Annotated in this window: 54 protein-coding genes, 1 pseudogene and 2 riboswitches (1 of these 57 running past the window's edge); of the genes and pseudogenes, 44 read left to right on the forward strand and 11 right to left on the reverse strand. The window is 56.5% G+C overall.

The annotated features are described in order from the left end of the window. Positions 1-113: 113 nt before the first annotated feature. The gene (locus H8K03_01320; GenBank protein UVT22573.1) at positions 114-278 is read right to left on the reverse strand and encodes a hypothetical protein; all 165 of its coding nucleotides are present in this window, start codon (positions 276-278) and stop codon (positions 114-116) included. Between the two features lie 1,080 nt (positions 279-1,358). On the opposite strand from H8K03_01320, the gene H8K03_01325 reads away from it, so the two are divergent. Continuing rightward, on the forward strand, positions 1,359-2,120 hold the full coding sequence (locus H8K03_01325) for a hypothetical protein (protein UVT20591.1): 762 nt from the start codon (positions 1,359-1,361) through the stop codon (positions 2,118-2,120). A gap of 222 nt (positions 2,121-2,342) precedes the next feature. Here H8K03_01325 and H8K03_01330 read toward each other — a convergent pair whose 3' ends face one another. After that, a complete protein-coding gene (locus tag H8K03_01330) occupies positions 2,343-2,534 on the reverse strand; it encodes a 50S ribosomal protein L28 (GenBank protein UVT20592.1) in 192 nt (63 codons plus the stop codon). Positions 2,535-2,670: 136 nt separating this feature from the next. Next, a riboswitch (cobalamin riboswitch) is annotated at positions 2,671-2,930 on the forward strand. A 191-nt stretch (positions 2,931-3,121) separates the two neighbouring features. Between H8K03_01330 and H8K03_01335 the strand changes: the two genes are divergently transcribed. The 8 genes from H8K03_01335 (at position 3,122) to H8K03_01370 (ending at position 11,422) form a co-directional block, all read left to right on the forward strand. Next, complete coding sequence (locus H8K03_01335; protein UVT20593.1) at positions 3,122-4,021, forward strand: cobalamin-binding protein; 900 nt, start codon at positions 3,122-3,124, stop codon at positions 4,019-4,021. Between the two features lie 133 nt (positions 4,022-4,154). Beyond that, positions 4,155-5,171: an iron ABC transporter permease gene (locus H8K03_01340; protein ID UVT22343.1), complete on the forward strand. Its 1,017-nt coding sequence runs from the start codon at positions 4,155-4,157 to the stop codon at positions 5,169-5,171. A 5-nt stretch (positions 5,172-5,176) separates the two neighbouring features. Beyond that, positions 5,177-6,070: an ABC transporter ATP-binding protein gene (locus H8K03_01345; protein ID UVT22344.1), complete on the forward strand. Its 894-nt coding sequence runs from the start codon at positions 5,177-5,179 to the stop codon at positions 6,068-6,070. Between the two features lies 1 nt (position 6,071). Continuing rightward, complete coding sequence (locus H8K03_01350) at positions 6,072-6,839, forward strand: carbon-nitrogen hydrolase family protein (GenBank protein ID UVT20594.1); 768 nt, start codon at positions 6,072-6,074, stop codon at positions 6,837-6,839. A 115-nt stretch (positions 6,840-6,954) separates the two neighbouring features. Next, positions 6,955-7,149: riboswitch (cobalamin riboswitch) on the forward strand. Positions 7,150-7,173: 24 nt separating this feature from the next. Continuing rightward, positions 7,174-9,201, forward strand: coding sequence for a TonB-dependent receptor (locus H8K03_01355; protein UVT20595.1), 2,028 nt, complete (start codon positions 7,174-7,176; stop codon positions 9,199-9,201). A gap of 6 nt (positions 9,202-9,207) precedes the next feature. Beyond that, positions 9,208-10,608: a cobyrinate a,c-diamide synthase gene (locus H8K03_01360; protein ID UVT20596.1), complete on the forward strand. Its 1,401-nt coding sequence runs from the start codon at positions 9,208-9,210 to the stop codon at positions 10,606-10,608. After that, a complete protein-coding gene (gene cobO / locus H8K03_01365; protein UVT20597.1) occupies positions 10,608-11,207 on the forward strand; it encodes a cob(I)yrinic acid a,c-diamide adenosyltransferase in 600 nt (199 codons plus the stop codon). Before H8K03_01360 ends, cobO begins: the two co-directional genes overlap by 1 nt. Then, complete coding sequence (locus H8K03_01370; protein ID UVT20598.1) at positions 11,204-11,422, forward strand: cysteine-rich CWC family protein; 219 nt, start codon at positions 11,204-11,206, stop codon at positions 11,420-11,422. The genes cobO and H8K03_01370 overlap by 4 nt, the downstream gene beginning before the upstream one ends. 55 nt (positions 11,423-11,477) lie before the next feature. Here the strand turns inward: H8K03_01370 and H8K03_01375 are convergent, their stop codons facing one another. Next, entirely contained in the window at positions 11,478-11,714 is a 237-nt protein-coding gene (locus H8K03_01375) for a hypothetical protein (GenBank protein UVT22574.1), read from the reverse strand. On the opposite strand from H8K03_01375, the gene bluB reads away from it, so the two are divergent. The 20 genes from bluB (at position 11,616) to H8K03_01475 (ending at position 32,270) form a co-directional block, all read left to right on the forward strand. After that, entirely contained in the window at positions 11,616-12,383 is a 768-nt protein-coding gene (bluB, locus tag H8K03_01380; GenBank protein UVT20599.1) for a 5,6-dimethylbenzimidazole synthase, read from the forward strand. The two genes, H8K03_01375 and bluB, sit on opposite strands and share 99 nt — an antisense overlap. Beyond that, positions 12,383-12,988, forward strand: a complete 606-nt coding sequence (locus H8K03_01385; GenBank protein ID UVT22345.1) for a cob(I)yrinic acid a,c-diamide adenosyltransferase — start codon at positions 12,383-12,385, stop codon at positions 12,986-12,988. Before bluB ends, H8K03_01385 begins: the two co-directional genes overlap by 1 nt. Further along, positions 12,957-13,514 (forward strand): bifunctional adenosylcobinamide kinase/adenosylcobinamide-phosphate guanylyltransferase, encoded by a 558-nt coding sequence (cobU, locus tag H8K03_01390; protein ID UVT20600.1) that lies wholly within the window; start codon positions 12,957-12,959, stop codon positions 13,512-13,514. The genes H8K03_01385 and cobU overlap by 32 nt, the downstream gene beginning before the upstream one ends. Positions 13,515-13,522: 8 nt before the next feature. Then, positions 13,523-14,578 carry a nicotinate-nucleotide--dimethylbenzimidazole phosphoribosyltransferase gene (cobT, locus tag H8K03_01395; protein UVT20601.1) on the forward strand — a complete coding sequence of 352 codons (1,056 nt, stop codon included), beginning with the start codon at positions 13,523-13,525 and terminating at the stop codon, positions 14,576-14,578. After that, positions 14,575-15,339 carry an adenosylcobinamide-GDP ribazoletransferase gene (locus H8K03_01400; GenBank protein ID UVT20602.1) on the forward strand — a complete coding sequence of 255 codons (765 nt, stop codon included), beginning with the start codon at positions 14,575-14,577 and terminating at the stop codon, positions 15,337-15,339. Before cobT ends, H8K03_01400 begins: the two co-directional genes overlap by 4 nt. Next, entirely contained in the window at positions 15,336-16,292 is a 957-nt protein-coding gene (gene cobD, locus H8K03_01405) for a cobalamin biosynthesis protein CobD (GenBank protein UVT20603.1), read from the forward strand. Before H8K03_01400 ends, cobD begins: the two co-directional genes overlap by 4 nt. Further along, on the forward strand, positions 16,280-17,395 hold the full coding sequence (locus H8K03_01410) for a threonine-phosphate decarboxylase (GenBank protein UVT20604.1): 1,116 nt from the start codon (positions 16,280-16,282) through the stop codon (positions 17,393-17,395). Before cobD ends, H8K03_01410 begins: the two co-directional genes overlap by 13 nt. Continuing rightward, entirely contained in the window at positions 17,392-18,108 is a 717-nt protein-coding gene (locus H8K03_01415; GenBank protein UVT20605.1) for an adenosylcobinamide amidohydrolase, read from the forward strand. The genes H8K03_01410 and H8K03_01415 overlap by 4 nt, the downstream gene beginning before the upstream one ends. Continuing rightward, the gene (locus H8K03_01420; GenBank protein UVT20606.1) at positions 18,105-19,646 is read left to right on the forward strand and encodes a cobyric acid synthase; all 1,542 of its coding nucleotides are present in this window, start codon (positions 18,105-18,107) and stop codon (positions 19,644-19,646) included. The genes H8K03_01415 and H8K03_01420 overlap by 4 nt, the downstream gene beginning before the upstream one ends. A 316-nt stretch (positions 19,647-19,962) precedes the next feature. Then, positions 19,963-20,325 (forward strand): response regulator, encoded by a 363-nt coding sequence (locus H8K03_01425; protein ID UVT20607.1) that lies wholly within the window; start codon positions 19,963-19,965, stop codon positions 20,323-20,325. A gap of 15 nt (positions 20,326-20,340) precedes the next feature. Then, positions 20,341-20,931, forward strand: a complete 591-nt coding sequence (locus tag H8K03_01430; protein UVT20608.1) for a purine-binding chemotaxis protein CheW — start codon at positions 20,341-20,343, stop codon at positions 20,929-20,931. Positions 20,932-20,945: 14 nt separating this feature from the next. Further along, a complete protein-coding gene (locus tag H8K03_01435) occupies positions 20,946-22,835 on the forward strand; it encodes a methyl-accepting chemotaxis protein (protein UVT20609.1) in 1,890 nt (629 codons plus the stop codon). A 52-nt stretch (positions 22,836-22,887) separates the two neighbouring features. After that, positions 22,888-26,223, forward strand: a complete 3,336-nt coding sequence (locus H8K03_01440; protein UVT20610.1) for an Hpt domain-containing protein — start codon at positions 22,888-22,890, stop codon at positions 26,221-26,223. Between the two features lie 70 nt (positions 26,224-26,293). Next, the gene (locus H8K03_01445; GenBank protein ID UVT20611.1) at positions 26,294-26,746 is read left to right on the forward strand and encodes a chemotaxis protein CheW; all 453 of its coding nucleotides are present in this window, start codon (positions 26,294-26,296) and stop codon (positions 26,744-26,746) included. A 74-nt stretch (positions 26,747-26,820) separates the two neighbouring features. Beyond that, positions 26,821-27,267: a chemotaxis protein CheW gene (locus H8K03_01450; protein UVT20612.1), complete on the forward strand. Its 447-nt coding sequence runs from the start codon at positions 26,821-26,823 to the stop codon at positions 27,265-27,267. A gap of 39 nt (positions 27,268-27,306) precedes the next feature. Then, positions 27,307-28,596 carry a response regulator gene (locus H8K03_01455; GenBank protein UVT20613.1) on the forward strand — a complete coding sequence of 430 codons (1,290 nt, stop codon included), beginning with the start codon at positions 27,307-27,309 and terminating at the stop codon, positions 28,594-28,596. 54 nt (positions 28,597-28,650) lie between these two features. Continuing rightward, entirely contained in the window at positions 28,651-29,589 is a 939-nt protein-coding gene (locus H8K03_01460; GenBank protein ID UVT20614.1) for a hypothetical protein, read from the forward strand. A 60-nt stretch (positions 29,590-29,649) separates the two neighbouring features. After that, the gene (locus H8K03_01465) at positions 29,650-30,528 is read left to right on the forward strand and encodes an AAA family ATPase (protein ID UVT20615.1); all 879 of its coding nucleotides are present in this window, start codon (positions 29,650-29,652) and stop codon (positions 30,526-30,528) included. 14 nt (positions 30,529-30,542) lie between these two features. Then, positions 30,543-31,562 carry an HD domain-containing protein gene (locus H8K03_01470; GenBank protein ID UVT20616.1) on the forward strand — a complete coding sequence of 340 codons (1,020 nt, stop codon included), beginning with the start codon at positions 30,543-30,545 and terminating at the stop codon, positions 31,560-31,562. A gap of 183 nt (positions 31,563-31,745) precedes the next feature. Next, positions 31,746-32,270: a hypothetical protein gene (locus H8K03_01475; protein UVT20617.1), complete on the forward strand. Its 525-nt coding sequence runs from the start codon at positions 31,746-31,748 to the stop codon at positions 32,268-32,270. Positions 32,271-32,280: 10 nt separating this feature from the next. Here the strand turns inward: H8K03_01475 and lpxD are convergent, their stop codons facing one another. The 5 genes from lpxD to H8K03_01500 all read right to left on the reverse strand — a co-directional run bounded on the left by lpxD (position 32,281) and on the right by H8K03_01500 (position 37,449). Then, positions 32,281-33,381, reverse strand: a complete 1,101-nt coding sequence (lpxD, locus tag H8K03_01480; protein ID UVT20618.1) for a UDP-3-O-(3-hydroxymyristoyl)glucosamine N-acyltransferase — start codon at positions 33,379-33,381, stop codon at positions 32,281-32,283. Beyond that, positions 33,378-33,848 (reverse strand): acyl carrier protein, encoded by a 471-nt coding sequence (locus H8K03_01485; protein UVT20619.1) that lies wholly within the window; start codon positions 33,846-33,848, stop codon positions 33,378-33,380. Before H8K03_01485 ends, lpxD begins: the two co-directional genes overlap by 4 nt. Before the next feature lie 78 nt (positions 33,849-33,926). After that, positions 33,927-35,183, reverse strand: coding sequence for a beta-ketoacyl-ACP synthase II (fabF, locus tag H8K03_01490; protein ID UVT20620.1), 1,257 nt, complete (start codon positions 35,181-35,183; stop codon positions 33,927-33,929). 78 nt (positions 35,184-35,261) lie between these two features. Next, positions 35,262-36,353, reverse strand: a complete 1,092-nt coding sequence (gene lptG, locus H8K03_01495; protein ID UVT20621.1) for an LPS export ABC transporter permease LptG — start codon at positions 36,351-36,353, stop codon at positions 35,262-35,264. Positions 36,354-36,357: 4 nt separating this feature from the next. Next, complete coding sequence (locus H8K03_01500) at positions 36,358-37,449, reverse strand: LptF/LptG family permease (GenBank protein ID UVT20622.1); 1,092 nt, start codon at positions 37,447-37,449, stop codon at positions 36,358-36,360. 298 nt (positions 37,450-37,747) lie between these two features. On the opposite strand from H8K03_01500, the gene H8K03_01505 reads away from it, so the two are divergent. Both H8K03_01505 and H8K03_01510 read left to right on the forward strand, forming a co-directional pair. Next, positions 37,748-37,966 carry a cold shock domain-containing protein gene (locus H8K03_01505; GenBank protein UVT20623.1) on the forward strand — a complete coding sequence of 73 codons (219 nt, stop codon included), beginning with the start codon at positions 37,748-37,750 and terminating at the stop codon, positions 37,964-37,966. 152 nt (positions 37,967-38,118) lie between these two features. Then, positions 38,119-40,053: a tetratricopeptide repeat protein gene (locus H8K03_01510; GenBank protein ID UVT20624.1), complete on the forward strand. Its 1,935-nt coding sequence runs from the start codon at positions 38,119-38,121 to the stop codon at positions 40,051-40,053. A gap of 221 nt (positions 40,054-40,274) precedes the next feature. On the opposite strand, the gene H8K03_01515 is transcribed toward H8K03_01510, so the two are convergent. Further along, the gene (locus H8K03_01515) at positions 40,275-41,231 is read right to left on the reverse strand and encodes a D-glycerate dehydrogenase (GenBank protein ID UVT20625.1); all 957 of its coding nucleotides are present in this window, start codon (positions 41,229-41,231) and stop codon (positions 40,275-40,277) included. A gap of 85 nt (positions 41,232-41,316) precedes the next feature. Between H8K03_01515 and H8K03_01520 the strand changes: the two genes are divergently transcribed. From H8K03_01520 to H8K03_01555, 8 genes are all read left to right on the forward strand, one after another. After that, positions 41,317-44,154: an FAD-binding oxidoreductase gene (locus H8K03_01520; protein ID UVT20626.1), complete on the forward strand. Its 2,838-nt coding sequence runs from the start codon at positions 41,317-41,319 to the stop codon at positions 44,152-44,154. Positions 44,155-44,163: 9 nt separating this feature from the next. Further along, complete coding sequence (locus tag H8K03_01525; GenBank protein ID UVT20627.1) at positions 44,164-44,442, forward strand: MoaD/ThiS family protein; 279 nt, start codon at positions 44,164-44,166, stop codon at positions 44,440-44,442. Positions 44,443-44,699: 257 nt separating this feature from the next. Beyond that, positions 44,700-45,191, forward strand: coding sequence for a four helix bundle protein (locus H8K03_01530; GenBank protein UVT20628.1), 492 nt, complete (start codon positions 44,700-44,702; stop codon positions 45,189-45,191). A gap of 315 nt (positions 45,192-45,506) precedes the next feature. Continuing rightward, positions 45,507-46,166 carry an outer membrane beta-barrel protein gene (locus H8K03_01535; protein UVT20629.1) on the forward strand — a complete coding sequence of 220 codons (660 nt, stop codon included), beginning with the start codon at positions 45,507-45,509 and terminating at the stop codon, positions 46,164-46,166. Between the two features lie 130 nt (positions 46,167-46,296). Further along, a complete protein-coding gene (locus tag H8K03_01540) occupies positions 46,297-47,181 on the forward strand; it encodes a hypothetical protein (protein UVT20630.1) in 885 nt (294 codons plus the stop codon). A gap of 174 nt (positions 47,182-47,355) precedes the next feature. Next, positions 47,356-47,685 (forward strand): type II toxin-antitoxin system RelE/ParE family toxin, encoded by a 330-nt coding sequence (locus H8K03_01545; protein UVT22346.1) that lies wholly within the window; start codon positions 47,356-47,358, stop codon positions 47,683-47,685. Between the two features lie 17 nt (positions 47,686-47,702). Beyond that, complete coding sequence (locus H8K03_01550) at positions 47,703-48,023, forward strand: transcriptional regulator (GenBank protein ID UVT20631.1); 321 nt, start codon at positions 47,703-47,705, stop codon at positions 48,021-48,023. 72 nt (positions 48,024-48,095) lie between these two features. Then, complete coding sequence (locus H8K03_01555; GenBank protein UVT20632.1) at positions 48,096-48,269, forward strand: hypothetical protein; 174 nt, start codon at positions 48,096-48,098, stop codon at positions 48,267-48,269. A 55-nt stretch (positions 48,270-48,324) separates the two neighbouring features. Here the strand turns inward: H8K03_01555 and H8K03_01560 are convergent, their stop codons facing one another. Together H8K03_01560 and H8K03_01565 are read right to left on the reverse strand one after the other, a co-directional pair. Then, a complete protein-coding gene (locus tag H8K03_01560) occupies positions 48,325-48,630 on the reverse strand; it encodes a ribbon-helix-helix protein, CopG family (GenBank protein ID UVT20633.1) in 306 nt (101 codons plus the stop codon). Between the two features lie 116 nt (positions 48,631-48,746). Continuing rightward, a complete protein-coding gene (locus H8K03_01565; GenBank protein ID UVT20634.1) occupies positions 48,747-49,121 on the reverse strand; it encodes a response regulator transcription factor in 375 nt (124 codons plus the stop codon). A gap of 401 nt (positions 49,122-49,522) precedes the next feature. On the opposite strand from H8K03_01565, the pseudogene H8K03_01570 reads away from it, so the two are divergent. The 5 genes and pseudogenes from H8K03_01570 to H8K03_01590 form a co-directional block, all read left to right on the forward strand. Beyond that, positions 49,523-51,678, forward strand: a pseudogene (locus tag H8K03_01570) (SAM-dependent DNA methyltransferase). Next, positions 51,675-53,030, forward strand: coding sequence for a restriction endonuclease subunit S (locus H8K03_01575; protein ID UVT20635.1), 1,356 nt, complete (start codon positions 51,675-51,677; stop codon positions 53,028-53,030). The pseudogene H8K03_01570 and the gene H8K03_01575 overlap by 4 nt, the downstream one beginning before the upstream one ends. Beyond that, positions 53,027-53,950 carry an FRG domain-containing protein gene (locus tag H8K03_01580; GenBank protein ID UVT20636.1) on the forward strand — a complete coding sequence of 308 codons (924 nt, stop codon included), beginning with the start codon at positions 53,027-53,029 and terminating at the stop codon, positions 53,948-53,950. The genes H8K03_01575 and H8K03_01580 overlap by 4 nt, the downstream gene beginning before the upstream one ends. Positions 53,951-53,965: 15 nt before the next feature. Continuing rightward, positions 53,966-57,064 carry a type I restriction endonuclease subunit R gene (locus tag H8K03_01585; protein UVT20637.1) on the forward strand — a complete coding sequence of 1,033 codons (3,099 nt, stop codon included), beginning with the start codon at positions 53,966-53,968 and terminating at the stop codon, positions 57,062-57,064. Positions 57,065-57,221: 157 nt separating this feature from the next. Next, positions 57,222-57,671 carry the start of a hypothetical protein gene (locus H8K03_01590; protein UVT20638.1) on the forward strand. The gene runs 1,026 nt beyond the window's last position, so only the first 450 of its 1,476 coding nucleotides appear in the window; it begins with the start codon at positions 57,222-57,224; the stop codon falls past the right edge of the window.

The following is a 57,671-nucleotide window of genomic DNA, read 5'->3' on the forward strand; positions in this document are numbered from 1 at the left end:
TCCCTTGGTAAGAGAGGGGATTGCCCAGGTCTTGGACTTGAGCAACCCCCGCCTGGGTCCGTGGATCCCCACTGAACATCTGATCAACTCACGAACCAGCGCTGCCAAGTTGATCAACGGGTGATGTCCTGACAATTCGAATTTCCCGGCACGCCATCGTAACCGCCATTACCAAAACCGCAATTGCCTTTACCAGAACGCGTCGCAGTGATGTCTCGCAACAACTCGTGTTTCGCGAACACTGGCGTGACATATGATTCTTTTTGTTCTGCTTTCATATGCTTCACCTCCTTTCTTGTTGGAGTAGGCTTGCTTGAATCAATTGGGAATCCCTAGCCTCTTCAGGGTAAGTGGTGCCCCAAAACTACCTCTATTGGGACCATCGAAATAATCCCTCATTCAGGGGGCAGGTAGTAGGAACAGGCTGTCCATTCTTGAACAGCGCCATCCTTTCGAGTTGGCTTTAGGAAGACTGGAACCATAGGGAGGATTAGACACCGTGAATGACTTCGTTTTGTCGTGGCGGCGCAAACCAAATATAGGTTACTTTTCCTTAAGCCGGTGGGGGGCCGGCCATTCGAGAGCATGGCAGGTGGTAATAAGGTGTAAAGGTGAGCAACAGAACGGACTAATGAGTATATCGTTTTAGGAAGACCCAGGGAGCTCTTTTGGTGACAGAAATGCCGCTGAATAAATGGCTAGTCGTAGAGGACCCCAAAAGGCACCCCCGCCAACGACAAACATGCCGGGGGGGTCCGTCACGGTTTCTGTCACGGTTGGAATCCGAAAAGAGTCACGGTTAGGGGATACCATGGGATGCCACAAGAAACAACGGCAGCACACAAACCCCTTGATAGGCTTGTGTCTGCCGTGATCCTGAGTGTCATGGAGTATGCTGGTGTTTTAACCATGATCCGCTTCCCAAGCTAGTTGTCGTGGGTTCAAATCCCATCGCCCGCTCCATACCTCGCTTGACCCGACCGCGAGCTCTTTTTCGTTTTTTGTATCTGTCGCGAGCGGATAAACACCTTCAGTGTTATTGGAGCCGGGAAGCAGGGTTCAGAGCTGAACCGGCGACGGAGTGCGGTTCAAATCCCATTGCCCGTTCCATACCGAGCTTGCTCGTGCCGACGGCTCCTCTGCTTCTCTCACGGCAAGCCTAGTGACCTTCTTATTACCGTTCATTCCGCCACGATTTCGTTGGGAGCGGGCCATCCCGTCCAATTTTGAACCAACTAGTTAGAGTTCAATTCTGCTAGCCCCATCTTGAGAGGGATTGGAGTCTTCCTACACAGGCTGTTAGGAACACTCCGCTACTTTTTGAGACTCGGGCCAAGCTTCATGTAGGGAGAACACACATGCATTTGAAATGGATTCAGAGTGGCGTTCTTAGCTTATTGCTTCTCGTCAGTCTTTCCGCCTGCAGTGGCAACGGTGATACGCCGCAGCCATCTCCTGCACCTCTCCCGGCAGCCTCTGCCGAGGGGTTTTGGACCGGCACTACGGACACGAATCGGACCATTGCCGGGCTTGTACTCGACGACGGTGTGTACTGGGTCCTTTATTCCGCAGTTGGCGATCCATCGGTTGTCGCTGGGCTCATACAAGGCGATAGCAGTTCGCAAAATGGTGTCTTCACGTCTTCAAACGCCAGGGATTTCAATTTGGAGGGACAGCCAATACGTAACGCCACAATCAATGGGAACTATGCGATAAAGCAAAATCTGAATGGCACACTTGTCTATCAGACCGGTGGACAGAGTACTTTTACGACGACATACAATAGCGCGTATGAGTTGACGCCGGATATGAATGCCGTTGCGGGAACCTATACCGGTGAGGTCGCTGCGAATGAAACCGCGACGGTGGTCTTGACTTCCAATGGAGGAATATCAGGCAGTTCCAGTACTGGGTGCACCTTCACCGGCTCATTTTCACCTCGGACTCATGGGAACGTGTTTAACATTACGGTGACCTTCGGTGGACAAGCCGCATGCAGCAACGGGGCAGATACGCTGACCGGGATTGGAACGTATGACGCCGGGACCAAGACGCTTACCAGTGCGGCGTTGAATAGCACGAGAACGAACGGATTTATTTTTATCGGCACTAAGCCGTAGATGGGTACACAGGTTGATCCAATTCCCACGGTAATACTTTTGGACCACCTCAACGTGAATCTGAGGGATGCAAACGGCGAGTCGGACTCGTACTCAGGAGCAAGGACGGTAATCGTACCTTGACCCTTTCTCCTAACGAGCCTTCCGCCATGAAGTTGGTGGAGAAGGGAGGTCGGACAATCTGGGGAGCGCCGTAACTTCCGTGGGAAGGGATGAAAGCCGTCAGACTGCTTTACGAACCAACCCTGAACGCAGGCAGCGGGTGCAGACCCGAATACGCCGATGGCTTTTGCCGACCACAGCGCGAACGGTCTGGATATTGGGGTTAAACACGCGCCTGGTCTTATTGTTGGCGTGACTGACATTGTTGCCCGATACGGGCTTCTTTAGGCAAATCTCGCATTGTAATGCCACGGTCGTACTCCCTTTCCGCTGAGTGAACTCGAAGTTAGCGTGCGGATACTACCATAGCCTGCCGAACACTCACAAGCGTCCGACTGTTTCATGATGCATGAAGGCCCGGCATGATCGAACTTGACAAGATTTGGCGGTCTCTCCTATTGTTCTGGGCGCGAGAACTCCTGAGTAAGGGAAGAGGGTGAAACGCCCTCGCGGTCCCGCCGCTGTAAATGGGGACGAAACCCGTCGACGCCACTGGCGTGGCCGTGAAACGTCGTTCGTGAATCGTGAAACGTCTCGGTCTTGATGCGAGATACGATCCACGAGATACGCTTCACGTGCATGTTGGGAAGGCGCGGGGAGTAGGATGAACCATGAGCCAGAAGACCTGCTCAGAGAGGGTGACCATTGTTCCCTCGAGGCTGGGGAACAGGTGAGGATGAAGGAGCGGGTGCAATCCTCAGGGTCTATCCAGGCCTTGGGGATTTTTTCTTTTGACTCGATGGCGAAGATATCATTCTGTTATTGCTGCGTGTCTCCTGACTGTGCTGTCCCTGCCTCTTGTGCAGGCGGCCGAATGCGAGCGAGGAGATTGCACTGAGATGAAACGGCGGCAACAGGGGATCCTCACTGGGATGCCCTTTATGACGCATGTGTCGTCGCGGGCTTTTGTGGATGATGCCGGGCGCAGGATCTACCTTGCCAAGCCGCCTGCCCGCGTCGTATCGCTCGCTCCGAGCATTACCGAAATGCTGTTTGCGATCGGGCTGGATGAACAGATCGTCGGCGTGACCGAGTTTTGTGACTTTCCGGCGGCGGCGAAATCAAAAGCCAAGGTGGGATATTCGAACCCCAGCGCGGAAGCCTTGATTGCCCTCCGTCCGGAATTAGTCCTGGCCCCCCGAGATTTTCTCCGTCCTGATCTGCAGACGAAGCTCGAGCAGCTGAAGATCCCCCTTTTCTTTCTTGAAGCTCAAACAGTGGAAGATATCCTGTTGCAAATTCATACGTTGGGAAAAATGTTTGAGAAAGTGCCGGCCGCCAATGAGGTGACTCAGAGCATGCGTCAACGCATCGCCGAGATTCGACGCAAAGTCGAAACGCCGCCGGCGCGGCGGGTGCTGTATGTCCTGAACAGTCAGCCGTTGATTACCGTAGGGCCGGGAAGTTTCATCCACCAGATGATCGGCCTCGCGGGAGGGGTGAACATCGCTGCGCAGGCCGGCATGGCCTATCCGAAGCTGAGTATGGAAGCGGTGCTCAAGGACGATCCGGAAGTGTTGATCTTTCCCAGCGGTGAAGTGGAGACGGTGCCGCGCAGCGAGCAGCAGCAATGGCGGCGCTGGGACTCACTTTCGGCCGTCAAGCAGCAGCGCTTTCACGAAGTCTCCTCGAATCTGTTGAATCGTCCAGGTCCTCGAGTGGTCGAGGCCTTGGAACAACTCGCCCGTGCGATCCATCCGGAAGTGTTCGGTTCCGGTGAAAGTACCGGTCACCCATGAGGATCTTTTGAAGCAGACGCCTGCCACAGTTCAGTCCGGTTCATGTGCCGGACTCTTGCCCAGCGAATCGTCTCGTGTGAACCCAGCTAGAGGCATTGTGGCTCAAGGGGCCATTCTCACGAATTCACGGTGGATGACGACCTTGGGAATTCTTGCTCTCACGGCCATCGCGGTCAGTTTCGTCTGTCTTCACTTCGGCGCGCAGCCGATTGCATATGGTGAGATTCTACGGGTGTTTGTCGACGCCGTGAGCCGCAAGGAAATCAACAGTGGAACATCGGATGTGGCGACAACCATTCTGCTGCACGTCCGACTGCCCAGAATGCTGCTGGGTTTCTTGGTTGGATGTTCCCTGGCCACAGTGGGAGTGGCCTTGCAGGCATTGTTACGGAACCCGTTGGCCGATCCCTATGTGCTTGGCGTCTCCAGCGGAGCCGCGCTTGGAGCTGCAGTAGGAGTCTTGCTTGGAGCGGGCACCACATTTTTGGCGGAAACCGCGCTGCCAGCCTACGGGTTTGCCGGAGGTCTCTTGGCGTTGGTGGTCGTCTATCGAATGGCTGCCAGCTATGAGCAGTTGCCGATCCACAGCCTGCTGCTGACCGGGGTGATTCTGAACGCCATCTTTTCAGCCTTGATCATGTTTATCACTTCGATCCTGGAGCCGAATCGTTCGTACGGGATGATGGCCTGGTTGATGGGCACGCTGACCGCCCCCACCTACGGTGGTCTGGCTGGGCTCGCCGTCTATCTTTCGATCGGCCTATTCCTTCTGTTCAGCCAAATGCGGGTCCTCAACATCTTAGCGTTGGGAGAAGATTCCGCTCGCACCCTCGGAATCGATACGGAAAAGGCGAAGCGGTTCATCTTTGTGTTAACGGCGTTGGTGACCGGCGCGGTCGTGTCCGTCAGCGGCATGATCGGATTTATCGGTATGGTCGTTCCCCACGCCGTGCGCTTGGTCACAGGTGCGGACCATCGCTTGCTTCTTCCTGCATCGGCTCTGGTGGGTGGCACCTTTCTTATGGGTGCCGATACGATTGCGCGGACCTTGATATCGCCCGCGGAAATTCCGGTGGGCATTATTACAGCCCTGGCCGGTGGACCATTCTTTGTGTATCTCTTGCTCTGGCGAAAGGATCGCTTGGCGTGAGTGAGTTGTCCGACAGCCGGTCGAAGCAAGAGGCAGTTGCCGGCTCGGTCGGCGTCATCGAGCCACATCCGGCGTACGACGTGCAGGCCGTTCGGTTCCGCTACCAGTCCAAGGGATTGGATGCCATCAGGTGGATACTTGAGGATGTCTCCTTTTCCGCTCAAGCAGGTGAAGTGTTGGGAGTCGTCGGTCCCAATGGATCGGGGAAAACCTCCTTGCTGAAAGTGCTGGCGCGGCTGCTGCGTCCGGTGCAAGGCCGCATCGATTTGTTCGGACAAGAATTAGCCGCTATGGCTCAACAGGAGGTCGCTTGTACCGTTGGTGTGGTACCACAAGATAGCCAACAGCTCTTTCCGTTTACCGTAGCAGAAACCGTCCTCATGGGGCGCTTTCCTCATCGGCCTCGTGGCCGATGGACCAGCGGATTCGGATGGGAAAGTCGAGAAGACGTGGCCATTGCCGAGGAGGCGATGATGACGGTGGACATCGTTCACCTGGCTCATCGTGCCGTCACGGATCTTTCCGGTGGCGAGCGGCAGCGCGCCATGATTGCACGGGCGCTTGCGCAGACGCCGAAAGTTTTATTGCTCGATGAGCCGACCGCATTTCTCGATCTGCAGCATCAGGTTGAAATCTGTTCGGTACTAGTCCGGCTCAAAGAGGAACGCCGCTTAACCGTTGTTCTCGTGTCCCATGATCTGAATCTCGTCAGCCAGTATTGCGACCGGATTTTGTTGCTGGATCACGGTCAGGTGGTACGGCTGGGCCGCCCAGAAGAAGTGATTGAACCGGAGGTGTTGGAATCGGTGTATCGGTGCCGGGTGTTGGTGGATCGGCATCCGGGAACCGGGTTGCCTCGGGTGACGCTTCCTGGCCGCTCCCTGTCCGGAGGAATGTGATATGAGGACGGGCAAGATCGCGCTGCTTCATCTTGAGACGGTTCCCGGGGCCATCGAGCGAAACCGATTTGTGATTGTCGAGGCCATCAAGCATGCAGCCGCAACCGGCGCCGAGTGGATCGTGACGCCGGAGCTTGCGGTGTGCGGATTGCAGTTTGCCCACGTCGTCGGGTCGGATTGGATACAGCCGCAACCAGACCCTTGGATGCAACAGGTCTGCAAACTGGTCAGGACTCTGAAGCGAACCGTATTTCTCGGCTGCCCGGAGCGGGAGGGCGGTCGGTGCTATAACTCGGTGTTTGTCATCGGCCCGAGTGGGGAAATTTTGGGTAAACATCGCAAGATCAATGTAGTGAGTGATTCACTGGCATGGTCCAGCCCCGGCGAGACAGTCGCTCCGATCGAGTGCGATGGGATCAAGGTCGGCGTACTCATCTGCAGTGACGTCTATACCTCGAATATCGCCAGGGCGCTGAGATTCGAAGGGGCGCAGCTGTTGGTGTCGCCGGCGTCATGGGGGCCTGGAATTCATGGTCCGAATGGGGAGTGGGAGCAGCGGACTCATGAAACAGGACTTCCGTTGATCGTCTGTAACCGAACCGGCGCGGAGAAGACGCTGGATTTTTGGAAGGCTCCAAGTCTCGTCGTGCAGGACGGCACGCGTCTGCTCGCACACACGTCCAAGAAATCCGCCGTGCTGACATTCAACTGGGATTTCGACGCCATGAGCCTGCGTTCTTCAAAGTATTCCATCGACTACATCAGGTAGTCATACGACCTGTGATCAGAGTCAGTTTAGCGAGTCAGCAATGTTCGGTTGATCGATACAAACCGGTGTAGACAGGAAGAGAGGCACCCCTCTCCTGCATAGGAATCAGGGTGCGTAACAATTATTCTGGGGGGATTCTTTAAGACCATACCGTCAGCGACGGGGAAGATGGTGAAAATCCATCACGGTGCCGCCACTGTAAGCGGGGAGTGACTCTGCACGATGCCACTGTGTGCTTCGGCGCATGGGAAGGCGCAGAGTTAACGACGAGCCGCAAGTCAGGAGACCCAACTGCCGGGATTATCGATGCCCTTCGAGTCAAAGGGAGGTTTCCATGAGTCGGGTTCGTCCGTGTTTGTTGTGCAGTTTTCTCGTTTTTCTATTCGGCCTCTTTTCTCCTCTAGTCTCTGCATTTGCGCAGGATATCGCGATGGCCGATCAGCAAGAGGTCATCGAGGTCCCCGATGTGGTGGTCAGCGCGACCAAGACAGCAATTCCAGCCAAGCAAGTCACCAGCGCCGTAGAGGTGATCACCGGCGAAGACATGCAACAACGAAAAGTCAGAACCGTTGTGGAGGCCCTGCGCTGGGCTCAAGGACTTTCCATCAATCAAAGTGGTGGCCTCGGCACGGTCGTGGACGTGCGGATGCGGGGCGGAACGCCGGAGCAAACGCTCGTGCTCATCGATGGAGCGATCGTCAACAGCGCCACGATCGGGAATTATGACTTTGCCAACCTCACATCCGATAACATCGAGCGGATTGAGATTCTGAGAGGTAGCCAGAGCATGTTGTGGGGTTCGGATGCGATGGGCGGTGTGATCAATATCACGACGAAGCGAGGGCGGGACAAGCCCAACATCTCCGCGTTTACCGAGTACGGATCATTCAATACCATTCGAGGGGGAGGCAGCCTAGCCGGGAAGAAGGGGCCCATTGATTTTTCCGGTTCGCTCACCCGTTTGGATTCGGCCGGATTTTCGGCCATCAATTATCGACGCGGTGCTGCTGAGCGCGATGGATACCACAATTGGCAGGGATCGGTTCGGGTCGGGGCCGATCTTCCCAGGGATGGACGACTCGAGTTTAGTTTTCGATGGATGCAGAGCGTCGTCAATTTCGATGGGTTTGCGTTTAATCCAGTCACCTTTGCATCCGATCCAGCGGATGTTCTCGGGGCGAAATCAAATGATACCCAATACATTTTTGCAGGAAACTATTCGCAGCCGATCACCTCATGGTGGTCGCAACGATTGACATTGTCGCGAGCGACGGACAATCTCGTGAGTAACGGGGGAACTTTCGAACGGAACGTTGTGACCGATATAACGGCGCCGATTGGGTTCCCATTCAAGTCACAGATTGAGACGACGAGCAACCGGATTGAATGGCAGCATAACATTCAAGTCGGTAAACCCTTGTTGCTGACAGGTGGATATCAATTTCGTGAGCAGAAGGGCAGCAATCGAGACCTGCTTACAAATATAAACACGTTTGAGAATAAAGTTCTCAGCAGTCATGCGGGATTCGGGGAGGCACAGCTCAACCTTTGGGATCGTGTGTTTGGAACAGCGGGGATTCGGCAGGACGAGTATAACGTGTTTGGAAGCGCCACAACGTATCGTGTGACTGGGGGATATCTGCACCAAGAAACGGGGACAAAACTGCGCGGTAGTTATGCAACAGGGTTTCGAGCACCGACGATCAACCAATTGTTTTTCCCTGGGTTCGGGAATCCGAATTTGCAGCCCGAGAAGAGCCAAGCTTTGGATGCAGCCATTGAACAAACATTACCAAATGATTGGGGTTCGATCAGCGTAGGATACTTTTGGACTCGTTATCGCAATCTTATCCTGTCTGTGTTTGATCCGCTTGTTTGTACGGCGCCTGGTTCGTTCGGGTTCTGTGCGCAGAATGCGGGGTTGGCTAGAGCGCAGGGCGTGGAGGTCAGCACAAAGTTGAAGCTCCTCCGTGATAGAGCATGGGCTAAGAGCCTGGATCTGATGATCAATTATACGTACTCAGCCACGCGCGATATTAGTGATGGTTCGGAGACACGCCTGCCAAGGTGGCCGCTCCATCAAATAACGACCATCATCAGCTATCAACCTCTTGAGGGTCTTCGGGGTAACCTGGAGGGGCGGTACGTGGGTGAGCGGTTTAACAACGTTGGCAACAACGGACCGATCCCATCATTCGTGGTCTGGAATCTCTCCGCCAGTTATGACATCACAAAGCAGGTCCAGGCCTATTTGCGTTTCGACAACATCTTCAATGAGAAGTATGAAGAGGTCCTGTTCTTCGGCACGCCGATCCGCTCGATTTTCGGCGGCGTGCGCATCAATTATGATCTTCCGATCTAGATGAGCATGGTGGATTATCCACGGTTGGTCATTGCCGGGACGTCAAGCGGCGTCGGGAAGACGACCGCCACGTTGGGGATTTTGGCGGCCTTGCGTGAGCGAGGCCGCCGGGTTCAGCCGTTCAAGGTCGGGCCCGACTTTATCGATCCGAGCCATCACCGGGCGGCTACCGGCTGCTCGTCTCGAAATCTTGACGGGTGGATGCTTGGGGGGGACCTGAATCGTTCGATCTTTGCCCGCGCCGCGGCCGACGCGGAGATCTCGATTATCGAAGGCATGATGGGGCTGTTCGACGGCAGTTCGCCGCTGAACGAGGTCGGCAGCACGGCTGAATTGGCGAAGCAAGTGAATGCGCCGGTGCTGCTCGTAGTCGATGGGAGCGCGATGGCCCGATCCGCGGCGGCGATGGTAGGCGGTTACGCGCGCTTTGATCCCGAGCTGCGTGTTGCGGGAGTTTTGTTCAATCGTGTCGGGAGTGAAGGACATTATCAACTCCTGAAGGCGGCTGTTGAGCAATCTACCGACGTGGTGTCCGTCGGATATTTGCGTTCGGATCCCGCGATGACCATTTCGGATCGGCATCTCGGACTGGTCATGGCCATAGAGCAGGGTGGCGATCAGCTTTATCATCGCTTGGCAATGGCAGCGCTGGAGACGGTTAATCTTGATCGGATCGAGGCACTCGCCCATTCGTGTGGCACGCTGCCGGGATCAGTCTCTCAGCCGGCGATAAAAAGTCATGGCCGTACCGTTCGAATCGGTGTGGCACAGGATCGGGCGTTTTGCTTTTACTACCCGGACAATCTTGAATTGCTGGAAGCGGCCGGCGCCGAACTCGTGAGATTTTCTCCGTTGAACGACGACGTATTGCCGGATGTCGAGATGCTGTATCTTGGCGGTGGATATCCGGAATTGTATGGCGAGGAGTTGGCCAAAAATGCCTCGATGCGCGCGGCCATCAAGCGGTTTGCCGAGCGCGGCGGGGTGATCTATGGGGAATGCGGTGGGTTGATGTATCTGACGGAATCGATCCGCGATTTCGATGGCCGTTCCCATGCAATGGTCGGAGTCTTTCCGGCCGAAACGGCCATGCGGAAACACGGCCTTACTTTGGGGTATCGAACGGTGGAATGTTCACGACGCAGCATTCTCGGAGAGGCCGGCGTTACAGCGCGAGGCCACGAGTTTCACTATTCAACGTTGGTTGCAAGAGAGCCGCTGCAGTATGCCTGTACACTGAGCGATGCAGAAGGCAGTTCGAAGGGGAAGGACGGATTGACAAGACACAATGTCCTCGCGCTCTATACTCATCTGCACTTTGCGAGTCAGCCGCAGATCGGGACGGCGCTGGTGAATGCTGCCCGTCATTCCGCCGGTCGCACATCGGTAAGCGCGGGCCGGGCGTGATGATGGATCACGACGAGCATAAAGCGAAAATGGAGCGTCTGAAGGCCTCCGTTGATCGACACATCGAGGAGGCGCAACAGGAAAAGGGCCTGTTAATCGTCTATACCGGCGCAGGCAAGGGGAAGACGACTGCTGCGCTGGGGATGGTGCTGCGCTGCATCGGGCACGGGCAGAAGGTTGCGGTGGTGCAGTTTATCAAGGGCGCTCTCGATACTGCGGAAGAGCGCGCTCTGAAGTCTCTGGGCGATCGAATCATCTTCCTGCGGATGGGAGAGGGCTACACCTGGGAAACTCAAGACCGGGCACGCGACACGCAGTTTGCGCAACAGGCCTGGAAGACGGCTTGTGAATTCCTGAGCGATGCGTCCTATGCCATGATCGTCCTCGACGAGTTCAATATCGCGCTGCAGCACGACTATGTCGGTCTTCAAGAGGTCCTGCCGGTGCTTCGCGATCGGCCGCCGATGCAGCATGTGGTGATTACCGGTAGAGGGGCGCCGGCGAAACTCATTGACGAGGCCGATTTGGTGACGGAGATGAAACAAGTGAAACATCCTTTCCGCCGGGGCATCAAAGCACAGCCCGGAGTTGAATTTTGAAAGGGCCGGTACAGAAGACCTGCGGGGCATGCGGGAACTCGTTTGAGTGCGGCGGCTATCAATGTTGGTGCGGGACGGTCGGGATTACCGAACAGCAAATGGATTGGATTGCCGCACGATTTGAGGACTGCCTTTGTCCAGGCTGTTTGAGAAAAATCGCCACCGGAGAATTGGGGCCGCAGGCGACAGAGACTATCGGACCCAGTGCTTCATAATGGACGTGCAGCGGATATTGAACGATGGTGTGTGACGCGGGTTCACCTGTGCCATTCATTCGCTATTTAGCGTGACCGGTGTCTTGACGGCGCAGAGCAACCGATTGAGGACATTGGCTGATGGAGCGGCTTCCTCCACCCAGCTCAATACGGACAGGTTGCCAATCGCATGGATACTGGGATAAGGAAGGGTATGCCCGGTAAAACCCGTATCATTAAAGGAATACGGTCCCATAGCAATGGGGCGGTTTCCAAGCCAGATGCCTCCCGACATCATAACGGTGCGGATCACGCGTTCACCGTGAACGAGCGCAAGGCCGTCTATCGCGCCATTTTTGAGCGCCGCGATGTCCGTCGCAATTTTCTGCCGACACCGATTCCCAACAAAGTGCTGACCCGGTTGCTGACGGCGGCTCATCACGCCGGTTCAGTCGGGTTCATGCAGCCATGGGACTTTGTGGTCATCCGCGATCGTTCGACAAAACGTGCAGTGAAGAGCTTATTCAATGAAGTGAATGCTAAGGCTGCGGCACGGTATACCGGCAGCAGGGCGGCTCTCTATCGAAGCTTGAAACTGGAGGGCATCGAGGAAGCGCCGGTCAATCTTTGTGTGACGTGCAGCCGGCGGCGTGGCGGTCCGCATGTCCTGGGCCGTGCGACGGTGCGCGAGACGGATTTGTACAGCACGTGCTGTGCCGTTCAGAATCTCTGGCTGGCCGCTCGTGCAGAAGGTATCGGTGTCGGCTGGGTCAGTATTCTGGACCACGAGGCGCTGAAGCGGGTGGTCGGCGTCCCCAAGTCGGTGACGGTGCTGGCCTATCTTTGCCTTGGATATGTGGCCGGCTTTGAGGCGCGGCCCGATCTTGAAACCGTGGGGTGGCGGAAGCGGATTCCGGTTGGCCGGTTGATCCATTATGAGTCATGGGGCAACCGAGCCCGTGATAGGAGGGGGGAAAGGTGATGCGCATCACCAAGGTTTACACGAGAACAGGGGACGCGGGAAAAACCAGGCTGGCGGGAGGGCAGCAGGTCTGGAAAGATAGTTTGCGCGTCGAAGCCTACGGGACGGTGGATGAGCTCAACGCGTCGGTCGGCGTGGTTCGCGTGATGAATGCCGACATGACAGATGAGCACGAGGCTGCCCAGCGGCTCGAAGAAGAACTACGCTGGGTACAAAACAAGCTATTTGATGTCGGAAGCATTCTTGCGACGGCGCCCGGGCAGACGTTCAAGAATATGCCGCAAGTGGCGGCGCAGGATGTCACACGCCTGGAAAAACTGATTGATCGCTGCCAAAAAGATCTGGAACCCCTTAAAGAATTCATCCTGCCGGGAGGGGGGAAAGTGTCCGGCTTTCTGCATCAGGCCAGGACGATCTGCCGCCGGGCAGAGCGGTTGTGCGTCGCACTATCGAAAACGGAACCGGTAGAGCCTGCGATCATCAAGTTCGTCAATCGGCTCAGCGACGCCCTATTTGTATTGGCTCGTTGGGTGGCCAAGACTCAGGGTGAGTCGGAGTTCCTATGGGAGCGGGATGTCCAGCCCAAGAAGAACCAAGAAGCGTGATCGAGCCCAGCCTGCGGGGAAACTGATATTTGTTCTCGGTGGGGCGGCGTCAGGCAAAAGCGAGGTGGCGCTTCGCCTGGGACAAGGGGACCGGCCGAAGGCCTTTGTCGCAACCGGCCAGGCGCTGGATGATGAGATGATGGCTCGGATTACTCGGCATCAATCGACCCGCCCTTCCGACTGGGTGACGTTTGAGGTTCCAGCGAAGCTCGTGAATTGGCTTGATAGAAAAGGGAAGCAATATCAATCTATTGTTATAGATTGTCTTACGTTATGGTTGAATAATTTAGGCGGGAAGATTACTGAAAAAATGCTCGTTGAAGAGATCGCGAGATTGCTTCAAGCCATTCGAAAGGTACCGGCGAAAGTGGTGCTCGTCAGTAATGAACTCGGGATGAGTCTGGTCCCGGTTGGACCGGACGTCCGGCGCTTTCGCGATCTGGCCGGAAAGATGAACCAGCTGGTGGCGGATGAAGCCGATGAAGTCCACTTTGTCGTGAGCGGCCAGACCTTAAGGCTGAAGTAAAGGATGTCATGAAACTAGTTGATGTAGTGGACAAAATTGAAGTGCCGGACGAGCAGATGGCCCGACAGGCTCAGGCTCGGCTCGATCGTTTGACCAAGCCGATAGGAAGTCTCGGCCGTCTGGAGGAACTGGCCGTGCGGTATGCCATGATTGTCGGCGAAGTAAAGCCAAGCGTGCCGAAAGGTGTCGTCTTCACGTTTGCCGCGGACCATGGGATTGCCCGTGAAGGTGTCAGCGCCTATCCTCAAGAGGTCACACCGCAGATGGTGCTGAATTTCTTGCGCGGCGGCGCAGGGGTCAATGTGTTGGCGCGGCATGCCGGAATTGAAGTCCGTGTCGTCGATATCGGTGTCGCCTACGAATTCGGCTCGATACCCGGGCTGATCCACAAAAAGATCATGCCGGGAACCAATAGCTTTCTTACCGGACCGGCGATGAGCCGAGAGCAGGCGGAGCAGGCCATTGCGGTCGGCATTCAGCTCGCGATTGACGCAGCCCACCAGGGAATCGGAATGATCGGAACCGGTGAAATGGGAATCGGCAACACCACGGCCAGCACTGCGATCACGGCCGTGATGACCGGGCGGCCGGTGGAGGAGGTGGCTGGGCGCGGAACGGGAATCGACGATGCGGGCTATCGGCACAAGGTGTCGATCATCAAGGAGGCGCTCTCCTTTCACCATCTTGATTCGAGTGACGCATTGGAAGTTCTTTCGAAAGTAGGCGGACTCGAAATCGCCGGACTCGTCGGCCTCATTCTTGGATCGGCTTCGGTGAGAGTGCCGGTCGTACTGGATGGATTCATTGCCGGAGCCGCCGCGCTGATCGCGGCTCGTCTACAGCCCAAGTGTCTTGGTTACATGATTGCATCCCATCGATCTGCGGAGCGCGGGCATCAGGTATTGCTCGACCATCTCGGATTGAAGCCGCTGCTGGATCTGGATCTACGGCTGGGTGAGGGGACCGGCGCTTGTTTGGCCATGAATCTGATGTGCGCCGCCATCAAGATCATGACGGAAATGGCAACGTTCGGCGAGGCAGGTGTGTCGGAGCGCCGAGCATGACAACTTTCGTTCGGCCTTTTCTATTCGCTTGGCATTTCTTGACCGCGGTTCCGCTGAGTCGTCGTCATCATGAGCCGACCGCAACGGAGCTGGCTGCGTCAATGGCGTGGTATTCCACCGTGGGTCTCATGATCGGTGGCGCGCTGGCGTTGGCGGACGCGGTACTGGCCAAACTGTTTGCCATGGAGGTCGTGAACGTATTGGTGATCGTGCTGCTCGTCGCGATAACTCGTGGATTACATCAAGACGGATTGGCGGATACGCTTGACGGTCTTGCCGGCGGCCGAACGCCGGCCGATCGTTTATCTATCATGCGTGATCCGAGGATCGGTGCGATTGGCGCGACTGGTCTTTTCTTGTCGTTGATTCTCCGTTATGCGGCCTTGGCGGGGCTTCCGTCGTCACTCCGTATTCCAGCTCTCGTTTGCATGCCGGCCTTGGGCCGTTGGGCCATGGTCACCTTAGCATGGCTCTCTCCCTACGCAAGAACAGAAGGCGGATTGGCCGCTCCATTCCTCGTGCATTTGTCCTGGTTTCACGTGTTGGGATCGACCGTCGTCCTGGCCGTCGCGCTTGTTCTAGGCCTAGGCGCCCCTGCAACGATGATGGCGTTAATCGGATGCTGTGTCGTCATCGTTGCCATTCAGGCCAGCTGTCGGGCTTTGTTCGGTGGCATCACGGGCGATACTCTGGGCGCCACGAATGAAGTCGTCGAGATCCTCTTCTTGCTCTTTCTCCCACTGTTGCTTGTCCTATCATGACCGGCGGCGAATTGCTGCTCGCAGCGAGCATCGATGCCGTGGCGGGAGATCCTCGGTGGTTTCCACATCCCGTTCGTGGCATGGGGGCAGTGATTGCGTGGTACGACAGGTCTGTCAGAAAGATCTGTCGGAATCCGTATGCACTCCGCACAGGCGGTCTGCTGCTGGCGCTCGGGTTGCCGGCGTCTGTATTTTTCTTCACCCGCGAACTCATTGCGCTGACCGACCAGGTGACCTGGTGGCTGGGAAGCCTGGTGTCGGTCGGGCTTGCATGGACGACGCTGGCGGGGCGCGATCTGTGGAATCATGTGTCGGCGGTAAGGGGACAACTGGAGCAGGGCAATCTCACCGAGGCTCGTCGAGCTGTCAGCCAAATCGTTGGTCGGGATACTGACCAACTCTCAGAGGAGGAGATTGTTCGTGCGTCGATTGAAACCGTGGCGGAAAGCACGAGCGATGGAATTATCGCACCGTTGTTCTATCTGATGATGGGAGGCGCTCCGCTGGCTCTTGCGTACAAGGCCGTGAATACATTGGATTCGATGATCGGCCACAAAGACGAACGGTACGTCGATTTTGGCTGGGCCTCCGCCCGGCTCGATGACATTGCCAACTGGATTCCAGCCCGCCTGTCCGCCGTCCTTCTTCTCCTTGCGGCTGGCTTAGTCACGGGTCAGGGTGATCGCGTGAGGGCCGGGTGGCGTGCGCTTTGCCGTGACGGCGGCAAGCACCCAAGTCCGAACAGCGGACAACCGGAGGCGGCGATGGCCGGGTCCTTGGGAGTTCAACTGGGAGGAGTCAATTACTACGGGGGAGTACCAGATGAACGACCTGTCATCGGAATACCTGGACGTCGGCCTCTGGTGAAGGACCTCGTGATCGCATCTCGTATCATGATCGTCGCGTGTCTCTTGGGCGTGATTCTGACGGTAGGAACGGTATGGCTCGTCTGAAAAGTCCAATCCATGGCGGCAATGTTTACGCGGCGTCGCGTGAACTTGGCCATGACATCACGAAACTCATCGACTTCAGCGCCAGTATCAACCCGTTAGGTCCTTCGCCGCATGTCTGGCGCGCAATCGTCAACGCTCGCCATCTGTTACGTCACTATCCCGACCCGGATTGTTGGGATCTCCGCCAGACACTGGCCAGATACTGGCAAACAACTCCGGAACGGATCGTGATGGGAAATGGATCGACGGAATTGATCGATGCGCTTCCTCGCGCACTCAGCATTCGTCATCTCCTGATTGCGCAGCCCACTTTCTCGGAATATGCCGCATCGATGGCGCGAGCCGGAGGGTGTGTGGATGCTGTCTATGCGAAGCGTCGGGAGCAATACGCGCAACCGATCGATGCCTTGTGTCGTGTCATGGAGAAACGGCGGAGCACATCCAAGACCGTCGACGGAGTCATGCTCTGCAATCCCAATAGTCCAAGCGGGCAAACCTGTTCCATCGATGATGTCCGGCGGTTGGCACGTATTGCGCAGCGCCGAGGGATTTGGTTGGTCATAGACGAAGCATTTGCCGATTATTGCCCGGAGCGATCATTTCTTCCAGAGGCCGCTTCGTGGCCTCGTGTCGTCATCTTGCGCAGCATCACCAAGTTTTACGCCTTGCCCGGACTGCGGATTGGATATGCGGTGGCTGCGCCTTCAGTGATTCAATCCTTCCGTAAGCAGATTTCGACGTGGTCCGTGAATGCGATGGGACAAGTGGCTGCGCTCGCCGCGGTAAATGACCGGGCTCACGCGCGAAAGAGCGTTCGGTTCATGACGAGAGAACGGAAACGGTTCAGAAACCTGCTTGCCGCCCTGCCCGGCTGTTCAGTGATGCCGACGTATGCCAACTATTTCCTTGTGGAATTACCACGTGGATGGCGGTCACGTGAAATGGCCGAACCGTTGCGGGTCGAAGGGCTCTTGGTTCGCGACTGTTCTGTTATTCCAGGAATGAACTCCCGTTCCATTCGCGTTGCCGTGCGCTCTCGACAAGAGAATGACCGGCTCATCCAAGCCTTGTCGAAGCTGCTTCACCAAGAAAAGTTGCGATGAAGGGAACTTCGACACGCGTCCGTACCCAATATCAAGTGATTGGCCCCACACTCGTGATCAGTCTCGGAGGCCGAAGGCGTGTGCTGTCGTCTGCCCCGCAAGGTGGAGGGTTCAGTCCGGCTTCCCACATTCTCAACCATCAAGTTGAAACGAGGCCCGGTTCGAATGGGCCCTTTCCTGATCCGGCGCGCTATCTGCGAAAGTTGGCCACTCAACTTGGGGTTGCTCCGGGAACGATCGGGTTGATGACTGCAGTACCGATGACGCAATTAGTCATGGCTCGAGCTGCAGCGGGGCGGCTCTGGGTGGAATGTTTTGCCACCGTTGGAGTGACGAATGCAGTTCGGGCCGGGGACTGGCCGCTGCGCCGCATTCATCGAAGGGAAACATCCAGACCCGGAACGATCAATCTCATCATCGTCACGAACGGGAGTCTTTCAGGCGCTGCTATGGTCGGCGCGGTGCAGGTTGCCACCGAGGCCAAGACGGGTGTCCTGCGCGATCATGGGGTGCCGACGTGGGAGGGCCGGTCCGGTGCGACCGGGACCGGCACGGATGCGGTCGTGATTGCGTGTCAGGCGCGCGGGCTAGGACCTCCGCATATGTATAGTGGCACTCACACGATCATGGGTGTGCTGGTCGGGCGAGTGGTGGCTGATTGCGTCTCTCGCGGTTTAGCCAAGGCAAAGCAGTGGCAAAGGAACCATCGATGAAGGCACGCGCTCTCGCGGTGCTCGGTACAGGGTCAGATGTGGGCAAAAGCCTGATCACGGCCGGCCTGTGCCGATTGCTGTATCGGACCGGTGCGCGTGTCGCGCCGTTCAAAGCCCAAAACATGTCGTTGAATTCGTTCGTCACTCCCGCCGGCTCTGAAATCGGAAGAGCTCAAGCGTTGCAGGCGGAGGCCTGCGGGATTCCGCCCCATGTCGATATGAACCCGATTCTCCTCAAGCCGGAGTTCGACGACTGCTCGCAGGTCGTCGTGCTTGGAAAAGTGTTCGCGAAGCAGAAGGCATCGTCGTATTTCGAGGGTCGGCGGACGCTCTGGACTGTCGTTGAAGAGAGTTATGCTCGGTTGGCGAGCCGATACGAAGCGATCGTGATTGAAGGCGCGGGCAGCGCGGCGGAAGTCAATCTCCGGGAGCGCGATCTGGTCAATTGGCCTGTCGTGAAGTTGGCTGATGCCAAAGTGCTCCTGGTGGCGGATATCGATCGGGGCGGGGTATTTGCTCAAGTGCTTGGAACATTGGATCTGTTGGAGGCAGAGGAGCGCGCGAGAGTCTGCGGGGTTATTATCAACAAATTCCGTGGCGACGCGACGTTATTCGACGATGGCGTGCAATTCTTGGAGTCCCGAGGCGGGATCCCGGTGTTGGGTGTGGTCCCGTTTCTTCGTGATCTCGTGCTCGATCAAGAAGATAGTCTTGACCTCGTCCGTCATGGAGCAACCAATTTTTCGACTGACCGGATCAACATCGCGGTGATTTTGTTGCCGCACATGAGCAACTTTACTGATTTCAATGCGTTGGCGGCCGAGGGGGATGTTGCGTTGAAGTATGCCGCTTCGCCATCGAATCTCATCGATGCGGACGTGGTGATCATTCCAGGGAGCAAGAATACGTTGGCGGACTTGTCTTTCTTGCAAAAGAAAGGCTATGGGTCAGCACTCGATGATCATGTGCATGGTCGGCGAGAACTGATCGGTATCTGCGGTGGCTATCAGATGCTTGGCCGACAGATATCGGATCCTCATGAAGTTGAACAGGGCGGTACGAGTTATGGACTGGGCTACCTGAATACGGAGACGGAGCTCACGCAGACCAAGCGGACCGCGCAAGTGGAAGCTCACCCGACGCACGCCCTTGTGGGTGATCATAATGTGGTCCGCGGGTATCACATTCACATGGGCGTCACGCTGCGCGGAAATGAAAGTCCGTGTTTTAGAGTCAGCCGATATGTAGCATCGAATGGGGAGACTCAATCATCGCCCGCTCCGAAGGAGGAAGTATTCGATGGAGCGATCCGGAATGATGGCCTTGTGTGGGGCACGTACATCCACGGTGTATTTGATGAATCTGGGTTTCGCCGAGCCTGGCTCAATCGTGCTCGCACGAGAAAAGGGCTTCCTCCACTTGAAGAATTCACGTCAGCGGTTGTGACGGATCGACTAGCCGGAGAACTTGATCGGTGGGCTGATCATTTGTCCCATCACCTCGATGTGTCTCGCCTCGGCGAATATTTTCACCCATAAATGCCTCTGCTCGACAAGGCATCCTGCCTATCATCCATGTAGTTGATTATCACTACGTTTTTACTGATTTAGGCATCAATATCGGCTTCAATTTTCGCATGGAGCGATGCCGATATTCAGCGTTTTCTTGCCATCCATCAACAAGTCGTTACACTGCATGGGACAGCATGATTCGACGATGTGGGGATGAGAAAACGTGCCTTGGGTACGAGCGATGAGGCAGGTGCAGGCAATGGATTGATCTGCGCGATCAGTGTGGTGAGGCCGATGCGCTGAGAACAGCCTGAGAGTCCATTGAAAGGAGAGGAAAGGCGTTATGAGCAAAATCGTGGTCGTCGATGATTCATATGCAGAACTGCAGCTTATCGAGTCATATCTCAAGGCTGCCCACCATACCGTCCTGTCGTTCTCAACCGCAGACGGTTTGGAAGATAAGATCGCCTCTGAGAAGCCGGACCTCATTGTCTTGGACGTGGTGATGCCGGGTCGGAACGGATTTCAGGCGTGCCGGGATTTGAAGAATGATGCTCGATTCAAGAACATCCCGATCGTGCTGTGCACCTCGAAGGGACAGGAAAGCGATAAATTCTGGGGGCAGCAACAAGGAGCCAACGGTCACGTCGTAAAACCCTTCAAATCGGAAGACCTTCTGCAGGCGGTGAAGCTAGCGCTTGGCTGAGTGAGCTGATGATGCATGGGCCGGGAGACGATGGATCCACTCTGTAACTTACCCCAGCTTAGCCCAGACGCAACACTGGAGCAGGCAAGATCGACAGGTACCTTGAGAGTCTGCCTGATCACACTGGGAGGAAGAAGCTTTGCCATAGACCTAGGCCACGTTCGTGAAGTCTTCAAACTTGAGTCGATCACGCCGGTGCCCGGCATGCCCGCAACGCTGGTTGGCGTCGCCAATCTACGCGGGACCATTATCCCCCTGGCCGATTTACGGTCGACTTTGGGTACATCTATTATGGCGGACGTCCAAAAATATGCGGTGATCGTACGACATGGCGCTCAACAAGTCGGTATCCTGATCGACGAGGTGCCCGAAATCCGCACCATCGATATTGACGACCTGTCGTCCCCATCGGTCCGTGATGCGGCTGTCGATCATCCGTTTCTTTCCAGGTTGTTCAAAGCCGAAAACAACGTGAGGGGCATGCTGGAAGTGTCGCGATTGCTGGCCTCGGTGGAGGAAGTGAGCGGCGACGCTCGTGTGTCCGTGCACGGTAAGCATGACGGGAGCGATGGCGCGACCGGCACCGGATCGTATCTCGGTCGGTGAGGAGGAGGGAAGTCATGGCGAAGCAAGGTAGGGCACGGAAGTGGTCGATCATGGCATGGTTCAAGAACCTGAGAACCTTGCCCAAGCTCCTGATTGGGTTCTCTGTGATTATTATGGGCATGATGGGAATCGGTCTGATCGGCTTGTTGGGGCTCGATCGGCTGAAAGGCGAACTGCGGTCCATCTATGATGAATCAACGGTGGGAGTTTCCAATGCCGCCGTCAGCAGCACCAATCTCAGCCTCTACCACAATGCGCTCTTGAGCGTCGCACATCAAACGCAGAAGGTCGATTTTGACGAGGCGATCCTCCCGCTCACTGAATTGAAGAGGAGGACTCTTAGACCTCTTGAGACCTACCGACCATCCGCCACGCACGAGACTTTGGACGGCCGTCGTGACGGGCAGGAGTTGGACGTTCTCCTGTTCACCTTGAGAGAGTATTTTGCCGCCGCTGAAAGTGCGGTCGGGGCCTTCAACGACAGTTTTGATCCTTCCCTCACGAATGAGCAAAAGCAGTCGATGCGAGAGTTGGGCAACACAGTGCTGTCCAGCGAAGTGGCCTTTTGGCATGGCCGCGCGATATGGCGTTTCCAATGGCTGACGGGACTCATTCAGGACCTTGCGCGGGAATTGAACAACCGTGGACAGGAAGCGGCTGCCTATCTGAGCAACGTGATGTTGGGGGGAGCCATTTTAGCTCTGGTCTTGGCCATCACCATCGGGTACTTCCTGGCCCGCAGTATCGTCAAAGACATCATTCATGTGGCCGATGTCGCCACACAGGCGGCCGCAGGAAATCTTCAGGCTCGAGCAAGGCTTGAAAGCGACGATGAAGTGGGCCATATGGCCAAGGCATTCAACATCATGTTGGATCGGATCACGGCTCTGGTGTCGACGGAAGAAGAGCGGGATATGATGCAAAAGCGTCTGGTGCAATTCCTGGTACTCGTGTCCGATGTCGGAAAGGGAGACTTGACCAAGCGAGGTGAGGTGACGGCGGACATGTTCGGTAACTTGGCCGACGGCTTCAACCTGATGATCCAGCGGTTCGCGCAATTGATGAAGCAAGTGAGAGAATCGGCCGAGCGTGTGAACCGATCCGCCGGAGCGTTGCGTGACAATGCCGGGCAGATGGCCGGAACCGCCAAGCATCAAGCCGATGAGTCGATGAAGACGCTCGGCGCGGTGGAACAGCTGACCGTTTCGATGCGCCAAGTGGCGGAAACGGCGGAGGCCTCATCCGAATCGGCCCGCCAGGTTTTGAAAGCCACTGAAAACGGAGGCATTGCGGTGCAGGAAACCGTGCAGGATATGCAGCGCATTCGATCGGCGGTTCAACGCATGTCGAAGCAGGTCAAAGCCCTGGGAGATCGGTCGCTGGAAATTTCGCAAATCGTGTCGACCATCCGAGACATCGCGAATCAGACCAACCTGTTGGCGCTGAATGCCGCCATTGAGGCTGCCGGTGCCGGGGAAGCGGGCGCCCGTTTCGCGGTTGTCGCCGATCAGGTCCGGAAACTCGCCGAAAGTTCGACCCAGGCGACACGCGAAGTCGCTGATCTGGTCAAGGTGATTCAGAGCGAGACGCAACATGCCGTCGTGTCGATGGAACACGAAACCCAGGCGGTGGAAGCCGGATCGGCTTCCGCTCTCCGAACCGGAGATGTGTTTAAGGAAATTTCGACGATCGCCCAACGATCTGCGGAACTTGCCCAAAGTATCGCATCGGCCGCAGCCAATCAAACGGCTTCGACAGACCAGGTCGGCCGTTCGATCAAAGACTTCACCGGCGGTGCCGTGGCAACACAAAAGGCCACCGATTCAGCTCGAGCGACTGTGGAAGACATGGTGAAATTGGCCGAAAGTCTGACGGCATCGGTATCTCAGTTCAAGCTGGTCTGAGGGTCTACGACACCGGCTGAATCAGGGAACGCCATGAGCTGAAGAGGCACCGATGAGCTCGGAGTTCGACCGGCAAAATCTCATCAGTATTTTTGTTCTGGAAGCGTCAGATGGACTGGCGGCATTAGTCAAGGCATTACATTCTCTCGCCGACGCCCTTCCCTTACCACAACAACTCACAGAGCAGTTTATCGTGGCCCACCGTATCCATGGGGCGGCTGCCTTGTATGGGTACAGCGGAGTCGCACAGTTGGCCAAGCGTCTGGAGATGCTGCTGGAACAAGCAACCGGCATCCCGCCTGACCAATGGTCACGGGCGGTGGATGTGATGCGGAACCTTACGCAAAGCATTCAAACCATTGTACGGTCCATCGATCAAGGCGGCGGCGAAGATCTGGAGACGGTGAAACGATGCCTGGAATCGAGTGAAGGCCTGGTGGAGGAAGCCGACGGCACGGCATCGTCCGTGAGTCAGGAATATGTGCTGCCCGCGCTGGATCCCGAGATGATGTCGTACTTTATTCCCGAAGCGGAAGGGTATCTCGAGACGATCGACGAGCTGATACGGGTTCTGCGAACCGAACCGGAGAATGAAGACGCGATTTACCGACTCTTTCGCGCCGTCCATACCCTCAAGGGGTCGGCGTATACCATAAGTTTTCAGGTCATCGGAGATGTGGCCCATCCGATGGAGAACGGCATGATCGCGATCCGGGAGAAGCGCCTTCAGTTACAAGGCCAGCTTCTCGAAACCATAACACAGGCTGCCGGCACGATCCGCCTGATTCTTCAACGTGACCTCGCGAATGTGCCGCGACTTCAACACGAAGTGCCCCGTCTGATCCATGTGCTCATCCAAATGTGCGAACGTGCGGGGACAGCGGTTCCGGCGGAAGCGGTCACACTCGACAGAAGTTCCGGTGTCCCCATCGCCGATCAGGACAAGCTGTCAATTGAACTACGGACTTCCACGCAGGATCTTCCCGACGCGTATTTGATCCCCGATTTGGACCCAGAAATCATCTCGTACTTTGTGCCGGAAGCGCAAGAGTACCTGGAAATGCTGGAAGCCAATCTCTTGCGATTGGACAAAGACCCACAGAACGGGGAACTGATCAACCAAGTGTTCAGGACCGCTCATACGTTGAAAGGCTCCGCGTACACCGTCGGCTTTCAGTCGATCGGGGACCTCACCCATCACGTCGAAGACTTCATGGGCTCTGTTCGGGATGAGCGCCTCAAAGTGTTGCCGGGGCATACGGATTTGATGCTTCGCTCGATCGACGTTGTCCGGGTGCTGATGCGGAGAGACCACAACACCGTGTCTCGGACTCGGCAACGATTCGACGAGGCGCGGTCGGAATTGAAACGACTGGGACAAGATGCCGTCAACGAAACGGCATCCGCACGTCCGCCGGAACACGCGCCCGACTTAGCCGGAAGACATCAGGAAGAAGCGGGAGAACATCACGGGCAGGGCAAACCATTCGAGACCAGATCCGCTGAAGACCGCGAGGTCATCCGGGTCAGCTACGCTCGGTTGGAACGATTGATGAACCTCGTCGGCGAACTGGTCATTGGGCGCGGCCGCTTGGAGCAACGGTTGCGTGTGTTGGAGCAACTGTCCCAGCAAGTCCTGATATTCAAGACTCGGTTGGCGGACTCGGTCCAATCGTTTTCCGACAAACACATGTTTACCTACCAGGAAGCGCCGAGCCATTCGCCCGAAGCTTCCGGCCAAGGGTTTCAAGGACTCGGGGATTTTGGAAGTCTCGAGCTTGACAAGTACGACGATTTCAATATCTTGGCCCGCCGGATTGGAGAGGTCACCGCCGATATCAGCGAGTCGATGTCGCAGCTGAACGGATCCATCCGGACAGCGCATGACGACATGAGCCAACTCCAGCAACTGACGCTGCTGATGAGGGACGAAATCGCGCACGCCCGTATGGTTCCGATCGGCACTCCTTTCACCAGGTTTCGTCGGGCGATTCGAGAGATCGCCCGCGCCTCAAACAAGGAAGTCACACTGGTCACCTCGGGCGAGCATACGGAGGTCGATACGGGAATCGTGGAACGACTCGTGGAGCCCCTCGTGCATTTGGTCCGTAACGCCGTCTATCACGGTATCGAGTCTGCCGCCGATCGAATCATGAAGGGTAAGCCCGCAGCAGGAACGGTCTACTTGCACGCCGCGCATCGCGGCAACTCCGTGATTATCGAGGTCGAGGACGATGGAGCGGGATTGGACTTGTCCAAGATTCGAGCAAAAGCCTTGAAGATGGGGCTGATCAAGGCTGCTCAATTGCAGACGATGTCAGACGCAGAAGCCCTTCAGCTGATTTTCCTTCCGGGATTTTCAACGGCCGAGAAAGTAGGCGATCAGGCAGGGCGAGGCGTTGGGCTGGATGTTGTCAAGCGGGTCATCGAAGGCATGAAGGGTCACATCGACGTCGAATCAGAGCCCGGCGTCGGTACCAAGTTTACCCTAAGCCTTCCGCTCACGCTCTTGATCGCGACAGCGTTGCTGGTTCGCGCAGGGACCGAGCGGTACGCGATTCCGTTGCCGAATATTCTGGAAGTGACCTTGCCCACTGCCGATTCCTTGCAACAGCATGACGATCGTATGCTGTTGAAGCTTGGGGATCAATCAATCGAAGTTCACCCATTGCACCATCTCTTGCGCCGGGAACGGGGCCATACGGATTGGTTGAAGCCGGTGGTGATCGTTCGAACTCCTATAGGACCTGTAGGACTGGCAGTCGATGAACTATTAGGCCGCCAAGAAATCGTCATTAAGTCGCTCGGGTCGCTGAAACCGCTGGAGTATTCGTTTTTCGGTGGCGCGACCATCGATCCGGAAGGACGTGTCATTCTTGTGATCGACCCCGCCCGCTTGTTTTCGCGCGAAGCGATCGAATCCATCGCGTTGGAGACGCTTTCCACGACCGGACTCCCGGCTGACCACGCCCCGACTCAGGAGACGGAGAGGGACGACCGGCCGGAGTCGCATGTGTTGTTGATCGATGACTCGTTGAGCATCCGCAAGTTTGTCGGGAGGATGTTGGAGTCGGCAGGATATCGGATCGACACGGCGGTCGACGGCGAAGATGGCCTCAGAAAAGCGCTGACGAACAGTTACCGGTTGATCATCACCGACCTCGAAATGCCGAAACTCAACGGATTCGAAGTCGTTCAGGCTCTGCGGAGCCGTCCCGAAACGCGGCAGACGCCGGTTGTGGTCATGACGACCAGGGCAGGCGACAAACATCACCAGATGGCGATCAACATTGGAGCCAATTCCTACATCGCCAAACCGGTGGAAGAGCGGATGTTGCTCCAGGAAGTTGAGCGGTGGGTCGGCCGCGCTCCGGCCCTCCGCAAGTAACCCTGCGCAAATATTCGTATTGATTGACGAAATGGGGCTTGTTGCAGAAAATGGGCAAGAAGGCGCCGGCATGAGTCTCCGCGAACAGGCCGCCGAAACTCCATCGCTCGCGCCTCCGTCCCGCTTGCTCATCGTGACCATGGGAGGACGATTCTTTGCGTTGGACGCGGAGTCTGTGCGAAAGCTGTTGACCGAGGATGAGACAGGAAACAGTGGAGTCCCGCAGGTCGAGGGAGTGGCGTATAGGTCGATTGATCTCGCGGATCAACTGGCATTGTCGCGTGATGGCGCCGGTGTGAACACCCGTGTCGTGCTTCTTTCCGAAAACGGATCACGGGGAAGCATTCGAGTCGCCTGCGTGCATGGACTTATGAACGTGCAACCATCACAGGTCTTGCCGCTTCCCTCACAATTCTGTGGATCGGAGCGACGCTGGTATCGAGGCATGATCTTGTTCGAGCACAGCGTAGCACTCATGCTCGATACGCGCTGGATTCTTGAAAACAAAGGGCTGGAGGCTTAGACGGATTTATCCGATAAGAGAACGACTACTCGATCACCGGCGGTGCCGGACATTTCGGTGGGTGATAACCGGTCATGCTGAGAACCAGCGGGAAACATCAACGACAAGAGGCCTCTCGTTCGTTGAATCTGTTGGTGTTCCTGATAGGTGGCCGAAGGTTGGCGATGAAGACCCAAGAAGTAGCCGGTATCTCACCATGGGAGACGAGCATTCCGGTTGCCAGCAGGACTCCATTCGTTACGGCGGTGGTTCGTCGGCATCAGGTAGTATTGCCGGTCTTCGATCTCGCCAAGCTGCTTCGGGTCTCAGTGCAGGGAAGCAGTCCCTTGTGCTTGACGGCAAAACATCCTCAAGGAGACATGGCGATCTGCATCGATGAGGAAATACCGGTTCTCCAGACGTTGGACGCTGCAGCGATTCAGGCCTATCGAGGCAAGGACGTGCCGGCCGAATGGAGTTATGCCAGCGGCCTCGACGAGATACCGATCCTCTCTGTACACCGACTTGGGGCGGTTGCGTGATGATCGGAACGGACACAGGGAAGGACAAAAGGTGCGGTCATGCCGAAGATCTTGATAGCGGACGATAGCATCGCGGTTCGGAAAGTCGCCGAACGACTGTTGACCGAGGCAGGCCTCACCGTGACCTTGGCGGCCAATGGTGAAGAAGCACTGGCCTATTTGGCTAAGGAACGGCCGGATGCAATCGTATCCGACGTCATCATGCCCGACAAAAGCGGATATGAGGTCTGCGCATTCGTTCGCGGAAACTCCAACCTGGCGGGGATTCCCGTGCTCTTGATTTCGGGTATCGTCAATGACGAAGTGACAAAACAAGCTGACGCCTGCCGGGCCGACGGTGTTCTCAAGAAGCCGTTTCAAGGGACTTCGCTGAAGGACCGCGTGCTGGAGCTGCTTTCAAAACGACAGGAATCGCCGCCGGCTGCCGTATCCCGACCTATTCCTACTCAAACGACAGCCACAGCAGAGAAGGTTCCACCTACACCCGACCAACAGCAGGAGCACGCGCGCCAAGATTCGATTCAAGTCAAGGAGATGGAAGGCCAATTACTGGCAGAACGCGCTCGATCAGAAGACCTCGCCAAACGCTTGGCCGACGCCGTTGAGCACATGACCCGTGCGAAGGCCGCCGAAGCGCAGTTGGCCGTGGAACAACAGCGTGTCAGCGAACTCGAAGCGAATCTGATGAAGCTTGAACAACAGGCGTCGAGGGTCTCCGAACTCGAAACGGCGCTGACGGCGGAGCAAGACGCGGTCGGCGCACTCAAACAGGAAGTTGTGAACTGGCAGAAGACCTCCGGTCGGATCGCGGAGCTGGAATCTGCGCTGCATGCGGAACGGGAAGCTGCAGAGCAGCTCGTACAACAATTGGGAGAGTTGGAGAAGGCGTCGAGTAGGTTGAAAGAGGTGGAGGCAAGCCTCGCACATGAAGAGCAGCAGGTAGCCGAGCTCCAACAGAAAATCAAGGATCTCGAGACTGAGCTCTCTGTGGAACGGGAGAAGGCGGCTCAGACAGCGGAACGACTGCAGGAGGTTGAATCCATCGCGACAAAAGTCCGAGAGATGGAAGAGCTTCTGACGGTGGAACGGGAGAAGGCGGCCCAGACAGCGGAACGATTGCAGGAGGTCGAGCCAATCGCGACAAAAGTCCGGGAGATGGAAGAGCTTCTCACAGTGGAACGGGATCGCAATGGCGTGCTTGTACGCCGAGTCACGGAGACGGAACAAGCCGCCGAGAATGCCACGAAGAGATTTGAAGACATGGCGCGCAAACTGGGTGAAATTGCGGGACTGGCCTCTCAACTCGGGAGTGGGAGGGGACAATCCTGAGCCAGCCAGCCGGATCCATGAGATGGCCGTGTTCTTGGTGAAGGGCGGATGTCGATGCCTGTGGAAACCGAAGATGCGTTTCAGAAAGAATTGATCGAGCTCTTCGTTCATGAGGCGCAGGAGTGGCTTCAGCAAATTCACGTAGCGCTGGATGAACTCCAACAAGCGCCCCCCACCGAGCGCCATCGCGCCTTGGCGCAGACGATCAAGGTCGGCATCACGAATCTCGGCGGATCCGCAGCCACGATTAACCTGAGTGACGTCGAACGGGCCAGTTTTTCAGCGCTTCCCTTCGTGGAAGCCGTCCAAGAGCCTTCCGAGCGAGTGTCGGCTGATGACTTTCTCGCCCTCTGCAAGCAACTGGGGCACATTCATGGAGCGCTGACTCGAGCGACCGGTGTCACGTTTGATGCGGAAACGGCACAATCGGAGGCCGAGGGCCCTGCGTCATCGATCGCGACGAAAGAGTTATTGATACTGCTCCATGGCCTTCATGAGCGATGCATGATGTCCGGGACATTCCACCGTAACCTGATTCAGACCATGATGGCTCAGGCAGAAGGGCTCATGCATCGGGGGATGGAACAGTGTAACGTGGCTTCCATACAAGAGTTCCTCGACCGTTTAGCCGAAGGGGAGCAAGGGTTCCTGCATGTCGTCCGTCAAGAATCTCCCCATCTGAACACCCTCCTTGAATTACTCAAGGAGGGCGGCTCCGCCTCCGGCCCCTCTCCCGCCGAACTGCCCCACGCGGTAGAACGTGTGGCCCAGTTATGGTCCGCAGCGCAACAAGTGAACGCCTCGCATGCGATGGCATTTTTCATGGGACTGCACAGCTTTCTCACGATCGTGCTGCAGCAACGTGTGATGGTTCCCGTAAAAAATTACGGGGCCGTCCAATTGCGACTGAATCAGAACGTGCAGAGCATTGAAGAATGGGCAGAAAGCGGACGAACCGAGCGCATGGCCATACAAAGCGTCTTGCCTCATTGAAAGAGACTCGTGCTCGCGGGTCCAGCGTGTTTCCCCGGCCGGCATGGAAAGGACGTGGACGTGCCGCTTGTTGACGTTCCTCAGGATCAGACTCTGACCCAAGGGTCGATGTACGAGCGTCATTGGCGGTTGAACCTTCGCCCGTTCGAGAATGTGCCGGATCCGAAGTTCTATGTTCCATCGGTCAAGCATGAAGCGGCTTTGGAACGCATTCTGTACGGGATTCATGCCCGCAAGGGAATCGTGATGCTGACCGGTGAGATCGGCAGTGGCAAAACGCTCGTGAGTCGCGCCGCCATTCTCCGGCTTCCACGGACGCAGTACGAGATCGGACTCGTGTCGAACCCCACGATACCGGGCAACGAATTTCTCGGCGAGATCTTATTCCAACTCGGGTTGGAGCCGAACGGGACGCGGGCGGAACAGTTGCGTCGGTTGAACGATCAGCTGCTCGCCAATTACCAGCGGGGAGCCGACACCGTGCTGGTGGTGGATGAAGCACAGGCCATCGAGCATGACCAGACGTTCGAAGAGCTTCGTCTTCTCAGCAACTTCCAGCTGAACGACCGATTCCTGATCACCCTCGTCCTCTTAGGACAGCCGGAACTCCGAAGACGGATTGCCCGCATTCCTCAGCTCGCTCAGCGGGTGACCATTCAGCACCATATTGAGTGTTTCGATCGTGCTGAGACGAAAACCTACATCGCGGCTCGCCTGGCCGCCGCCGGATGTGTGCTGCCGATATTCTCCTCGAGCGCGGTGTCATCGATCTTTCATCGCACCGGCGGAGTCTGCCGATTGATCAACTCTCTGTGCGATCTGTGTTTGTACTTTGGAAGCGTCGCGAAAGTCAGCCGGATCAGACGGGCGCTGGTGGAACGTGTCGCGGGTGAAGTGTTCTGTCGACGGGATCACGGTGATGCATGGGGGCTGTCTTGAGGAGTTGGTACCAGATGACGGACCGGGCCCTCACTGAGGCAGCAAGTGCCGTGCAGGGTCACCATGCCCTTTCGCTGCAGCGGCTGGAAGATCTCGCATCGGATGCCGTCTCCTCGCTGCAACGAAATGATGAGTTGGTGGTCGAGGCGCTTTCCGGACCATCGGGCTCGCCACTGATTACGAATCTCATGAACGTGGCCATCCTCGGGACCAAAATAGGAATAGGCCTGGGGTACTACGGAGAAGAGCTGCACCAGTTGGCGTTGGCCGGCCTCGTCCATGATATCGGATTGTTCGCCGTACCCAAATCGTTGGTCGCCAAGAGCGGCCGTTTGACACACGAAGAACGGACGCTCATTGAGCAACATCCCGAGCTCGGCTATCAGGTCATCGTCACATGCGGGCCGGCGTACCACTGGCTGGCACAGTTGACGCGTCAGGCTCACGAACGATGGAATGGGCAGGGGTATCCCAATCGACTCAAGGGAAGGCAGATCAACGAGATGGCTCAGATTTGCGGGATAGCCGACGTCTTCGATGCGTTGGTCAGCGAACGCCCGTATCGTCGCCGGTTGCTCCCGCATGAGGCCGTCAAGGAGATTCTCGTTGCCGAGCGAGAGACCTTCCCGCGCGAGATTCTCAAAGCGCTCGTCGAACAGTTGTCGGTGTATCCGCTTGGGACGACGGTCCGATTGACGACCGGAGACGTGGGGATCGTCGCCAAAGTGAATAGCCGGTATCCGCTTCGTCCCGTCGTGAAAGTTGATGAGCAGCGGGAGCACGATGAAATCGTCACCCATGAGATTGATCTGTGCCTCGCTCCGTTGATCTCGGTCGCCGAGACGCTCAATCCTCCCGCCGTCGGGCGTGTCAGATTCGGGGAGACTTCACCCAAAGGGCAGACGCCTGCGGCGACGACGGTCGTGTCCGATCAGTTCACGTCGCTGCTCGAAAGTCTCGATGCGGTCGCGTCGACGATCCAAGGGGTCGTTGAAACGCGTAAGATCGTACCTCCTCAGGATCCTGCTCGATAGCTACCCGGCCTTTCGCTTCAGCGGAGAGCTCCATACATAGCGACAATCGGTTCTGCCCCACAGTTATCCACAACGCAGATGTCGATTATACAGGGCCATCGTTCTTTACTTTGCTGGAGAGAGCCGGATCGTTATAATGCGTGGCTGGCTACCGGCGCTTTGACAGAACTGGAAGGGAATACTGTGCCGAAACTCGTCACCGTTGATCATCCGCAGCAAACCATGCAACAGGCTCAGGAATACGTGAAGACGTACATTCTGATGCCGTCCGGCCTTCTGGGGCTCATCTGTTTGATCGGGAGCGTCGGGGGGTTAGGGTACCAACTGCTCGCCACCGACAGCTATACCTGGGATACCTTTTATCAAAGCTCGGGCCTGTTTCTGTCGGGTACCGGGCTGGGCGCCGCGCAAACCCTGTATCAGCGGTACCTCTTGAAGGAATTTCCCAACGTGTTGGCCGCGCGGATGAGACAGGGGTTGAACAGACAGAAAGGGAAGGTCAAAAAAGGTTCCGAGCCTCCGGACATCGATCATCCGGGGCGGCAGTTGGTTCCGTTTGTGTATGTGCTGGGCACCGTTCTTCTGGTGGGAAGCGCCATCGCCGCATTTTCCTATGGGCGTGTGCAGATGATTCCCGCGCTCTTGATGCCATGGGCGGGGTTTTATTGGGCAAGACTGTTCTTGTGGCGGCGAGTGATCAAAATGTAAAAGTGAGCGGTCAGCGCTTCTTTGAACGAGGGGTCTTTGATCCAGAAGTCCGCTGTGAAGATCGTTTGACCTGGGTTTCAAGTTCCCCCACACGCTGTTCCAAATCCCGCACGAGTTGTTTCAACTCCGGCAGCTGAAAGATGACCCCCTGAACCTTGAGGGCTTTTTCACGCGGCATCGCTGGAATGCCTCCGACGATCTGGTTCGACTCGATACTGCGATTGACCCCGGCTTTGGCCGCGATCATCACTTGATCCCCGATGGTCAGATGATCGGAAAGCCCGGCCTGTCCACCGATCATGACATGGCGGCCGATCGTCGTGCTGCCGGCGATACCGACTTGGGCAACGAGGATGCAGTGCTCTCCCACGGTGACATTGTGGGCAATCTGGACGAGGTTGTCGACTTTGGTGCCCTGCTTCACGAGGGTTCGTCCAAACGTGGCGCGGTCGATCGTCACGTTGGCTCCGAGTTCGACATCGTCTTCGATGACGACGCCACCGAGTTGAGGAATCTTGTGATGGCGGCCCTGATGCTGGACATATCCGAATCCGTCGGCTCCGATCACGGTTCCGCTGTGCACAATCACTCGTGCGCCAAGAGAACAGCCTTCGCGAACGACGACATTGGGATAGAGGATGCAATCATCGCCGACTGTCGAGTCTGATCCGACGAACACGCCGGGATAGAGAGTCACCCGTTGGCCGATCGTGACACGGTCGCCGATGGTGACATACGGCCAGATAGACGGGTCGGCGCCGATCCTCACATCGGAGCCTTGCGTCACCTGTTCGCTGATGCCGCGGGGTGCCGGCGTGCGGACAAAGAACGTCTGCGCCACCCGGGCAAAGGCCAGCATCGGGTTGTCGACGACGACCTGAGGGACGGCAAGATCGGCCTGATGCCGATGAACCAGCAGAGCTGCCACTTGCAGGTTGGTCGCGTCCTTCGCCATTTTGTCGTTGGTCATGAACGACAAGGCATGTGGGTTGGGCTGACTCAGGCTCGTCAAGCCGAAGATCTGCGTTTGGCCGTCGCCATGGATCGAGCCTCCGACAACCTCATGGATCTGAGCGAGTGTAACCGAAGTCGGTGATTGAGGTGCGCTCATCGGGCCGCAACCTTTTTCTTTGTTCTCGCTGCGACGGCGGATGCCTTCTTCGGCTTCTTGGCGGCGGGTTTGGCGGCGGCGGGTTTGGCGGCGGATTTTGCCGTCGCCGTCTTCGCGGAGGCTGATTTGGCCGAGGTCGGCCTGCGTGAAGCGGATTTCGATTTGGCCGAGGCCGGCGCCGGTTTTGCCGACTCAGGGGCGGCGTCGGATTTCGGTTCAGCCAGCCGTCGTTGGACGTAGGCGGCCACTGAGCCGACCGTACTCAACCCCGGGAGGTCCTGATCCGGAATTTGAAGTTTGAACCGCTCTTCGATCTCAAAGAGCAGTTCGATGATGGCGACCGAGTCGAGTCCGAGGTCGTCCCGGAGATGATGAGATTCGGTAATCGTCGCGGGGTCTCGCTTGAGATAGCTGGCCAAAGCTTGAACGATTTTCTCGGTCACTGCGCGGTCGGTCGGTTCAGTCATTATGGGTACTCCTTCAGTGGAATGAGGCTCATCGTATCTGAATTCGGCGAGGGGTCGTCACGATCATTCAACCGTCTCTTATGCGACAAATTTTTTGAAGACAACCGTGGCATTGTTGCTGCCGAATCCGAATGCGTTCAAGAGCGCGTAGCGAATCTTTCGCTCTTGGACCGCGCGTCGAATGCCGTCCAATCGGCATGCGGGGTCCGGCTCTTCGTAGTTGGCTGTGGGATGGATCTGCCCGGTATGGATCGATAACGTCGTCGCCACGGCTCCAAGCGCGCCCGCCGCGCCCAGCGTGTGGCCGATGAGCGACTTGGTGGCATTCACCGAGAGCTTGTCTGCGCGACTCTTGAACAGACTCCTGATGGCTTTGGTTTCGACGGCATCACCGATCGTCGTGGACGTGGCATGGGCGTTGATATAGTCGACCTGATCCGGAGCGATGCCGGCTGATTCCAGACCGATCTTCATCGTCGTGCAGATTTCCTGGCCGTCTTCCTGGGGAATGACCATGTGATAGGCTTCGCTGGTGGCGGCGTATCCGGCGATCTCCGCGTAGACTCTCGCTTTCCGCTTCTTGGCGTGCGCCCAAGATTCGACGATCAATGTCGCGGCTCCTTCGCCCATGACGAATCCGTCGCGGCGCCGGTCGAAGGGGCGCGATGCCCGCTCCGGAGCATCGTTGAACTCACTGGAGAGGGCGCGCAAGGAGCAAAATCCGGCAAAGACCAATGGAGTGATGCTCGCATCCGCGCCGACGGCGATGACCACATCGGCCTGTCCGGTTCGAATACAGTGAAGGGCCTGACCGAGCGCATGGGCACTGGACGAACAAGCCGTTGAGATGGTGAGATTCGGCCCTTTGGCCCCATGCGCCATGGCCACGATGCCCGAGGCGGAATTCAGGGTAATGGTCGGTATGAAATTCGGGTGCACGCGGTGCGGTCGTTGGGTCTTGAAGAGCTGCGTGATTTCACGCTCTCCCATCACCATACCGCCCATTCCGGCTCCGACGATCACCCCGACACGATGAGGAGCCTCCTTCGCCATGCTGAGGTCGGCATCGGCCATTGCTTCCTTGGCGGAAACCAAGGCGAATTGAGCGTAACGATCCACACGGCTGGCTTGTGTGGGCGTCAAATACTGTTCCGGTGAAAAGTTATGGACCTGGCCCGCCACCCGAGAACGGTAGCCGGACATGGGAAACCATCCAAGGGAAGGGATCGCCGTGATTCCTGAGCGGCCCGCAAGGGCCGACTTCCAGAATTCGCTGACTCCGATTCCGAGGGGAGACACTACCCCGAGGCCGGTAATCACTACACGCGAGGGCATGGTTTTCTCTCTCCTTTAAGCACCTGAAACGCCTTTCATACCGGAAGACAGGTGTACAGTCAACTAGGAAACCGTCGCTCAATGGCGAACTTTCAGCAGCAGATAGAGGCCGAAGCTAAGAAAAAGCGCATTGGCCATCCAGCCGGCGAGTATGGGCGCTAAGACTCCTCCACGTCCGAGCGCGATGGCCACGGAGTGGGTGGTCCAATAGCAGAATCCGACAATGAACGCCTGGCCGATCCCCACGGCCATGCTGCCTCCACGGACGCCGCTTCGCCGTAGGCTCAACGCAATTCCGACGAGTACCATGACGACCGTGACGAGCGGGAAGGCCACACGGCCGTAGTAGTCCGTCAGCAGACGTGTGAACGAGAATCCCTCGTTCCGAAATCGCCCCAGATAGTTTTGGATCTCTCGAAAGGTCATGGTTTCCGAGTTTCCGAGGAGCGAGCTGGAGAAATCATCGGGAATCAGCGGAATGTTGATCGCCTGTTCGGTGAACAGCGTCACGTCCGCGGTATCGTCAGGGTGAAACCGGCGGTGGTTGCCGTTCAGCAGAATCCAGCCTTCAGGAGTATAGCGGGCTTCATCCGCTTCGGTGATTCGATCGAGTTGGAAGGGAGGACGGAAATAGAAAATACGAACGCCTCGAAGGGTCTTGCCCGCGGTATCGATTTCACTGACCTTCATCAAGCCGTTGGCACTGACGCGAGCCCAAGGCTGGGTGGCCGTGACGGTCACGGGAGCCGGCTTCTGCTCGATCTGGATCACGCGGACTTCTTCGGCCTTTTCCGAGGCCAGCGGAATCACGGTCGAGCTGAACACAAGCAGCACCAGCGACACACCGCTGGCGAAGAGGAGAAAGGGCGAGCACATCCACAGCAGGCTGACCCCGCAGCTGCGCATGGCCGTAATTTCATTGCTGCGCGCGAGTAAGCCAAGCGTCAACAGGGTCGCGACGAGGATGGCGAACGGAGCGACTTGAAACGAAATCGAGGGAATCTTGAGTGCGAAATAGATCAGGATCGGGACGATTCCGGATTCGTAGCGAAGAAACCGGCGGACTTTCTCAAAGAAGTCGATGACCAGGTAGATGGTGACCAAGCCGGAGAAGCACATCCCGAAGATTTTCGCGTATTCGCGGAGGATATAGCGGAACAGAATCGTCATGATGCTATTGCCTGCTCATCCGGAAAAACATGATGCCGGTGATGACGACAAAAATGATATTCGGCAGCCAGGCACCCGCAAACGGAGGGAGAATCAAGGCCGTCACCAGAAAATCACAGCCGACATTCAGGATATAGAATGCGATGATGATGCCCACGCCGACGGCAAACCCGCCGATGCGGCCGGACCGTTTCGAGACGATGCCGACCGGCACCCCGAGCAGGCAGAAGACGAGCGACGCGGTCGGAAACGCCAGGTCTTTATAGTATTCCATCAGGCGCCGAAGGGCGCCGGCATCCTTGCCGCCGGTTTCCGCCAGTCGCGCCATGATTTGATCGTAGGATGGACGCTCCTCCGTGGCCGAATAACTGCTGAGGTTCAGGTTGATCTTGATGTCGTAGCTGGCGAAGGCGATCTGCCGGTACTGATCGATCTGGCGCGGTTGGCTGTGAATCACTCCGTTCACCAGCCGAAGCGCGACCTGCTCATGCTCCGAATCCATGAATACTTGGTACTGCTCCGCCACGATGACTCTCGGCTCGCGGGGAAGTCGTTCGTCCGAGATAAAGATGCCGGCCGCGGGACGGCCCTGCTCGCCTTCCGGAACATAAATCATCATGTGCGGGATCGGTTCGTTGAACGTGCCTCGTTCCAACGCCAGCACGAGTTGATCTTTCAGCAGATTGAGGGCCACCTTCTTCAAATTCAGGGAACTCCACGGCTGTCCCCATTGAGACAAGACCAACGTCAGCGTGAACACACACAGGGAGAAGAGCAGGACCGGCTGTGAGAGACGGAACAGGCTCAACCCGGCCGCGCGCATCGCCACCAATTCTTTATCATAGGACAACCGGCCGAAGGCCGTGACCGACGCGATGAGTCCGGCGATGGGGAGTGTCAGCACCAGACCGGAGGGGAGCAGCATGGCGATCACTTTGATGACCGCCCAGAAGCCGACTCCTTTGGAGACCAGGAGTTCGACGAGACGCAACAACTCCCTGGTCAACATGACAAAACAGAGCGCGCCGAGGCTGAGGCCAAACGGGGAAAGGAGTTCCGTGAAGATGTAGCGGTCGAGGAGCGTTCGTAAAATCACAGAGTTTCTGGGGAGGAGAAGATTGGGCACACTATAGGGAAGTCCTTCTCCCTTGTAAACACAGGAGAAAGTCTGTCCCCTAAAGATTCGCTTGACAGCGCACCAGCCCTATGTTACATGCTCCGCGACTTTCTTCACAAATGATGGGTTCCGTGAGCGATGTATCACTCCTTCAGGTGCCCGTCCGTTTCTCCCCGCCGAATTTTTGTCCAATCTATTCTCCGTTTTCGAACTGCAGAACGATTGTGTGGGTGGCGCTACGCAACTACGCGTAGTTGTTGAAAAAAGGAGGGGTTCTGTGAAGACAAAAGGAACGGTCAAGTGGTTCAACGATCGGAAAGGGTTTGGATTCATCCGGCTGGATAGCGGAGAAGATGTCTTCGTCCACTACTCTGCGTTGCAAGGAGATGGGTTCAAGACTCTCAAGGAAGGTGAAAACGTCGAATTTGATATCGTGCAGGGGGCCAAGGGACCTCAAGCCGCCAACGTGCTCAAAGCGGCTATCGCTGCATCGTAATCGTCTCGCCTTATCAGGCGAACAAGCCTCCTCATCCGGACGGAAGAAACGTCGCCTTCCGTCCGGATCGCTTCCGGCCTGATTCCGCCATTTCCTCGACAAATCCCATTGAGACTGTTAGCGTTTGGCTGTTCTGTCCTTGGAGGTCTGTCGTGCCCCCGGATCGAAGTCGCGTTCTCCAACAAGCCCAGCTCCTGGCGTCCCGTGGACAGTATGACGCGGCGATTGCCGAATGGAAAAAGCTGGCCGTAGAAACCCCAGCCGACGGCACCATTCACAATTCCATCGGTGACCTGCAATTGAAGCGAAACGCTTCCTCTGAGGCCGCCGCCTCGTTTCTTCAGGCCGCCTCGGCATTCAGAACGGAGGGCGCCACCCTCAAAGCGATCGCCGCATTCAAGAAAGTCCTCAAGTGCGATCCCACGCGGTATGAAGTGTATCGCCATCTCGGCGACCTGAACATCGAACGCGGTTTGGTGAGCAGTGCGGTGCAGGATTACCTCACGTTGGGGAAATATTATCTGAAGGAACGGCGCGGGAAAGACGCGCTCGAGATCTACAAAAAGATCGTCGTCCACGATCCTTCGAATCTGGGCGCGCAGCAGCGTGTAGCCGAACTCTGTGTCCAAGAAAATCTACAGGATGAAGCGACCACGGTCTATCTCCAATTGGGTCGCGAGCGCTCGGCGCAAGGTCGATACGACGAGGCCAAAGACGCATACCTTGCCGTGCTGAGGATCGATCAGGCGAACAGCGAAGCCACCCAGTTCGTGGAGAGCCTGAAGAAAGGCGGAACCGGGCAGATCAAGGCCGTCAAACCCGCGTCTTCCGCGCCGGCGCAGAAATCGTCAGAGCCTCTTGACCTCCTGGCGGAAGCGACCAGGAGAATCGACGAGAGACAGTTTGCCGGCGCCGAGGCCATTTTGAATCAGATGCTCACGAGAGAGCCGGGGAACCCCCAGGTCTGCCAGCTGCTCGCGCGGTTGCACTTGCAGCGCGGGGACGTGCAGGTGGCGCTCGGAGAATACCGCTTCTTGGCCGGCGCGGCGCTCAGGGCGCAAGACCTGATGCTGGCCGAATCGCTGATTCAGGAGTTTTTGACTGCGGAACCGAACTCGGTTCCTTTACTGGAGTTGAAGGGCGAGCTGCACGAAGAAAAAGGGGATCGCGCGGAGGCCGCGCGCCACTATGCCAGGGCTATCGAACTGTTGTTGGAACATCCGGAGCCGGGCATGGAAAGCCTCCATGAAGAACTTTTTGACAAGGTGCGCTCGCTGTCGAACGATGAGAACTTGGTCCATCGGCTGGCGGAGAGGATGAGGGGAGGATCCACGAAAGATCAGAGCCAGGCGGCTGATGCCGAATCCCTTCCGGCTGAATCGGACGCTGTCCACGCGGACCGTACACGCGATCGGATTCAGGAAGACCAGGAATGTTCGCCGGCGGGTGCGGCGCCGAACGACAGCGGGTCGGTTGTCGAGGACCATGGTCCACAGACACACGTGGAACCATTGGAAGCTGTTCACGAACCAGAGCTTCAGCATATGTCGGAGGCCGTCCAGCCCGAGCGGGACGCGATGACGAGTGAGCAGCCGGTTTCCATGAGGCAAGGCGAGGGACCATCGGCCGAAGTCTCGGCGTCGCATCCGGCCGAACCCGGCGGCGTTCAGACTGCAGTCGAACCGGCCGCGCCACCGCCTGACTATGAAGCGCACTATGCCATCGGTGTGGCGTACAAGAACATGGGATTGTACGGAGAAGCAAAAGCAGAGTTTCAGGTGTCGATGAACAACGATTCGTTCTATCTCGATTCGGCGCTGATGACGGCGGTCTGTCTCAAAGAGGAGCGATCCATCGCCCAGGCGATCCAGGGCTTGGAAACCGTCTTGGCCGATCCACGGTGCCAAGGCGCCAAGGGGCAAGCCATTCGCTATGAGCTGGGCTTATTGTATGAGGCTGAAGAACAGTGGGAAAAGGCTGTCCATGCGTTTCAGTCCATTCCCTCGTTTCATGACGTCCCGCAACGGTTGGCCGCTCTGAAGGCGCGGCCAGGGATGAAAGAAGTCGGTTTTCGCTTCGCCTCGTAGGAATCACGCCATTTCTCGGTCACACCCTAGCAGCTGTTGAATAACTAGTTTGATACTCGAATTGCACCGGAAGATCTGAATCGACCAGTATAGCCCGCAGGATGTTCAAAAAGACCTCTCGGCAAGGCCGCAACGAGCGAAGAGGCGAGGCATACTCTGTTCTGTATGTTGAGCCTCTGAGCGATGCGAGAACGAAGCTGGAGGACTTTTTCAACATCCTGCTAGATGACCTGATTCGGCGCCGGCCTCCCTCCCAACACCGCTGCAATATTGTCCAGGCAGATGAGCCCCATACGGACACGGGTCTCGAGCGTGGCTGATCCCAGATGGGGGAGCAGCACCACGTTCGGCAGCGAGATCAATCCAGCAGGGACAACCGGTTCCTGTTCATAGACATCCAGTCCGGCGCCTGCGATGGATTTTGCCTCAAGCGCCGACACCAAGGCGGATTCGTCGATGACCGGGCCGCGCGACGTGTTGATGAGAAAAGCAGTCCGCTTCATCAGCGCGAGCTTGCGGCGATCGATGAGATGGCGAGTGGACTCGGTGAGCGGCACATGGAGCGAAAGAACATCCGACTCCGAGAGGACTTCATCGAGGGAGCGCCGGGTCCATGAAACGCCGGGCGGGCTTGAAACATGCTGACGGCCGGCATAGATCACCGGCATCCGAAACCCAGCCGCCCGTTGCGCGACCGCCTGTCCGATCCGCCCCATACCGATGATGCCCAGCGTTTTCCCCGACACGTCGGCGCCCAGCATCTGTGTCGGTGTCCATCCCGGCCACGTCCCGGTTCGCAGCCAGACATCGCCTTCCACGACGCGCCTTGTCAGCGCAAGCAACAGCGCCCAGGTCAGATCAGCGGTGGCATCGGTGAGCACGTCTGGTGTATTGGTGACGACGATGCCGCGTTGGGCTGCGGCTGGGAGATCGATGTTGTTGTAGCCCACGGCAAAGTTGGCGATGATTTTCACATTTGCGGCGTGGGACAACACCGCGGCATCGATACGATCCGTCAGGGTGCAGATCACCGCCTGGGCCTTGGCAAAGCCGTGGCGCAGTTCCTCCTCTGTCGGCGGCCGATCCGTTGGTTCGGCCAGCAGCCGATACGGTCCAGGGATGGCGTCGAGCACCGGTCGAGGCAACAGGCGTGTGATATAGAGAGTCGGGCGCTCCATAAGGCGCACCCATTGTAGGAGAATTTGATGGCGACCGACAAGCTGGTTCTTCGAAGAGTCCGCAGGCTAAGATGCACGAACGTTTATGACGGCTTCACCCACTTTGATTGTGCCGATAAAAACTCGCGCCGTTGCCCACGATCTTCGCGCGCTGTTGGGCGCCGAGAAAGTCAAAGACGACGTGCCCACGATCACGGCGTATGCCGTGGATGCCAGTATCTATCGAATTCCTCCGCAGGCGGTCGTGCTGGTCGAGTCCGAAGATGATATCGCCGCGACCGTCGCCTATGCCGTCTCTCGAGGGATTCCACTCACGCCTAGGGCGGCCGGGACGAATCTGACCGGGTCCGCTATCGGTTCCGGCATCATCCTCGATGTGTCGCGTCTGAATCGAATCCTTGAAGTGAATCGGGAAGAGCGGTGGGCCAGGGTGCAGCCCGGGATCGTCTTGGCCGAATTGAACAAGCAGCTCGGCTTGCAGGGCCTGCTGTTCGGGCCTGACCCTTCGAGTGGGGACATGTGCAAGTTGGGCGGCATGGTCGCCAATAATTCGTCCGGGCCTCATACCTTGCGATACGGCTCGGTGAAGGACAATGTCCAAAGTCTCCGGCTCTGTCTGACCTCGTCGACGTGGATCGAGGCGCGAGCCTATGCCCTCGACGATCCTTCGCTAGAGCGCCTCCTGACGACGGAGCCGGCTCTGCGTGATGTTTTGGTCATGACCCAGGCCCATGCGGATCTCATCGCCGCGAAGCGGCCCACGGTCAGCAAAAATAGTTGCGGATACAATGTGTTTGGGTTGGCCGACGGACTTGCGCGGGGCTCTTTTGATCTCCCCAAGCTCTTTGTCGGAAGCGAAGGGACGCTGGGTGTGGTGAGTGAAGCCAGACTCACGTTGGTCGACAAGCCCAAGTCCACCCTGACCGCGCTCATTCATTTTCGAAGTCTCGAAGAGGTCGGGGAGGCCGTGCCGAGGCTCCTGACACTCCGGCCCAGCGCCTTGGAAGTCATGGATGCCAACACGCTCAACTTGATCGGTCGTGGAAAGCACGGCATTCCGGCTGACGCGGCGGCGACGTTATTGGTCGAGTTGGATGCGGATTCCCTCGACACCGATCTCCGCGAGCGGGCCGACGCCATGGCTTCCGTCTGCCGGCCCTACAAGCTGGCGTCGGAGCCGACGCTGGCATTCGATGCCGAGCGCCGGGAGCAGCTCTGGAAAGCGCGAAAGGCGCTGTACCCGACGCTTTATCGATTCGATCCCAAAAAGAAGCCGATCAATTTCGTCGACGACGTCGTCGTGCCGGCTGAACGCATCAGCGAGCTGATCCGGTACCTGGAGGAGTTCTTCGATGGACAGCGGGTGCCGGTGGCGATCTTCGGCCATATCGGCAACGGCAATGCGCACATCGTTCCCCTGTTGGATGTGAACGACTCCGGCGACTTCGAAAAAATGGTGCGTGCGTATCAGGAAGTCCATGCCACCGTGCTGAATCGGTTCGGCGGCTCGATTTGCGGCGAGCATGGCGACGGCCGTGTCCGCGCCGAGTTCGTCAAAACCATGTTCGGTGAGGAACTCTACGACCTCTTTGTGCAGGTCAAAAAGGCGTTCGATCCCGGGAATGTGCTCAATCCCGGCATCAAACTGAGCGAGGTCCCGTTCACCGAACATATCGACTACACCAGATTGTCGAAGTCCTGCGCGACCTGCGCCAAGTGCAATTCGGTCTGCCCCGTGTACGATGTTTTTCAATCCGAGGACATGAGCTCACGGGGCTGGTTCGAGATCGTCACCGCGAAGGATTACAGCTACCTCAACTCGAAGCGGGTGGTGGAAGCCTGTCTGAACTGCAAATCCTGCCGCACCATCTGTCCGGCGGGGGTGGACGTATCCGATCTCATTCTACAGAAGCGGGCGGAGCATCCGAACCGGTTGGCCGGTTGGATCTTCAGGCGGCAGGCGCGCGGCGCGGCCTTTGAGTCGTTGTTGCGGTTTCTGGGGAGTACGCAGCAGATATGGGACCGACCCTTCTTCAGGAAGCTGGTCGAACGGATCACGGCGCCGATCATGAAAGCCTTGGCCCCGACGGCACGCCTGCCGCACGACCTCGTGTTGCCGAAACTGGCCCCACGGAATTTACGCGATCGATATCCACATTTGATCCCGGGCGGGACAGACTCCTCGCCGGCACGGCCGGTGGCCTATTTCCATGGCTGCGCCGCCAACTATTTCGACGATGGGGTGGGGGACGCGGTCATCGAGGTGTTGAAAAAGCATGGAGTCGAGCCGGCTCTGCCGCCTCAACGCTGCTCGGGAACTCCGATTCAAACCTACGGACACACCGATCTTGTGCGTGAAGGAGCACGATTCAACCTTCGCTCGTTCGCCGCGTATGAAACGATCGTGACCGGCTGCGCGTCATGCACGTTGATGCTGAAGGACTATCCCACGCTCTTCCCGGATGGACCGGAACGCCGCCAAGCTGAAGCATTGGCCAAGAAGGTGGTGCATATTTCTGAATTCGTCGCTCGTTCTTCTCAACATCCCGCCACGGCCAAAGCGGATGGGGTTACGAAGCGCGTGACGTATCATTCATCGTGCCATCTTCGAGCAGCCGGGGTGACAAAAGAGCCGCGCCAAGTCCTGTCGTCCTTGCCCGGAGTCGACTTCGTGGAGATGCAGGATGCCGACCGTTGCGCCGGTGGCGCGGGAACCTACGTGGTGAAGGACTACGACACGTCGCAGAAGATCTTCGAACGAAAGGCCCGCGCGATCGCACAAGCAGACGCCGACGTGGTGGCGACGAGTTGTCCGGCGTGCATGATTCAATTAAAGAACGGATTGGGCGAGGCCGTCGAAGTCAAACATGTCGCCCAATTGCTGCAGGACGCCTATCGTGCTGCCGAAGGGGAGAAGAGCTGAAAGGATTCGATGGTTTCTATACAAATATTTGGACAAACGTTACGCGCGGCTGTCGATGAACATGAGTTCGAAGTGCCGGTTACCGGCTCGACGACCGTGAAGCAACTCATTGAGGCGAATCCTGAGCAACTGGGACCATTGCTACAATACATCAAAAACCGCCAAGCGCTCATCACCGTCAACAAGAAGATCGGAAGCGAAGATTCGCCCGTCCAGGACGGCGACATCGTCAAGCTGTCGTTCCAATCCCAAACCATCTACGACGGTACCCGCGACATTCCGATATAAGGACTCACCTCCGATGAAGCCCGGCTCGGAACTTCCTCCAATCGGGAGCTGCTTTCTCCGACTGAAACGGGTAAGCTCCGCATTCACTGACGTCCGGCCGAATCTCCGCCGAATCGCGGGCGATTGAAACGGAGGAGTCAATCTCACATTTCAGATGAGCAGATCTCAGATGATGGAGAAGAAAAGTGTCATGCTGAAATCTGCCATGTGAAATCTGAGATTTGAGATGTGAGATCCTAGATTCGCTGCAGGCCTCGATGAAGTACAAGTCCTTCGAAGACCTTCCGGTGTGGCAAGCCGCCATCGACCTAGCTCGCCGCACATATATCCTCACTGAACATCAAGCCTTTCGAGGCCACACAGGATTACGTGACCAACTGGAGCGCGCTGCGCTGTCGGTCTCCCATAACATCGCCGAAGGATTCGAGCGTGGGACGACCAACGAACTGCTGGCATTCCTCTACATCGCTCGCGGCTCCTCCGGCGAAGTTCGCTCGATGTTATGTCTTCTTGAACGCATTCCGAGCTTCTCCTCTCTGAAATCTGAAATCGGTGCTCTGAAATCCAACTGCCTGAGTATCTCTCGGCAATTGTACGGCTGGATCGAACAGCTCAAGAATTCGGACATTACCGGCCAACGCCATTTGAATGACAAGATCAGAACCCGTACTGCAGAGAAGAAGGATCAAGAGGAGTTTCTCAAGGAATTGGCTCGCATCAGCCAATCGGTAAAACCTTCTGAAATATGAAATTTGTTCGACGCAAGTCGTTACGCGACGCCATTCATTTGAAGCTGAGCGAAAGCGGCTGGAAGCAGCAGAGTTCAGGCTTCAATCTTCCTTAAAACAGCGCTGGCAAGGTCATCCGGGGAATAATCCAGCACAGCCTACCAACCGGCATTGAAGACTCCCTCCGGTTTAGGCACTCATCCTCGAACGATTCAATACTTATAGCGCTTCACAGTTAATGTAGCTCGGAACGACGAGTCTGTAAGAAAGCTGCGTGTCATCCGACTGTAGTAGGTGCCTGGGTCGCGTCGTGTGAAGCCTAACAGGAGGTCCATCGTGCGTCGACGATCCCTGTTCGTCTGTTTGCTCGTGCTGGGTCTGTGGGGGCTCGCCTGGTCTGGGGTGAGTCGAGCGGAGTGGTACATCGCCGGTCAGGGCGGGTTCCAATTTCCGCAGGATCTGGCCAACGTGCGGGGAACGGGTAATTTCAGTGGGGTGACGTCGAACGATCTGGACCTCAACAACCAAGCGGCGTTCGGCATCAAGGGCGGGCGTTTCTTAGAGGGCAATCTCAACTGGCTGGGCCTGGAATTCGACTTTTCCCACAGCGACGCGAATATCACGGAGCAACGCGTCACGGCGAGTGCGCCGATCTTGGGCGTCACTCAACAGAACGGCAGAACGCCGGGCGTGGGCCTCTCGGTCAACCACATGACGGTGAACGTCATCGCGCGCTATCCGGGGGCACGCATTCAGCCGTATATCGGAGTCGGTGGTGGTATCGGCGTCTCCCTGTTGCGTACGGCGCCTCAAGGCGAAACCGACGTGTATCCGGTGTTCAATGTGCTCGTCGGCACGAAGGTGTTTCTGACGAAACATGTCGCGTTCTTCACCGAATACAAACATGCCCGGGCGACGGTCGACTTCTCCGATCATCACTTCGAAGGGGACCTCCGGACCAATTGGTTCATGGGCGGCCTGGCCTATCATTTTTAACCGTCCGGCCACGATCGTCTTGCTAGCGGCATTTTCATCTCGGTACTTGTAGACCCGCACCACGTCAGCTCCAGTACAAGGGTTTCGCCTAGCATCCCCATTCCATTTTGCTTGAGAACATATAAGTACGATGATGAGTGATTGGATCACAGGGGAGAGGAGTGCGCGGGGACGACTGTCTCGCTGGTCGTGGTGCCTCGTCGTGCTGCTGGTGGCCCTCGCCGGCTGCTCGTACACCACCACCGCCTATCGGTTTGCGGACCGCATCATCCTCTGGAAGGCCGACCATTATTTCGACCTCAATAGTGCCCAGCGGCATGAGCTGGCCGAACGGCTCACGCCCTTGCTCGAACGGCATCGGCACGAAGCCTTACCGCAGTATGAGACCTTTCTCAGGCAGGTGCGTCAGCGGGTCGAACGGGGACTCACGGGGCCGGATATCGACTGGGCCTATGCCAGCTACGATCGGCTGCGGACCGACCTTTTTGAGCGCGTCGTGGCCGACAGCGGAGCCCTTCTCGCCTCAGTCGACGCCCGGCAGGTGCGCACCTTCGAGTCGGCCTTGCAGAAGGACAACGCCAAGGCCGTGCGCCTCGTCCAGGTTTCCGAATCGGAGCGATTGAAGAAGCGAGCGCAGACCACTCTGGATTTGGTGAAAGACTGGCTAGGGGCGCTGACCAAAGAACAGCAGGCGCAGATTCGTGAGTGGAGCCTCACGCTCCCCGATGTCCAACCGACCTTTGTCGCCTATCAGCAGCAGCGCCAGCAGGAACTCCTGACCCTTCTCCAACAACCTCGGACACCTGAACGGATCGCAAAAGAACTCCGCACCATGTTCGTGCACCCTGACCAGACTGCTCCCCGGTCCTATCTAACTGCCGTCCGCCAAATGCGCGTAAATGCCAAAGCCATGACCCTGGCCATCGATCAACGCATGACCCCCGACCAGCGCCGCCACGCCGTCGCCAAGCTCCAACGGCTTATCGATCAAGTCCACGACCTCCAAGCCGGATAGCTTAAGATCAGCCATACACCGCCAACCATTTGCAATCCGCCTAATATAAATGTAAATTCCTAAACTATAATAAGTAATCAATAAGAGCATTCTGTGCGCGCAACCTGCTATGAGACCCTTGCCGTCCCATGAAGACTTGTAGTAACATTAACGTTACCATGTGAAGCGGTGGACATTCGGATCATCGAATATGTTGATAGGCACGCACGGTCGCCATTTGCCACATGGTTCAATGGACTCAATGCACCGGCTGCTACCAAGGTGACTACAGCCCTCTATCAGCTAGTCGCAGGAAACTGGTCCAATGTGAAGGGAGTTGGGGGAGGGGTGTTCGAAAGGAAAATCGATTTTGGCCCTGGGTACCGAGTGTATTTTGGGAAGGATGGAGACCGGATCATCATTCTCTTGGGCGGAAGTAGCAAGCAACGTCAGCAGCAGGCCATCGACGCAGCACAAGTGCGATGGACCGACTACCGGCGTCTGAACGTCAAGCAGAACGGCTAATCCGAAACGGAGCTACCATGACGCTCACGCGAGAATTCAAAGAAACCGTTGCGGTACGGGCGCAACGTGATCCTCGCTTTCGAGAAGCCCTCTTTATCGAAGCAATCAACGCCTATCTTGCAGGTGAGACCAATGTCGGCAAAGCGGTCTTACGCGATCTCGTCAATGCCACTGTCGGCTTTGAGGAATTGGCGGTTGCACTGCACAAGCCGAGCAAAAGCCTCCATCGGATGCTCGCTCCTCGCGGCAATCCCAGCACTGAGAACTTCTTCGGAATCATCAAGGCGCTTCAGAAGAAAACCCGAGTCAGGCTGCAGGTCATTGCAAAAGCAGGATGACGGCGGACTGGCTCTACTCTGGCCCGCCCTCAGCTACTAGTTCCGGAAGGGCGACTGGCGAGAGAGAATGGAATGATGAAGAAAACCAATTTTGACCTTCATCTCGAACAGCAACTCCGAGACCCGAGTTTTGCGAGGCGGTTCAAGCGAGCGGGAGAGGCGTGGGACGTAGCGTTGCAGATTGCGGCGCTGCGCGAAAAGGCCGGTCTCTCTCAAAAGGATCTCGCGAGAAAGCTGAAGAACTGACTGTTCAACCGCACAGCGTGTTACAGCATGGAGCTGTGAGCTGACTGCTTAAGCGTCACCTTTTAGCGGTAAACTTCCCGCCGGTGACCGATTTTGATGATTTCCACAAGACGGGCAGCATCGTCGATCCCGTATACGATCCGTCTCGCTTCAGGTTCTCAAGCACCTTTTCGAACGGACGGGATGGTTCTTTCGCGCGGCGATCGAACGCCTCCAGATCGACAGCATCTCCACGAAGAGATTCCAGCACCGCGGCATTCACTAAGTCTGAAACCGATCGATCGGTCGTGGCGGCTTTGACCTTCAGCGCGCGATAGACTTTGGGCTTCAAATAAATGGTAGTTCGGGTATCTGTCGGCATGGATGATTCCTCCAGCTAGTACCTCATGGCATTATTGCATGATGGCACCAAAACGTTACAGGAAATCGCGGGGTGGGTCGCCACAGTTCCGTCAGCGGCCTAGCAGATGGAAGAACTTATTTTGCGGGAGCCAGGAGTTGCTGGAGAGTGGCTATCAGCTCGTCGACTTTGATGGGCTTTTGGACATACGAGGCGGCGCCCAGCTTCAGCGCCTTCTCCTCGCCCTCGTTGGGAGGGCGGACCGTGATCACGATCACCGGCACATGGCTCAGGAACTTGTTGGCTTTGAGCCGTTCCAAGATGAGGAAACCATCGCCTCCGGGCAGGCCCAGATCGAGCAGAATGGCTTGGGGTTGATGCGTCCGGGCCACGCTCATGGCTTGCATCCCATCGGCCGCCCACACCGGCGCATAGCCATGCGATTGGAGGACAGCATTCAGCAAGGCCCAGCTATCGGCACTGTCATCGATGACCAGAATCTTGGGTTTCATACCGTCCCTCGTGGTTCGAGCACCCCTGGCCCCTCCATGGGCCCTTCTATTGAAGTGTACCTCCTATTCAGACTTTTCGCTTGCCCCGGAAGGATTTCTTCCAGGAGTGGGGTGAGCGCACCAGCGCTGGCAACTGACCAGGAGGGTAGAGCAGGTAATTCTTCACACCAGGTCGTCATTCCTTAGAGGGGAAGTCTTCGTGTACCCGTACGCCGAGCCCGTTCGGGTTAATGGGAGGATGGGTTACGTACTTATCAGAGGGGACGTGATTTCTGAGAGGGAAACGGGTAAGCTCCGGCGGAAAATTAGGAGAAACACAAGTCTTTAACTTACTTCTGCGGCAACGAATGTTCCCCAAACATATCTCGAGAGTTATGCCTTACACAAAGCGAGGGTAATTGATGGTTACTGAAACTCATTCCCAAATGGCCAATTTCATCTGGGGTATTTGCAACTTGCTGCGCGGGCCTTACAAACGGAACGAGTATCGCAAAGTCATCCTTCCGCTCACCGTTCTGCGCCGTTTCGATTGCGTTCTGGCTCCGACGAAACTGCAAGTGCTGAAGGAGCATGCCGTCATTAAGACGAAGGGCGAAAACATCATCCGACACCGGTTTCCCAACTTACCAAAGTGCCCTTTTACAATCTCTCCAAATTCACGATGGCGAAGCCTGAAAAAGGCAGCGGGCTCAACGGCCTTCTTGATGATCCTAACCACCTCGCGCCAAACCTCAATAGCTACATCAATGGGTTTTCTCCTAACGTCCGCGCTATCATGGAGCGGTTCAAGTTAAGCGAGCAAATCGCCTACATGGCCGAGAAGGACCTGCTGTACCTCGTCATCAACGCCTTCATCGAACCGAAGATCGATCTATCGCCTGAACGTGTGGACCCCATGCAGATGGGGTACGTCTTCGAGGAACTCATCCGGATCGGCGCGGAACAATCGAACGAGGAAGCGGGAGAACACTTCACTCCACGCGAAGTGATCAAGCTGATGGTTAACCTGCTCCTCTCGCCGGAGAAAGATCTGGCCCGCAGCCACGTCGTCAAAACCATTTACGATCCCGCTTGCGGAACGGGAGGCATGTTGTCCGTTTCTGAAAAGTACATACGTGACCTCAATGCCGATGCACAGCCCAAGCTCTTCGGGCAGGATTGGAACGACGAAGCCTGGGCTGTCTGCAAGTCGGATATGCTCATTAAAGGCGAGGACGCCGACAACATCATCCTCGGTGACACGTTCACGAAAGACGGGTTCGATCGTACGTCGGATGGCATGAAATGGACGTTCGATTACATGCTGGCCAATCCACCTTTTGGCGTGGAGTGGAAGCAGCAACAGAGATACATTGAGAACGAGCGTGACTCCCTTGGCTTCAGTGGGCGCTTCGGCGCTGGCACACCCCGAGTAAACGATGGTGCGCTGCTCTTCCTTCAGCACATGTTGTCGAAGATGCGCGCCCCGCAGGACGGCGGCAGCCGCTTAGCCATCGTCTTCAACGGTTCGCCGCTTTTCACAGGTGATGCGGGTGGAGGCGAAAGTGAAATCCGACGCTGGATCATCGAGAATGACTGGCTGGAAGCCATCGTTGCGCTGCCTGAACAGCTTTTCTACAACACCGGCATCTCCACCTACCTCTGGGTCCTCACGAACCGGAAGGAAAAGCCCCGCAAGGGTAAGGTGCAGCTCATTGATGCCCGACAGTTCTGGGTGCAGATGGAAAAGAGCCTCGGCAACAAACGCCGCCGCATCGGCGATCCATCGGATAAGGAAAAAGATCCTGACCACATCGGTGAAATCACCAAGATCTTTGGCAAGTTCAAGAATGACGAGACACGTACATTCATCGAAGAAGACCCTATCACGCACCAATCCATCCAGCGCCAGCGAGTAGTCAGCAAGATTTTCGACAACGAAGACTTTGGCTACCACAAGATCACCGTCGAACGTCCGATGCGGCTGAACTTCCAGGCCAGCGCCGAACGCATCGTCCGGCTCGACGACGAGAGCGGTTTCAAGAACCTCGCCAGTAGTACGAAGAAAGACCCTGTCGCCCGCGAAAAAGAAATCGAAGCCGGCAAGCGGCGGCAGAAGGATATCCGCGAACTGCTCCGTGCCTTTGACCACGCAACTAAGCAGAAGCTCTTCAAGGACCGGAAGGAGTTCCTCACGGTGCTCCGCGATGTGGACCGTACGCGCGGCGTGCGCCTAAGTGCCCCCGAACTCAAGGCCGTGATCGCTGCCCTTGGTGAACGCGACGAGACCGCTGAGATCTGCCGTGACCGCGACGGCCAGCCCGAGCCGGACGCAGACCTGCGCGACACCGAGACGGTGCCGCTCAAGGAAAGTATCGAGGAATATCTCAAACGTGAGGTACTACCCCACGTGCCAGATGCGTGGATTGACCACGGTAAGACTAAGGTGGGCTACGAAATCCCTCTCAACCGTCACTTCTACCGCTACGAACCGCCACGCCCGCTAGAGGTTATTGAAAATGATATCAAGGCGCTGGAGGACGACATCGTAAAGTTACTCAAAGAGGTCACCTCGTGAAGCTCCAGCCCTATCCACACTACAAACCCAGCGGTGTGGAATGGCTGGGCGACGTACCGAAGCATTGGGAAGTAAAGCGGTTGAAATGGATTGGCGATTCGATCATCGGATTAACCTATTCACCTGATGAGCTGGTGAATGAAGAAGAAGGCACGCTTGTTTTAAGGGCTTCAAATATCCAGGACGGGAGGATTGTTCTTGATGACAATGTCTTCGTGTCGTCTGAAATTCCTCGAAAGCTGCGGACTCGGGCGCATGATCTCCTTATTTGTTCCCGGAACGGAAGCCGTGATTTGGTTGGGAAAACTGCGCTTATTACAAAACAGGAAGAAGGTCTGACTTTTGGGGCATTCACCACGATCTTCAGGAGCGCATCTAACGACTTTGCGTTCTGGGTTTTCAATTCAGGACTATTCAAATTCCAAGCAGGGCTTTACCAAACTTCGACGATTTATCAACTCACTATCGGAACATTGAACTCATTCCATGTTCCTATGCCACCTCCCGTTGAACAACGAGCCATCGCGGCGTTTCTCGAACGGGAGATGGGGCGGGTGGACCGGTTGATGGCTAAGAAGAGGGACTTGATCGCGCGGCTGAGGGAGAAACGCACCGCGCTCATCTCTCGCACCGTCACGCGCGGCCTACCGCCCACCGCAGCCCGTGCCGCCGGTCTCTCAGAAAACCCACTACTCAAACCGTCCGGCTTGGACTGGCACGGCGAAATTCCGAAACATTGGCAAGTGCTGCCATTCACGAAATATGTGGCGGAAAAATCTGACTACCGCGGAAAGACCCCGGACAAGCAGCCCGATGGCGTATTTCTTGTCACCGCAAGGAACGTTCGGATGGGATTTATCGATTACGAATCGTCCCAGGAGTTCATCGCCAAGGAAGACTACAACGAAGTGATGCGGCGAGGACTGCCGAAGAAAGGAGACATTCTGTTCACCACCGAAGCTCCGCTCGGAAATGTTGCGCTCGTGGACCGTGAGGACATTGCTTTGGCCCAGCGCATTATCCGTTTCCGAATGAGTCCGGCTCACTTTGATAGCGAGTTTATCTTGTTCGCAATGATGTCCGACCACTTCCAGGTTCAGCTCAAGTCGCTTTCGACTGGCTCAACGGCGGAAGGACTTAAGGCAAGTAAACTGCCCATCCTTCGACTCATAGCGCCGCCCCTCCCCGAACAAGTCGCCATCGCCACATATCTCGACAAGGAGACGGCGAAGCTAGACGCACTAGTGGGGAAGGTGGAGGAGGCGGTGGAGCGATTGCAGGAATACCGCACGGCCCTAATCACCGCCGCCGTGACGGGAAAGATTGATGTGCGGATGGTAACCGCGCCATGAGCACGCCGTTCGTCATTGAGAGTTTCGAAGAATACCTTTCCACCGTCCGTAAGGAGTTACCAAAGGCGCGGATCTACTTCCGTGGTCAGAACAAAATAGTGAACGCGGGTTACCTTCTCAAACCATCCATCGGGCGATACCAGAAGCTGGAATCCATCTCACTGTTCCAGCGCGATCAAGTAGAGCGAGAGGTCCTCGGAGTATTCACTAATCATTTGCTCACCTACGTTCGCCACCTACCTCGCAATGATTGGGAAGCACTGGCTATTGCCCAGCAACATGGACTTCCTACGCGCTTCATGGATTGGACCACCAATCCGCTCGTCGCCCTATACTTCGCTGTTCGAGAAACGAAGCTAGATGATAATGACGTGCCCCTGGACAGCGCAGTGTATGTACTGACTAGCGAGCCGTTGCGTTTTAGTGACCTTGGTCGCCCAAGCGAAGATTCGATCACGCCTGTCCCTGATTCCGCGACAACTCCGGTGTCGATTCCCTCCGCTTATTCAGATTTCGGTGTCGACGACACCACCATGTCAGAAACTGATACTGGGTCAAAGATAAGTTCTGCAACTAGTGCTATGGGTGCTGTTCTAGCGCCGGAACAGAAAGAAGTGGTCAAAGAGGAGGAAGGGTCTCTGATAACCCCTTTTGAGATCAGTGAGAACGTCATTTACCATCCTCCGCATGTGTCGCCTCGTATCCGGGCGCAAGATGCGGTCCTCCTCGCTTGCCATCAGCCAATGCTTTCATTAGAGGAGAAGGATTATTTGGAGATAGTTATCAAGCACGAGGCTCATGATGACATCCGCCGTCGTCTTGACCAGTATGGGGTCTTTGATAAGCAACTGTTTCCAGATCTTGATGGAATCGCAAAATGGTTAAAGTACCGGGTATTTGAGATCGATGGCCAGTGTTAGATAGGAATATCCTTCATGTCAGGCCAAACCAACGAGCGGGCTTTTGAGATCTATGTTGAGGAGATCCTGTTGACGCGCGGTGGCTGGGCATCCGGCAGCAATGCGGAGTGGGACAAGGAGCGTGCGTTGTTTCCGGTGCAGATATTTGCGTTCCTTCAGGACACACAGAGTGATCTATGGAATGAGATGCGCAAGCTGCACGCGGAGAGTTTGGAAACACTGTTGCTAATAACGTTGGTCAAGGAACTAGATGCCAAAGGGACACTACATATCTTGCGGCATGGGTTCAAGTTTTTCGGTAAGACCTTTCGGCTCGCCTACTTCAAACCTGCTCACGGCGCCAACTACGAAGTGTTGGAGAAGTTTGGCAAGAACCGACTGACAGTGACACGTCAGGTGCCGTGCCATCCCGGTGACAACCGCACGCTGGATATGGTGCTGAGCGTGAATGGCATGCCGGTGGCGACGATTGAGCTGAAGAATCCTGGCACTGGACAGAACTGGCGGCATGCTGTGCGCCAGTACAAGGAAGACCGCGATCCACGTGCACCGATCTTTGAGTTTAAGAAGCGGGCGCTGGTGCATTTCGCTGCCGATCCCGATGAAGTGTACATGACTACGCGGCTGGCTGGTGCGAACACGTCCTTTCTACCGTTCAACCGTGGGAGTCATCCCGGCCAAATCATTTGCGGTGAAGGCAACCCGCCGTATGAGTCCGGCTATCGGACCGGGTACTTCTGGGAAGACATACTGCAGTTTGGGAGCTTCATGGATATCCTTGGCTCCTTTCTGTTTCTTGAAAAGAAAGAGGGCAAGCAGGACGACGGCCGTGGCGGCCAGCGCCTCGTCACTCACGAGACGATCGTGTTCCCACGCTTTCACCAACTGGATGCTGTCCGCAAGCTTGTTGCCGCAGCGCGTACGGAAGGTCCTGGCCAGAACTATCTAATCCAACACTCCGCCGGCAGTGGTAAAACGAACAGCATCTCCTGGCTCTCACACCGGCTCGCCAGTCTGCACGATTCCAACGACGCGAAGGTGTTCGATTGCGTGGTCGTCATCACCGACCGGCAGGTGTTGGACCGACAGTTGCAGGATGCGATCTACCAGATAGAACACGCGCAAGGAGTCGTAAAAGCGATTGACCAGGATTCTAAGCAGCTCGCGGCGGCCCTTATTGACGGCACGAAGATTGTCATCACTACGTTGCAGAAGTTTCCATTTGTATTACGCGGGCTGCTGTATGCCGCCGGTGCAGAGACACAGGAGGATGCTACGGCGGAACAGCGAGCCGAGGCTGCCAAATGGGAGGCGGAGATTGCAAGGCGGCGTTATGCCGTCATCGTCGACGAGGCGCACTCCAGCCAGACCGGTGAAACCGCGCGCGAGTTGAAAGCGATCCTCGGTGTATCGACCACAGCTGAAAGCGATGAGGATTTACCGGACTGGGAAGATCGGCTGAACCAGATCATGCAATCACGCGGCAAGCAACTGAATCTCAGCTTTTTCGCCTTTACCGCGACACCCAAAGGCAAGACGCTGGAGTTGTTTGGGCGGAAATGGGCGAACGGGTTGCCGGAGGCCTTTCATCTCTATTCGATGCGGCAAGCGATTGAGGAAGGCTTTATTCTAGACATCGTCAAGAACTATACGACTTACGCAACCTATTATCGGCTCGTGAAGGCGATTGAGGATGATCCCAATCTGCCTAAGAAGAAGGCGGCCCGATCATTGGCCAAATTCATGAGCCTGCACCCGCACAATATCGAGCAAAAGACCGAGGTAATGATCGAGCACTTCCGGCAGAAGGTGAAGAGCCATCTCGGCGGACGCGCCAAGGCGATGGTCGTAACGTCGTCGCGCCTGCACGCCGTCCGATACATGCAGGCCTTTGAGCGGTACATCGCGGAGAACAAGATTTCCGATGTGCGTCCGCTCGTCGCCTTCAGCGGCACGGTTAAGGACCCTGACTCTGGTCTCGAATACACCGAGCCGGGAATGAACAAGGATTGCATGACAGACGAATCCATCAGCGAAAAACGACTACCAGAGCGGTTTGCCTCGCCTGATTATCAAGTCTTGCTCGTGGCGAATAAATACCAGACTGGATTTGATCAGCCTCTGCTCTGTGCGATGTACGTGGATAAACGCCTCGACGGCGTGCAAGCCGTACAGACCCTGTCTAGGCTTAACCGCAAGATCCCTGGCAAAGAGAATCCGTTCGTCCTGGATTTTGTGAATGACGCCGCGGACATCTACCGGGCGTTCAAACCCTATTACGATGCTACGAGCCTGCAGGAAGCCTCAGACCCTCAGAAGCTGGAGACGTTGAAGCATGAACTGGATGCGGTGCAGATCTACTTCTGGAGCGAGGTGGAGGCTTTTGCGAAGGTATTTTACAAGCCCATTGCTCGCCAGAGCGCGCAGGATCACGCTGGTATGCACCTCCACCTTCAACCAGCGGTCGATCGGTTCAAGGCGATGCAGGATGACATGAGGCGAAGCGAGTTTCATGAGAAGCTGAAGGGCTATGTGAACCTCTACTCATTCTTGAGCCAAGTCATGCCCTGGTGTGATCCAGGACTAGAGATGTTGTATAGCTTCGGGCGATTCCTCTTGCCGCATCTGCCGCTCGATCGCGCTGCTGAGCGAGTGAAGATTGGAGACGAAGTTGGACTGCAATACTACCGCCTTCAACGTATCTATTCGGGAGAGATTGATTTGCGAGAAGGAGAACCGGAATGGGTCAAGAGCCCTACGCATGTGGGCACAGGCAAGGCAAGGGAAGAGAAAGCTCCGCTTTCAGAAATCATCAAGGTGCTGAACGAACGCTTTGGCACGAGCTTTACCGACGAAGACCGATTCTTCTTCGAGCAGATTCGCGAGAAGGCCACTCACAACGAACAGGTCGTCAAGCTCAAGCGAGCCAATCCATTCGACAAGTTTCAGCTCGGCCTACGCCAGCTACTTGAGAATCTCATGGTAGAGCGCATGGCCGACAACGACAAGATCGTGACCCGCTACATGGACGATAAAGAGTTTGGAGACGCAGCATTCGCCGTCTTAGCGAAATCAATTTATGAATCAATCCCATCCGAAAAGGCAGAGCCGTAACAAAGTTGATAGTGGATAAATAGACGAGAAAGTTACGGTGATTAGTTTTTCGACCTTATGTCACGTCCCTTGATCTTGTATTGGAACCTTCTACTTGCGCCTCTAATGAGCATGTAAGTCAGTGTAGGGCTAAGGAGGACGTATGAGGAGTTGGCGGATGGCGATGCGCTGCGGCTCTGGTGGTACGTCTATGTGGCCAGTATGTAGGGAGCAGGGCATCGCTGCTATTACATACAGGAGGGTTTCAAAAACAGACCTATCCAAAGTTGCTGAGAGAGAGTTTTTGCGCGTATGTGGTGGGCTATCTGTCCCTAGAAAAGTTAGCTTGCATCGGCTCGCGTATGAGATGAAGCCAGGAGATGTCATATACGTAAAGGAAGGTCATAAGATAATCGGTAAGGGAACAATTAAGGGTGGAAAGGCGAGACCCTACATTTTTGATTCGCATACTCGGATTATTGATGAGAATGGCACTCTGTGGTCACACCAGGTTCCGGTCCATTGGGATGATACTTGGCTGCCAATAGAGATTATGGTGGGCAAATCCCAACGATATGCCATCGAACCGATAGACCTGGTTGATGTGGCACGCCTGACCCGCAAACGC

The organism is Nitrospira sp. (assembly GCA_024760545.1).
In the GTDB taxonomy this organism is placed as follows: domain Bacteria; phylum Nitrospirota; class Nitrospiria; order Nitrospirales; family Nitrospiraceae; genus Nitrospira_D.

Bases quoted from the DNA above. Each gene is read 5' to 3' on its own strand.
- H8K03_01585 (UVT20637.1), top strand. From the start codon at position 53,966: ATGTCAGGCCAAACCAACGAGCGGGCTTTTGAGATCTATGTTGAGGAG.
- H8K03_01450 (UVT20612.1), top strand. From the start codon at position 26,821: ATGCTGAGAACCAGCGGGAAACATCAACGACAAGAGGCCTCTCGTTCG.
- lptG (UVT20621.1), bottom strand. From the start codon at position 36,353: ATGACGATTCTGTTCCGCTATATCCTCCGCGAATACGCGAAAATCTTC.
- cobU (UVT20600.1), top strand. From the start codon at position 12,957: ATGTCCAGCCCAAGAAGAACCAAGAAGCGTGATCGAGCCCAGCCTGCG.
- H8K03_01350 (UVT20594.1), top strand. From the start codon at position 6,072: ATGAGGACGGGCAAGATCGCGCTGCTTCATCTTGAGACGGTTCCCGGG.
- H8K03_01550 (UVT20631.1), top strand. From the start codon at position 47,703: ATGACGCTCACGCGAGAATTCAAAGAAACCGTTGCGGTACGGGCGCAA.
- H8K03_01440 (UVT20610.1), top strand. From the start codon at position 22,888: ATGAGCTCGGAGTTCGACCGGCAAAATCTCATCAGTATTTTTGTTCTG.
- H8K03_01555 (UVT20632.1), top strand. From the start codon at position 48,096: ATGATGAAGAAAACCAATTTTGACCTTCATCTCGAACAGCAACTCCGA.
- H8K03_01400 (UVT20602.1), top strand. From the start codon at position 14,575: ATGACAACTTTCGTTCGGCCTTTTCTATTCGCTTGGCATTTCTTGACC.
- fabF (UVT20620.1), bottom strand. From the start codon at position 35,183: ATGCCCTCGCGTGTAGTGATTACCGGCCTCGGGGTAGTGTCTCCCCTC.
- H8K03_01580 (UVT20636.1), top strand. From the start codon at position 53,027: ATGAGCACGCCGTTCGTCATTGAGAGTTTCGAAGAATACCTTTCCACC.
- H8K03_01530 (UVT20628.1), top strand. From the start codon at position 44,700: ATGAAGTACAAGTCCTTCGAAGACCTTCCGGTGTGGCAAGCCGCCATC.
- H8K03_01410 (UVT20604.1), top strand. From the start codon at position 16,280: ATGGCTCGTCTGAAAAGTCCAATCCATGGCGGCAATGTTTACGCGGCG.
- H8K03_01455 (UVT20613.1), top strand. From the start codon at position 27,307: ATGCCGAAGATCTTGATAGCGGACGATAGCATCGCGGTTCGGAAAGTC.
- H8K03_01355 (UVT20595.1), top strand. From the start codon at position 7,174: ATGAGTCGGGTTCGTCCGTGTTTGTTGTGCAGTTTTCTCGTTTTTCTA.
- H8K03_01335 (UVT20593.1), top strand. From the start codon at position 3,122: ATGAAACGGCGGCAACAGGGGATCCTCACTGGGATGCCCTTTATGACG.
- H8K03_01520 (UVT20626.1), top strand. From the start codon at position 41,317: ATGACGGCTTCACCCACTTTGATTGTGCCGATAAAAACTCGCGCCGTT.
- H8K03_01325 (UVT20591.1), top strand. From the start codon at position 1,359: ATGCATTTGAAATGGATTCAGAGTGGCGTTCTTAGCTTATTGCTTCTC.
- H8K03_01460 (UVT20614.1), top strand. From the start codon at position 28,651: ATGCCTGTGGAAACCGAAGATGCGTTTCAGAAAGAATTGATCGAGCTC.
- H8K03_01430 (UVT20608.1), top strand. From the start codon at position 20,341: ATGGGCCGGGAGACGATGGATCCACTCTGTAACTTACCCCAGCTTAGC.
- H8K03_01485 (UVT20619.1), bottom strand. From the start codon at position 33,848: ATGACTGAACCGACCGACCGCGCAGTGACCGAGAAAATCGTTCAAGCT.
- H8K03_01540 (UVT20630.1), top strand. From the start codon at position 46,297: ATGATGAGTGATTGGATCACAGGGGAGAGGAGTGCGCGGGGACGACTG.
- H8K03_01385 (UVT22345.1), top strand. From the start codon at position 12,383: ATGCGCATCACCAAGGTTTACACGAGAACAGGGGACGCGGGAAAAACC.
- H8K03_01470 (UVT20616.1), top strand. From the start codon at position 30,543: ATGACGGACCGGGCCCTCACTGAGGCAGCAAGTGCCGTGCAGGGTCAC.
- lpxD (UVT20618.1), bottom strand. From the start codon at position 33,381: ATGAGCGCACCTCAATCACCGACTTCGGTTACACTCGCTCAGATCCAT.
- H8K03_01515 (UVT20625.1), bottom strand. From the start codon at position 41,231: ATGGAGCGCCCGACTCTCTATATCACACGCCTGTTGCCTCGACCGGTG.
- H8K03_01425 (UVT20607.1), top strand. From the start codon at position 19,963: ATGAGCAAAATCGTGGTCGTCGATGATTCATATGCAGAACTGCAGCTT.
- H8K03_01320 (UVT22573.1), bottom strand. From the start codon at position 278: ATGAAAGCAGAACAAAAAGAATCATATGTCACGCCAGTGTTCGCGAAA.
- cobO (UVT20597.1), top strand. From the start codon at position 10,608: ATGATGGATCACGACGAGCATAAAGCGAAAATGGAGCGTCTGAAGGCC.
- H8K03_01445 (UVT20611.1), top strand. From the start codon at position 26,294: ATGAGTCTCCGCGAACAGGCCGCCGAAACTCCATCGCTCGCGCCTCCG.
- cobD (UVT20603.1), top strand. From the start codon at position 15,336: ATGACCGGCGGCGAATTGCTGCTCGCAGCGAGCATCGATGCCGTGGCG.
- H8K03_01565 (UVT20634.1), bottom strand. From the start codon at position 49,121: ATGAAACCCAAGATTCTGGTCATCGATGACAGTGCCGATAGCTGGGCC.
- H8K03_01360 (UVT20596.1), top strand. From the start codon at position 9,208: ATGGTGGATTATCCACGGTTGGTCATTGCCGGGACGTCAAGCGGCGTC.
- H8K03_01340 (UVT22343.1), top strand. From the start codon at position 4,155: ATGACGACCTTGGGAATTCTTGCTCTCACGGCCATCGCGGTCAGTTTC.
- H8K03_01420 (UVT20606.1), top strand. From the start codon at position 18,105: ATGAAGGCACGCGCTCTCGCGGTGCTCGGTACAGGGTCAGATGTGGGC.
- H8K03_01525 (UVT20627.1), top strand. From the start codon at position 44,164: ATGGTTTCTATACAAATATTTGGACAAACGTTACGCGCGGCTGTCGAT.
- H8K03_01560 (UVT20633.1), bottom strand. From the start codon at position 48,630: ATGCCGACAGATACCCGAACTACCATTTATTTGAAGCCCAAAGTCTAT.
- cobT (UVT20601.1), top strand. From the start codon at position 13,523: ATGAAACTAGTTGATGTAGTGGACAAAATTGAAGTGCCGGACGAGCAG.
- H8K03_01415 (UVT20605.1), top strand. From the start codon at position 17,392: ATGAAGGGAACTTCGACACGCGTCCGTACCCAATATCAAGTGATTGGC.
- bluB (UVT20599.1), top strand. From the start codon at position 11,616: ATGCCCGGTAAAACCCGTATCATTAAAGGAATACGGTCCCATAGCAAT.
- H8K03_01435 (UVT20609.1), top strand. From the start codon at position 20,946: ATGGCGAAGCAAGGTAGGGCACGGAAGTGGTCGATCATGGCATGGTTC.